Consider the following 43,207-nt stretch of genomic DNA (forward strand, 5'->3'; position numbering starts at 1 on the left):
CTCGAGGGGCGGAAGCGCCACCCCCGGCCCGCGCCGCGGCGGCGCCTGCGGCCCCCTGTCGGCGGCGGCGAGGACGGCGGCCCGCTCCTTCACGGCGGCGTCGAAGCGGCTCTTCGGCGCCACCGCGTCCACCAGCCGCCAGTCCACCGCCCGCTGCCCTTTCACCCCCTCGGCGAGCGTGCAGAAGATGTCGGCGTGGTCGCGGCGCACGCGCCGCTTGTCCACCACACGGGTCAGACCGCCGGTGCCCGGGAGCACGCCGAGGAGCGGCACCTCGGGGAGGCTCACCGCCGAGTTGCCGTCGTCCACCAGCAGGATCTCGTCGCAGGCGAGCGCCAGCTCGTAGCCGCCGCCGGCGGCGATGCCGTTGCACGCCGCCAGGTAGCGCTGCCCCGAGGCGGCGGAGGCCTCCTCGATGGCGAGCCGGGTCTCGTTGGTGAACTTGCAGAAGTTCACCTTGAAGGCGTGCGAGGACGACGCCAGCATGTGGATGTTGGCGCCGGCCGAGAAGACGCGCTCCTTGCCCGAAACGATGGCGACCGCCCGAACCTCCGGATGCTCGAAGCGCAGGCGCCTGACCGCGTCGGCCAGCTCGATGTCGACTCCGAGATCGTACGAGTTGAGCTTGAGCGCGTACCCCGGACGGAACGGCTGGCTCTCCTGCACGTCCCACACCAGCCGGGCGGTGTCCCCCTGCAGCTCCAGCCGCCAGTGGCGGTAGCGATCCGGGGCCGTCTCGAAGAGAACCGGCGCCGACGCCTGCTCGGTCTGAGGTTGTGTCACGGGAGGCATTATAACCTCTCACCGCCGGTCTCTTCTGGTAGCATCACGCCATGAATGCCCTGCCGATCCTCATCGCGGCGATCTGCATTCTGAGCATTGGATACCGGTACTATTCGGCGTTTCTCGCCGCGCGGGTGTTCGCTCTCGACGACTCCCGTCCGACTCCGGCCCACCGGCTGAACGACGGCCAGAACTACCACCCGACCAACAAGTGGGTCCTCTTCGGCCATCACTTCGCCGCCATCGCCGGCGCGGGGCCTTTGATCGGCCCCGTGCTGGCGGCCCAGTTCGGCTGGGCCCCCGGCCTCCTGTGGCTTCTGGTCGGCGTGGTGCTCGGGGGGGCGGTGCACGACTTCACGATCCTGACCGCCAGCATGCGCAGAAACGGCCGATCGCTGGCGGAGATCGCCCGGACCGAGGTCAACTCCCTGGCCGGGCTGACCGCCATGCTCGCGATCCTGTTCATCATCGTCATCGCGCTCGCGGGCCTCGGGCTGTCGGTCGTCAACGCGCTGCAGCACTCGGCCTGGGGGACGTTCACCATCGCGGTCACCATCCCCCTCGCGCTGTTCATGGGGTTCTACATGTACCGCTGGCGGCCCGGGGCGTACCGCAGCGGGACAATCATCGGCGTCATCGGGCTGTTCCTCGCCGTCATCGCCGGGCGCTTCGTCGCGGATTCGTTCCTGGGGCCATGGTTCACGCTGTCGCGCGGGCAGATCACCCTCGCCCTGGCGGCGTACGGCTTCATCGCCTCGGTGCTGCCGGTCTGGATGCTCCTGTGCCCGCGCGACTACCTGTCCTCCTACATGAAGATCGGGACGGTGGCGGCCCTGGCCCTGGGCGTGTTCATCGTCGCTCCCGAGATCAGGATGCCCGCGTTCACGGCGTTCGTCGCGGGCGGCGGGCCGATCATTCCCGGGAAGGTCTTCCCCTTCTGCTTCATCACCATCGCCTGCGGCGCGATCTCCGGGTTTCACTCCCTGGTCGCGTCGGGGACCACCCCGAAGATGATCGATCGGGAGAGCCATGCCCGGCCGATCGGTTACGGCGCCATGCTGTGCGAGGGGTTCGTCGGGATCATGGCCTTCATCGCCGTCCTGTCCCTGAGTCCCGCCGACTATTTCGCCATCAACGTGCCGCCCGATGAGTTCGGGAAGCTCGGGATGCAGGTCGAAAACCTTCCGCAGCTCTCCAGCGACGTCGGCGAGGAGGTCGCCGGTCGGACCGGCGGGGCGGTGTCGCTCGCCGTGGGCATGGCCCACGTCTTCTCGAACGTTCCCGGAATGCGCGGGCTGATGGCGTACTGGTACCACTTCGCCATCATGTTCGAGGCGCTCTTCATCCTGACGACGATCGACACCGGGACGCGCGTGGCGCGCTTTCTCCTGCAGGAGTTCTTCGGGAAAATCTACCGCCCGCTGGAGCGGACCGACTGGCTTCCGGGGGCGGTGGTGGCGTCCCTCCTGGTGGTCTCGGCATGGGGCCTGTTCATCCACACCGGGACGATCAGCACGATCTGGCCCATGTTCGGCATCGCCAACCAGCTGCTGGCCGCCATGGCGCTGTCCATCGGGACGACGGTGATCATCCGATCGGGCAAGGCGCGCTACGCCTGGACGACGCTCCTGCCGCTGGCGTTCGTCGCCGTCACCACGCTCACCGCCGGCTGGCTGTCGATCACCGATAACTTCCTGCCGCGCGCCCGCCTGGCGGCGACCGCCGGCGCTCGCTTCCAGAACTACCTCAATGCCGGCCTCACCGTGGTCATGATGACCCTGATCGTCCTGACGATCGCCAACTGCGTCTACACCTGGTTCGCGATCCTCGGAGCCCGCGCCGCTCCGGACCTCAATCGCAAGGCGCCGTCCGCTTCATGAAGGGAATGGCCTCCGCCAAGAGCCCGCGGTTGGTGGCGAGCAGGGCGTAGTGACCGCGGTTCATCCAGCGTATCCGCGGGCGCCCCCAGGCGCGCCACAGGCGGCGGACCGAGGCGGGCAGCATGATCCGGTCGTATCGCCCGGCGATCATCAGAATGCGCTCCCTGGGCACGCGGGGCGAGAAGGCCGCGGGGGAGATGACCTTCCAGGCGCGCGACAGCCGGCCGCGATCGAGCATGCCGCACGCGGCGAGATCCTCCCGGATGTTCCTCCCGAGCGGCGTGTCGAGGATGGGCGAGACCGGTGAATCGCCTCCGCCGCCGAGAACGACGAAGGCCCAGTCGTCCCTGACCGCCGCCATGATCCCCGCGAGGTAGGCCCCGAGCGAGTACCCGAACACCCCGATGGTCCCGTGTCCCTCGGCGCGCAGCCAGTTGACGGCGCCGATCATGTCGACGATCCCCTGGCGGAACGCCTCGACCGTGAGCACCACGTCGGCCGAGACCACCAGCTCGCCGCTGTACGTCCCGGGCGGCGTGCGCTCGAAATGCAGCGGATGCGCCACGAAGACGACCGAGAAGCCGGCGCGGACGAACGGCCGCACGTACAGGTGCTCGATCGTCTTGAGGGTCTTGTGCGCCCAGCCGTGGCTGATCACGACGACCGGGGCTCCCGGTGCGCGCCGGTTGCGGTAAAAGCGGCCGACGGCCACGTTGCTCTCGGGGAACGGCAGCGGATGCAGCGTCGGAAAGGTGAACCGGATCACTTCCGCCCCGGGAATCCGCCCGACGCTCTGCCGGCTCACCTTCGGGACCGTGCCGTTTCCGTGATAGAAGAGGGACGGGTCCTCGAAGTGGGCCGTCGCGTCGAGCGCCTGCCAGGCATCCCCCTCGGTGGCCAGGACCCGCCCGCGCCGGTAGGTGATCTTGTACCAGACGCGGAAATCGTCGAAGCGGACGTTCAGCGCCCTCCACAGCCGCGCACCCGCCTGGCGCGGCGATCGTCTCGAGTTCGACTTCATGCTCCTGGCATTCTAGCAGGCCGATGGAGAACGTCAGCCACACGCTCGCCGGTCTCGCGCTCGCCCGCGCCGGACTCGGCAGGGCCTCGCGCCTTGCGACCACCGCCCTGGTGGTCGGCGCGAATCTTCCCGACGTCGACCTGGCCTGGAGCAGCTTCCGGAATCCCCTGACCTATTTCCACCTCCATCGCGGCGTCACCCACGCCCTTGCGGGACTCGTCCTGTTGACCCTGGGCCTCTGGGCGGCCCTCCTTCTGATCGACCGCCTTCTCGCCGGCCGCGGAGAGGCCGCGAGGGCGCGCTCCGGCCCCCTCCTCCTCGCCTCGGCGCTCGGCGTCTTCAGCCACGGGGCGCTGGACGCCCTCAACTCGTACGGCGTCCGCCTGCTCCTTCCCTGGAGCGGAACCTGGTTCTACGGAGACCTTCTGGCGATCGTCGACCCGTGGCTCTGGCTCGTCCTCGGAGGCGCCGTCTTCGTGACGGCGCCGGGGACGCGCCGCCGCAACCTCGCGTGGGGGATGGGGGCGGTCGCCGCGGCGATCGTGGTGCTCTCGACGCCGGTCGTGCCGGTGGCCAGCCGCGCGGCGTGGGCCGCCGGACTGGCGGTGACCGTGGCCCTCTGCCGGGGCGTGGCGCGGCGCTCCCGCCCGGCCGGCCCCGGGGTCGCCGTCGCCGCCATCGGTGTCGTCCTCGGCTACGTCTCTTTGTGCGCCGTCGCGCACGATGTCGCGCTCGCGCGTCTCGGCCAGCTGGCCCTCGCCGAGGCGCGCGGGCCGTCCATCCCATCCGGCGGCGTGATGCGAATGGAATTCGCCGCCCTCCCGCGTCCCGCCGATCCGCTCCGCTGGGAGGGGATGGTCATCGACGAGCGGACCATCCGCCACCGCGTCGTCGGAGTGTTCCGGGCGCTCGATCCAGGGGACGCGACCTGGACGCGTTTCGAGCGCCGGCTCGACGATCGGGCGGCCGAGGCGCTCTGGGCCGGCTGCGCCGGCGGGGCCATCCGTGAGTTCTTCCGTTTCCCCTTCGTCGCCCTCGAGCCGGGAGCGGATGGCGGGCGCGACATCGTGGTCCGGGACGCGCGCTACGCGCGGCGGGGTCGCGGATTCGCGGTGTTCTCGGCGCCCCTGGGGGCGGACGGCCTGCCCCGGGTCGACCCGGGCCGGTGTCCCTGAACTGGCTTCAGGACGGCCCGCCGCTGTAGAACGTCTCGACGGGAATCGACGGGACGCGCCGCCGCACTTCCTCGGCGATCCGCTCCACCTCCGGATCGGCAAGCGGCGCGACGAAGGTCTCGGCGGGCGGCCGGGCCACGGTGTAGACCTGGACGAGGCTGACGCGCCCGCCCCCCGACACGATCTCGGAGACCCGGTCGCAGTAGGCCGCGATCTCGTCCGGCGCCGGCCCCTGGCCCCGGACCCGCATGAACAGCGACTGCAGGACGACGGGCCGCTCGCGCGCCGCGTCCAGGATGTTGGCGAGCACTTTGGCGAACGGGATCGTCGTCCGGTCCACCAGCCGATAGTAGTCCTCGGTGCCGGCGTCGAGCTTCAGCCAGAACTCGCCGTGGTCCCGATCCATGAGGCGCATGGCCTCCTTCACCTTGGGGCGATCGATGAGGGTGGCGTTGGTGAGCAGGATGACCTTGAGGTCGCCGAACCCTTCCGCCTTCTTGATCGCCAGCACGTCCTCGACGACCCCCTTGAAATTCGCGTAGGAGGGGGGCTCGCCGTCCCCCGCGAAGGTGATGTCGCGCACGATCCGGAGCGGGTCCGGCACCGATCGGAATTCCGGCCGCTCGAACAGGGCGCCGCTCCGCGCCTCCCGGAGGAGCGCCACCAGCTCGAGGCGCAGGCGCTCTTCGTCCACGCGGCGCACCCGGGGCTCCGTCGTCCGGTCGACCTGGCAGTAGATGCAGTCGAAGTTGCAGATCGTGTCGGGATTGAGGTTGATGCCGATCGAGATGCCGCGGGCCCGGCGCGACAGGACCGGGTAGACGTACGTGCTTCCCCGGTAGCTCCGGGGATGCAGGGTCACGGAGAGATCCGGCCCGGCGGGGCGTCCGGAATCGTCGGCCATTTCGTCATTATAATCGGCGGCGTGACCCTTTCGCCGCGCGACGCCGGTGTCCTGCGAAGAGCCCTCCTGGCCTGGTACCGATCGGGGCGGCGCGACCTCCCGTGGCGCCGAACCCGCGACCCCTATCGTGTCTGGATCTCCGAGATCATGCTGCAGCAGACGACCGTCGGCGCCGTCGTCCCGTATTACCGGCGCTTCCTGCGCGCTTTCCCGACCGCCCGGGCACTCGCCTCGGCGAGGCTGGACGACGTCCTCGCCGCGTGGTCCGGCCTGGGCTACTACCGCCGCGCCCGTCACCTGCACCGGGCCGCCCGGATCGTCGTCGCGCGACACGGCGGCCGCTTCCCCCGCCTCCTCGAGGAGGCCCTCGCGCTCCCCGGCATCGGGCGGTATACGGCCGGCGCCATCCTGAGCATCGCCTACTCCCTCCCCCTGCCGGTGGTGGACGGCAACGTGGCCCGCGTCCTGTCGCGGCTGCTGCTCGTCAGGAACGGGCGCTCCGCCGCCGGGCGGAGACGACTGTGGAGCGCCGCGGCTGCCCTCGTCGCGGGGGAGTCGGCCACGCCGGGCGATCTGAACCAGGCCCTGATGGAGCTGGGCGCAACCGTCTGCCTTCCCCGGCGCCCCGCCTGCGTTCGCTGCCCCGTCGCCCGCCGCTGCGCCGCGCGCGCCGCCGGCCTGGAAACGACCGTTCCGCCCCCGCCGCGCCGGAGACGGCCGGTCGAAGTCCGATCCGCCGTGGCCCTGGTGTCGCGTGGTGGGCGGCTCCTCCTGATCCGGCGTCGGGACGGGTCCCTGATGCAGGGGCTCTGGGAGCTCCCGGCGGCAGGACCGGGCGGCTCCGCCGACGGACTTCGCCTTCATCTGGAGAGGCCTCTGGCGACCGTACGCCATGCGATCACCTATCGCCGCCTCCGGATCGACGTCCACGCGGCCCGCCTCCTGTCGGAGCCCGTGAGGGGCCGCTATCGCTGGGTCGCCCCGAAGGACCTGCACCGCGTCCCGACCTCGTCGATCGTCCGCAAGGTCCTCGCCGCCATCCCCGGAGATGCGGTTTGACCGGTCTTCCGGGACTGTGTTAGCGTTCCTGTCTCCATGTACCGGGTCACCGAAAGCATCGAGTTCTGCTACGGGCATCGCCTGCTCCGCTACAAGGGGAAGTGCGCCCACCTGCACGGTCACAACGGCCGGGTCGAGATCGAGCTGACCTCGCCGAGCCTCAACGATCAATCGATGGTGGCCGATTTCTCGGACATCAGCCGGATCGTCAAGGAGTGGATCGACCAGAACCTCGACCACCGCATGCTGCTCCACAAGGACGACCCCCTGGTGCCGCTGCTCCTGAAGCATGACGAGCCGGTCTTCCTCATGGAGAACGATCCCACCGCCGAGGCGATTGCCCGGGTGGTCTTCGACCATGCCGTCTCCCGCGGCCTCCCTGTCTCGGCGGTCCGCCTGTGGGAAACCAGCAGCTCGATCGCGTCGTACTCCCCCTCTCTGTCCCGGTGACGGCCCGGCCGAATACTCGGGCAGGCTCCTAGACGGTGACGTTGCGCGAGAGCTTCTCCGCGATCAACGCCCATTTCCACCTGGTCGGCATCTACACCCTCGTCGAGCTGTTCCTGCGCTTCGCCGTGCACTGGTCCGGGGAAGACCCCGAAGGGCTGCCGCTCATCCTGGCTTCCTTCCTGGTCTTCTTTACCACGGTCTGTTGCATCCTGGGGCTGGTCTACCAGTCGGCCGCGGGGGGTGCGGTGAGCCACACCGCCGTGCGCTGGGCGATCGGACTGTTCCTGCCTCTCGTGTGGCTGTCGATCAAGATCGATGTCGCGGTGTACGGCGTCACGGCGCTTGCGGCGGCCGTCTACCAGTTCGCCGGTGGGGGGGGGTGCGCCGTTCGACAAGTCGTTCGCGCAGGTCGTGTACTGGGCAGGGCCCTTCCTGGGCTTCGGAACGCAGATCCTCGCCCTCTACGCCACCCCGCTGTGCGTCCTGTCGCGCACCCGGGGGGAATGGCGCCCGAATATCCGCGAGGGCCTGCGGCTCCTCCGGGCCTGTCCCGTCGAATCGCGGCGGCTCCTGCTGATTCTCATGGTGATGATGGTGCTCGGAGGGGCGCTGCATTTCGCCCAGGGGCCGGACGGCCTCAAGGCCCCGCCCGGGATTCCTGAAGGGTTCGTCCTCTTCGCCAATTCCTACCTGGCCCTCGTCGCGTTCTTCGGGGCGACGCGGGTCGTCCTGTCGCGCCAGCCCGCCGGCCGGAGCGAGGTGCCGGTCGATCCCGGCACGGCCGCTCCCGGACCCCGCGCATAGTCAGTCCGGTCCGGCACTCCGGCCCGGCCGAACGCCCACACCCTCTCGGCGCACTTGCAGCAGCGGCCGCAGTGCCGCCCGTGCCGTGGATTGGCGCACGACAGGGTGAGCTCCAATGGCAGGTCGCGGCCGCGGCGGATCACGTCGTCCTTCGCCAGGCCGCGGAAGGGGGTCAGGATGCGGATCGGCGTCCCGAGTCCCCGTCGCAGCGCCTCCTGCATGGCGCGGAAGAACCCCGGCGTGCCATCCGGAAACGGGTTCAGGTTCAGGATGCCGGATCCCAGGACCGGGATGCGGCGCAGGGCGCAGAAGGTTCCCGCCTTCGAGAGGAGCGAGAGGTTCCGGCCCGGCAGGTAGATCGACTCGTCGCCGGCATGGAAGCCCGGCGTGTGGCGGCCGGTCGTGCTCCAGTGGCCGGCGTACAGATCGGACATCGGAACATGAACGAAGGCAAGGGGCAGGAGCCGGGGCGACCGCAGGGCGCGCAGGAAGGCCCGAAGGCTCGCAATCTCCGCCCTCTCCCAGCGCAGGCCGGCGCGCACGTAAAGGGGCTGGACGCGGCGATAGCGGCGGGAGAAGTCGCGGAGCAGCACGGCGGAATCGAGGCCGCCGCTGACCAGGACGCAGGCGGTCCCGGCGCGCGGACGCGGGGAGAACCGCCGCGGGCGGCGGCGCAGGCGGCGGCGTGGAAGGGTCACGGCGCTTCCCTTCGAGGAGATCAGCCGCGCAGCTTGTTCTCGGGTCTCCGTGGAGGGTCGTTCGCCGGCCGCGGAACGACGGCCGGGTTGGGCTTGAAGGACGGCGTCAGGTCCTTGTTGATCACGGCCCACTCGGGAGATTCCTCTTCCGTTTCCACGATGGCCTCGATCGGACACTCCGGCAGGCAGGCCCCGCAATCGATGCATTCCTCGGGGTTGATGATCATGAACTCCTGCCCCTGGTAATCCCCCGGATGGATGCAATCGACGGGACAGACGGCGACGCACGTCGCGTAGCGCTCGCCCAGGCATTTTCCCGTGATGACGTAGGACACGGTGACGACCTCCTCAAAGGTGTTGAAACCACGGACCCGAGGCGGGATCGTATCACACAGAATCCCGGCCTTGTAAAGACCAAACCGGATGGCCCTCCGAAGTCAGGCTGCCTATATTGGCTGCCGTGAGCCGGCGACAGTGATTTCACGATTGTAACGGGAGGGAACTTCGTGCCCACCGCACGCGCGCGTCGCACCATCCTCGTCTTTCTGATCATCCTCACGATCATCGTGGTCGCGCGCGTCGCCTCCTCCGCGGAGGGTGGCTCTCTCGCGCCCGAATGCGGACAGTCAGGGAGCGGGGACGCGGCTCCGGCGCAGGACCGGACCGGCCTGTTCCACCGCGCCCGGGTGGCCCTCTTCGATCCCTATGGCAAGGCGGCCCCCGCGCTCCGGGCCCTGGGGATCCAGAGCGAGACCTTCACCGCTTTCGAGGGGCTCGCCCTGTTTCGGGGCGACGTGATCGTCATCGGCCCGGGGGGATTCGCGCGCGGGCGCGAGGCGCTGGGGCCGATCCTCGCGGCGCGCGCCCGCTCCGGGATGCGCCTGTTGCTTCTGGAGCAGCCCTCACTCCCCGGCACGCTCAGCGAGGATCTGCGGCTGTGGCCCTCGTTCGCCCGTTCGGCGGACAGCACGGCGGTGTTCGCGGCGCACCATCCGGTCCTGCGCGGCGTCGCGCCCGCGAGCCACGCCGCCGGCGTCGCCGGCGCTCCGCGGGTCCGGCCCCTCCTGCCGCCGGCCCACGGGAATTTCCGGGTCATCGCCGGGATCCGGACGCGCAGCGGGACATCCTGGCAGGAGGGAGTGACCCTGCTCGAGGTCCCGATCGGCGAGGGCCTGGTGCTGGCCGCCCAGGAATCGCTCTGCTCCGACTTCGACCTGGACCCCGTGGCGCGGACGGTCCTTGCCAACACCCTGGCCTATCTCCTGGGAGAGCGACCCGTGCTGAAGAAGACGTTCATGTACGGCGGCTCTCCGGACGACCTCCCGGCCTGCCTTGCGCCCCTGGCTCCGGCCGCTGCCAGGGCCCCCCGCGACCTCGAGGGGGTCGAGGCGCTGCTCGTTCCGGGCGATTGGCGCGCCCCGCGCCTGTCCGGGACGCCGGGCCTGCCGCCGCTCGCCGAGATGGCCCGCTTCCTGCGCCAGGGAGGGACCGTCGTGCTCCTCAATCCCCAGCCGATGTCGGGGAATTACCTGCGAGCCGTCACCGGCTTTCCGGTCTATTTCGAGTCATCCACCCCGTTCCGCCCGCATCTGGATCCGGACGCGGCCCTGTTCGAAGGGATCAGCTTCGACGACATCGACCCCCTGTGGCGCGATGGACGCCCGGAGTTCCGGCTGCGGAGCGCGGGCGACGCCGTGACGCCGGTGGTCATCGCCCCCGGCATCGCCCAGTACAGGGTCGGGCTGGGCACGCTCGTGGCGCTGACCCTTCCCGACGCCTCCGACTGTGCCGCGCCGCGCACGTCGAGTCTTCTGGCCCGGCTCCTCACCAACCTGGGCGTCCCGCTCGACCACCGCCCCGGCATCGATCCCGAGGCCATCTCGCTCCTCGACGAGTAGAGGCCGGCGGAACCCCGTATAATCCGCATAGTGGCGCTCAGAGTGTGGAAACGACCATCACCAGCTCGACGGCTGCCCGGGCCATGTCATCCAGTTATCAAGCTTCAAGCCAGCCCCCACCTCAAGCTGCAGCCGGGTTTGGCAGGCGACATCCCCTCGCACCGCGTTCGCGGATGAACACTTGACCGCGACCAGCTCCTGCCCGTGAACGGGTCTCTTCTCCACACTCTCGGCGCCACTATGTATAATCCGCGCCCTCGGAGTGTGTTCGAGGACGCGCCCATGAGATGCACCGCAAAGAGTTTCGGATGGTTGGCCGCCGCGATCCTGTTCACGGTGATCGGGACCCCGATCGCCGCCAGACAGAGCTCGGAGGTCCGCGAAATCGTCCTGAAGCAGATCCAGCTGCCGCATCATTACTACTATCGCGAGATGTACCTGCCGCAGGCGACGACCGGACCCGGCTCGGTCGCCTGGTCCCCCGACGGCGCCGAGCTCGTCTACTCGATGCAGGGGTCCCTCTGGCGGCAGCGCCTGGGCACGAAGGAGGCCCGCCAGGTCACCTCGGGCCCCGGCTACGATTACCAGCCGGACTGGTCCCCCGACGGGCGGTTCATCGCCTTTGCCTCGTACCGGGACGACGCCGTCGAGCTCTGGCTCCTCGACACCAGGACCGGCCAGACGCGACCGATCACCCGGAACGGAGCGGTCAACGTCGAGCCGCGCTTCTCCCCCGACGGCCGGCGCATCGCCTTTGTCTCCACCGTCTTCAACAGGAGATTCCACGTCCACACCGTCACCCTGGACGATCAGGGGGAGCCCGGTGCGTTCGAGCGGCTGACGGAGGACCACGAGAGCGGGCTGCCGCGCTATTACTACCATCCGTTCGACCATTACATTTCTCCGTCGTGGTCGCCCGACGGCAAGGAGATCGTCCTCGTCTCCAACCGCGGCCACATCTGGGGGACCGGAGGCCTGTTCAGGATCAAGGCCAGTCCCGGGTCGGAGCTGCGCCCGATCCACGACGAGGAGACCACCTGGAAGGCCAGGCCCGACTGGTCGCCCGACGGCCGTCGAATCGTCTACAGCTCGTACCTGGGAGGCCAGTGGAACCAGCTCTGGCTCATGACCGACGAGGGGGGGGACGTGCTGCCACTCACCTACGGCGATTTCGACGCCACCTCGCCGCGCTGGTCGCGGGACGGGCGGCGCATCGCGTTCATCTCGAACCAGGACGGCAACACCTCTCTGTGGACCATCGAGATTCCCGGCGGCCGGCGCGAGCGCGTGGAGCCGCGCGACCGGCGCTACCTGGGCCCGGTCGGCCGCGTGAAGCTCGCCATCCTCGACGCCCGGACCGGCCGGCCCGTCCCGGCCAGGGTGTCGGTGACCGGGCCGGACGGACGGGCCTTCGCTCCCGACGACGCCTGGCGGCATGCCGATGAGGCGTTCGACCGGTCGCGGAGCAGGTACGAGTACAGCTATTTCCACACGAACGGGAGCTCGGAGGTGGTGGTCCCGGCCGGCCCGGTGACGATCGAGATCATCAGGGGTCTGGAGCACCGTCCGGTCGTGAAGCAGGTGACGGTCCCCGCCGGCGGCACCGTGCCGGTGCGCGCCACGCTCCAGAGGATCGCCGACATGCCGTCCCGGGGTTTCTACAGCGGCGACCTGCACGTCCACATGAACTACGGCGGCACCTATCGAAACACCCCCAAGGGGCTGGCGTTCCAGGGGCGGGCCGAAGATCTGGCGGTGATTGAAAACCTCGTGGTCAACAAGGAGCAGCGCATCCCGGACATCGCCTACTTCCCCGCCCGGCCCGCCCCTCCGTGGAACGAGGGGACGCTGGTGGTCCACGGGCAGGAATACCACACCAGCTTCTGGGGCCACACGGCGATCCTCGGGCCGCGCGACTACTTCCTGATGCCGGCGTACGCCGCCTACGCGAACACGCCCGCCGGAAGCCCCTACCCGAACAATCCCGCCGTCTTCGACCTGGCGCACGGGCAGGGCGCCCTGACCGGCTACGTTCACCCGTTCGACGCCCCTCCCGATCCCGCCAGGATGGAGGAGCCGCTCACGCACGACCTTCCTGTCGCCGCGGCGCTCGGCAAGGTCGACTACTTCGAGGTGGTCGGCTTCAGCGACCACCTCGCCACGTCGACGGTCTGGTACCGCCTGCTCAACTGCGGCCTGCGGCTCCCGGCCGGCGCCGGCACCGATGCGATGGCGAACTACGCCTCGCTGCGCGGCCCGGTGGGCGTGGATCGGGTCTACGTGAAGACCGGGGGACGGCCCGATCACGCGGCGTGGCTCCGCGGCATCCGGAGCGGCAGGACGTTCGCGACCAACGGGCCGCTCCTGGAGTTTTCCCTCGGCGGCAAGGGACCGGGGGACGATCTGCAATTGCCGGACGGAGCGCACAGCGTCCAGGCGCGCGTCTCCCTCCGGTCGATCGTCCCGGTCGACCGGCTGGAGATCGTCGGGAACGGGCGCGTGGTGGCCGATCTGCCGCTTACGGGAGACCGGACGTCCGCCGCGGCGACCCATGATCTCTCCGTCACGGCCAGCGGCTGGTACGTGCTGCGCGCCTACGCGGCGCACCCGGAGCACCCGATCCTGGACATCTATCCGTTCGGGACGACGAGCCCCGTCTACGTGAGGGTGGGACACGGCAAGGTCCGGTCGCCCGACGACGCAGGCTATTTCCTCGCCTGGATCGATCGTCTGGAGAAGGCGGCCCGCGAGCACCGGGGCTGGAACACCGAGGCGGAGAAAGCCTCCGTCCTGGGCGACTTCGCCAGGGCGCGGGAGTTCTACCTGGCGCAGATCACTCCGTGATCGCCGCGGCCGGAGCGTCGGCCGCGGGCGCCAGGAGCCTGCCCACGAACGCCGCGCAGGCGTCGCCGACCTTGCGGTAGTCGCCGCCGAAGTGATGCGCCCCGGGCAGGGTCACCATCTCCACCCCGGCGCCACCGCGCAGGGCCGGGCAGATCGACTCGTCCTCCTTCTCCCCCGAAACGCAGAGCAGCGGCAGCTGCCCGAGGGCGCGAGCGTGGTCGACGACCTTGTGGGGCGTCGGCTTCTCCTTCGTCCGCAGCCAGTCGAGAACGCTCACCTCGAAGGAGGCGTTCGGGCCGGGGCCGACCAGGATCAGCCCCGCGAACCGCCCCGCGAATTCGCTCCGATCGAGCACCACCGGCATCACCTCGGCCCCGAACGAATAGCCGCCGGCGAAGAGCGGCAGCCCGCGGGGACGGCAGGCCGCGACGAGCCGCTCCAGGTCGGCGGCGACCCGGTCCGGCGGCTTCTCGCTCCAGAAATACTTCAGGGTGTTGAGGGCCACGGTGGAGACGCCGCGCTCCGCGAGGCCGTCGACGATGGCGCGGTCGAGGTTCGACCATCCGCCGTCCCCCGAGATGAAAAAGAAGAATCCGCGGGGCCTTTCGACGAGGCGCAGCTCGAGAGGCAGGTCCAGCGACTCCAGCTGCGCCTCGAGGCCCGGGTCGCCCGCCACGCGCTTCGGCTTCGGCGCGGCCCCGGGCCCGCCGGAAGCGCGCAGGATCTCCGCGAGGCCGCGATCGAACGCTTCGCCCCACTTCCCGGAGTTTCCGTAGCCGTGCCCCACTCCGGGGAGCAGGGACACGCGCGCCCCGCGCACGCCGTCCGCGAAGGATCGGGTCGCCTCCGGACGGCAGACGACGTCCTGCGCGCCCTGCAGGATCTCCCATGTGGAGTCCAGCTCCTCGACGGGGGCCACGTCGGCCTCTCTCTTCTTGGAGTCGTAGAGCGGCCGGAAGCGATCGTGGGAGCAGAGGGGCGGGACGCCCGTCAGGTCGGGGCAGAACCCCAGGCTCATGCCGCCCGAAAAGCTTTCCGGCGAGGCCGCGAGGGCCGCGTAGACCAGCGTGGCGCCGCTCGAGTAGCCGACCAGGGCAGGCCGCGTGTAGGCGGGGAATCGCACCTGCTTCTCGAGCGCCTGGCCGATCCTCTCGAGATCGCCGGCCGGATACCAGCACGACGGGGCGGCGGTCAGCGCGGCGTGGCGCAGGCGCGGATAGGACAGCCCCGCGACCACCGCGGCCCCGCCGGCGGCGGCGCGGCGCGCCATCTCGACGACCCCCCGGTTCCACCCGCCGTCGCCGCTGAGGAACAGGACGACCCGGTCGGGCCGCCCGGCCGGCACGTAGACCTTCGAGTCGCCGACGAGCGGCAGCCGGAGCGCGATCTCGCGGACCGCGGCCTGCGGCGGCGACCCGGCGGCGAGAAGCGCGGCGAGCGCCGCAGCCATCATGCGGTCCCCCTCCTTCGTTGAATGACCGAGCGCCAGCCGCCGGCGATCAGGACCGACACCTGCGCCACGGCGAGAGGCCACTCCCAGAATCCGGGGTACGCCATGTAGCGCGGAACCCAGGTCGGGTGGAACTTGGCCTTGTAGGCCCTGAGGCCCTGGAAATTGTAGAGCCCCTCTCCGTGCCGGAACAGGAGATGGGCCAGCCGCTCTCCCAGGCGCGCCCCACTCGACTCTCCGACGGACGCCAGCGGGGCCATTCCCAGATTGAAGGTCTCGTACCCTTCCTGCTCGCCCCAGAGAAGGAGGCGGGCGAACAGGTAGTCCATCACGCCTTCGGGGGCCTGGCGTGAATGACGCATCAGGTCGATCGACAGCTCCTTCCTGCCGGGTCCCGGCAGGAGGTTGGCGAAGGCGACCGGCCTGCCCCGGGGATCGCACACGAGCGCGCAGGGGAAACGGGCCATGTAGGCGTCGCTCCAGGCTCCGATCGAGAACTGCTTCTCCCGCGCTTCCTTGCTCTTCAGCCAGGCGTCGGAGATGGATCTCAGCTCCTCCATGCGCCGCACCACCTCGTCCGGCGGAACCACGGTGAACGAGAAGCCTTCGCGCTCCTCGACGCGGTTGACGGCATGCCGGAAGTGTTTCCAGCGCGCCCCCTCCAGGCTGAATCCCCGGAGGGGGATGATCGCCTCCTCGCCGAGCTTGAAGAAGGAGAAGCCGTGGTCGTGCAGGAGCGGCAGCCAGTGCGGGGCGATCTGGTAGAAGACCAGCCGCCGGTCCATCTCCTGCGCCCGCGCCATCAGCGCCTCGAGGAAATCGCGCTCCTCCCCGCCCGGCACGGTCGGATCGCTGAACACCACGAGGTACGCTCCCACCACGCGGTAGGCGCAGAAGGCACGATCCTCCAGAAAGAAGAACGACTTGTCCCCCGAGGCGATCATGAGGGGGGTCGTCCCCGATCCGCGCTCCTGGTGGATGCGAACGGCGCGCGCGATCTCCTCCGGGGCGGGCGCCTCGAAACGGGCCGGCACGCGGAGCCCGACGTACAGCAGGATGGCGACGGTCGAAAACCCCAGAACCGCCAGCGAGCGCAGAAAGCGGGCCGCCTGATCCGCGTGGCCGGCGAAGCCGAAGGTCCACCAGAGCGCATGCTCGTAGGGGACGGAGGCCTGCGAGCCGAACCCGACGAAGGCGAAGATCGCGACCGCCAGGACGGCGATGCCGATCGCCGTCCAGCCGAGCCAGGGGGCGCGCCCCTCCCTCTTGAACAGGGCGCCCTGCGACCAGGTGACGCCGCCCAGGGCGAACAGGATGACCGCCTCTTCGTAATCCAGCCCCTTGAGAAGGGCGATCAGCCCGGCGACGAGGAGGACCGCCACGGTGACCCGCTGGGCCTCGCGGTAGCCGCGCGCCACGCCGCGCGCCAGGAGAAGCAGCGCGAGCCCCGTGGCCGCACCCGCCAGGTGCGACAGCTCGACGACTCCCACGGGCACCCAGCGTTCCAGGATCCGCAGGCGGTGCGCCAGCGCGGGCGACGCCGTGCTGGCGAGCATGATGGCGCCGCCTCCGCCGATCAGGATAGCCAGGATCGAGGGGACCGGGCGGAGCCAGCGCGCTCCCGCCCGGGCGCCGCGCACGAGGAGCGCCAGGCAGGCAAGAAGCCACGGCGCCAGGTAGTACGTCGCGCGATACGCGATCAGGGCGGCTCCGGCCGAGGCGGGACCGACCGGCAGGCGCGCCAGCCAGAAGGCATCGGCGCTGCCCAGGCCGCCCGGCAGGAGCGACGCCGCGCCGATCAGCTGACCCGTGAAGAACGCCCGGACGACCGGCACCAGGCCGGCCGGCTCTCCGGTGGCGCGCACCAGCGCGGCGAAGACCGCCGCGGCCACGACCCAGTCGAGAAACGCCACGGCGAACAGGGCCGCCCAGGTCCGGCCCCCGCGCGCCAGCCAGCGCGGCGTGCCAGGATGGCGGCCGATGCGCCCGAGCAGGGCCGCGAACAGCGCCAGGATCAGGAGCGCGCCGGCCGGAGCCAGGAGGGGCGGCAGGAGCCAGACGCTCACCAGGCAGGCCAGGAGCGCGGAAGAGAAGGCGGTGATGTTGGCGACGATGGCGGCGCTGAGGACGGCGGCATCGACGGCGTAGGGCCGGTAGAGCAGGAATCGGATGGCGTTCCCCGCGATCGGGCCGAGAGTCAGGAAGTTGCTCCAGGCGAAGGCGAGCGTCCCGAAGATCCAGCGGACGGCGCGGGGCACGTGCGTCCCGCGGAGAGTGATCAGGTCGTAGCAGCCCAGAAGCGCGAAATTCAGGGCGGTCAGGCCGGCGGCGACGGCCAGCCAGCGGCCCGACAGGGAGCGGAGCGCCTGGCGGACCTGGAGGAAATCGATCCGGCGGAGCTCCTCCCAGCCGATGACCAGGACGGCCCCGGCCAGCAGGATCGGCCACCATCGGCCGGCGCTGCCCAGGACTCGCAGGGCGAGGATGCCGGCCCTGCCGCGCCCGACCCGCTCGGGGATCCGCTGCTGCATGGCGCGAGAGTATAGAATGGCGAAGGACTATGGGCGGCACTATCCTCGTACTGTCATGATGCGACCGGTGCTCCGTCGGCTGTGGCCGATCGCGGGATTGTCCCTGCTGCTCTTCCTCCTGGGCGTGTCGCCCTGGGGATTGTGGGAGAGGGACGAGGGGCGTTATGCCGACGTGGCCAGCGAGATGCTGGCCCGCGGAGATTTCGTGACGCCCCACGTCGACGGCACGATTTTTCTCGACAAGCCCCCCCTGGTCTACTGGGTGACGGCGGGGTCCCTGGCCATCTGGGGACATAGCGAATTCGGGGCCCGGTTCGGCCAGCTCCTGTTCGCACTCGGGACGCTCCTGGTCACATGGCGCGCCGGGATCCTGCTTCTGGGTCGTCAGGGCGGCTCGCTCGCGGTGATCGTCCTGGCATCCTCGGCACTCTTCTTCGCCTCCAGCCACATCCTCACTCTCGACCTGGCCCTCACGTTCTTCGTCTCCCTGACGCTGTTTCTCTTTCTCAAGGGGCGTCAGGGCGGAAAGGCCGGGACCGCCGCCTATGCGGGGATGTTCGCCGCCGCCGCGGGGGGCGTGCTCACCAAGGGACTCCTGGGAGCGGTCCTGCCGGCCCTGACCATCGTCTGCTTCCTGTCGGCGAGGAGGGAGTGGCGCGTCGCGCGGCACATTCCCTGGGTGCGCGGGAGCCTCCTCTTCCTGCTTCTCGCGGCTCCCTGGTATGTCGCCGTGTCGATTGCCAATCCGGAATTCCCGGTCTACTTCTTCCTGCACGAGCACCTGGCGCGATTCACCACCGCGGTGCACAGGCACCAGGGCGGCTGGTGGTACTACCTGCCGGTCCTGGCGGCCGCCCTGATGCCCTGGAGCCTGATGCTGCCGGCCTGCCTGCGCCGCAGGAGGACGGACGGCGGGGGGGCCGCCCCGGCCATTGCCCCGGAGGCGCCGGCGTTCCTGTGGTCCTGGATCATCCCGGGATTGCTCCTCTTCACCGTGGCCCAGTCCAAGCTGCCGCTCTACGTGCTGCCGCTCGTCCCTCCCCTGGCGCTCCTGATCGCCTCGAGCCTCGAGAGCCACCTGGAGCAGGAACGCCATTTGAGGTTGTTTCTCTGGCCCACGGTCCTGCTGATCGTGCTCGCGGCGGGCGCGGCCGTGATCGAACGTCGGCGCGAGGGCTGGGTGTTCCTCGACGAGGCATGGACGGGGAAGGTGGTGGGCGTCGCGGTGGCGTCCCTCGCGCTGGGGGCGCTCCTGCTCGGGCATCGCCTGGCGCGTCGCGGCCGCCACCTGACGGGCCTGGCCGCGGCGGCCCTCCTGTGGATGGCCGCGTGCTATGCCCTGTTCATGGGGATCGGGCGCGTGAATTTCCTCAACGAGACGAGGAACTTCGCCTCGATCCTGCGCCAGGAACGGCGTGGGAACGAGCCGGTCTACGCGTATCAGTGCTATCTGCGGGGGCTGCCGTTCTACCTGCGCGAGACCGTCGGACTGGTCCTGCCGCACAGCGACGACATCCGGCTTGGCCTGGAATCGGGACACTCCCCCTGGACCTTCCCCGGGGAGAAGGCGTTTCTAGCCTCGCTTCACGGCGACACGCGGATGTTCGTGGTGGTCCGCGAAGAGGACCTCCACGCGCTGCAGGTCATCGCCGGACGCCCTCTCTACATCCTCGCGCGCTCCGATCAGCATGACCTGGTCAGCAACCGGCTGGGGGACGAGCGCGGGCGGGAGCTCCAGGCGCTCCTCGGTCTCGCCGGCGTCGATCTGGACGCCGCGATCGCCCGTGCGGCGAGCATGCTTCCCGGGTCCGAGGTGGCGCTGATAGAAATCGAGCGGCTCGAGGGGGAGCCGACCTGCACCCTGCTCGTGCGGCGCGGCGGTGAGAGCTCGGAAATCAGCTTCCCGATCGCCCATCCCGCCGAGGTGACCCTGGAGGAGAGCCTGCCGGCCAGTGAAGAAACCGGCGCCGAGGTCCACCTTCTGCGGGTGGCGCCGCCCGCCGGTTCACCCGCCGAGATCTCCCGGTTCCTGCGCGCCGCCGCCGGTCTCTAGAAGGCAAGAGCGCGCGATTTGGGTTCAGTAGGTCAGGAAGGCCCCGAGCAGGACTTCGTAGTCGGGGGCGCCATCGTTGAGCGGAATGGCGACGCCACCGCGTATCCCGGTGTGCCCCTGCCTGCCGCGCGACTGCACTCCGAGCGTGAGACGAGCGTCGTCCGAGGCCCCTTCGAACCTCTCGGTCTCGTACGTCGCCTCGATGACCAGGGTCAGGGCCGCGGAGGCCGGCAGGATCAGCGCCCCTCCGAAGAAGAGGGAGTTGTCGGTAGGCGGGACCGGCGGATCGGGATCGCCGTTGAACCGCACCCCCGCGTGGGCGACGATCGACACGGCATCCAGGTCGGCACGCCACGCGGCGAAAACCTCCAGGTCGGATTTGCCGGTGCCCAGCCCCTCCTCCTCGTTGGCCGTCGGCACCTTGGCCAGGACGCCGAACGCCGCCCGTCCCCGGCCACCCGGCAGCCGGTACTTGGCGAACAGGTCGATGTCGGAAAGACCCGATTCCCCCGATCCCGGGTCCGGGTTGACGTCGAGAAAGCCGAAGCGCAGACCCCCCTCGATGTTGTTGACGATCTTGAAGGCGACGAGCGGGCCCAGGAAATGCTCGCTGCCGTTCGAGAGGTTGGTGTAGCGGTACTGCAGCTCGGCCCAGCCGCCCGTCGAGATGGCGGCGTCCTCCACGAACCGCTGGAACAGCCTCCGGTCATTGCGGTCGGCCAGGTTTTTCCGTCCGCCCCCGGGACCCGGCGCCCCGGGAGATTCCCCCGGAGGCGTCTGGGCACCGGCCGGTGGGATTCCGGCCGGCAGCAGCGCCGCGAGGAGGGCGATGACGAAAACGTGACGGCGCATCGATTTTTCCCCTGCCGCTTCTACCCCACCTGCGCCCGTTTGACAAGTGCCGCCGCGCCGACGCCGTGTCACGATACCGCCAGTTGCGCGTTTCCCCGTTCCGGCGTATCTGAAGATCACCTATGAATCCAACCCCTCAGGCGCTGTGCGGCAGGCCGCAGATCTGGGCCGTGGGCGGCGGCAAGGGCGGCACCGGCAAGTCGCTCGTCGCGGCGAGCCTCGGCATCCATCTGGCCCAGATGGGCCGGCGGGTGATCCTGGTCGATGGCGACCTCGGGGCCCCCAACCTGCACACCGTGCTCGGCCTGGATCCGCCCGCCCTGGCGCTGAGCGACTTCATCAAGCGCCGATTCGAATCGATCGAGACGGTGGTCCTCGAGACCGGCGTTCCCCGCCTGTCCCTGATCAGCGGGGCGCGCAACAGCCTGGACATCGAGAGCCTGAAGAATTTCCAGAAGACGCGCCTCCTGCGCGTGCTCCTGGGGCTGCCGGCCGACGTGGTGCTGCTCGATCTGGGGGCCGGGACGTCCCTGAATGTCCTCGACCTGTTCTCCCTGGCCGATCGGGGCCTCATGGTGATCCTGCCCGAGCCGACCTCGATCGAGAACTGCTACCGGTTCCTGAAGGCGGCCTTTCTCAGGCGGCTGTACCACCTCGGCCGGACCCTCGGCTACCAGTCGATCATCGACCTTGTCATGGAGCACCGGGACCAGTCGGACCAGGGGCGCCCCTTCGAAGTCCTGGACGAGATCGCGCGCATCGACTCGTTCGCCGCGGCGGCGATCGCCAGCCACGTCGAGACCTATCTCCCCCACCTGGTGATCAACCAGGTGCGCTCGCACGAGGACGAGCGTCTCGGGGAGTCCATGGAGTGGATTTCCGAGCGGTTCGTCCGGATCCCGCTGCGTTTCGCGGGGGCCATCCCCTACGATCCCACTCTCGTGCAGTGCCTCAAGTCGCGCAAGGCCTATCTGTCGGAGTATCCACGGTCTCGCACCGCCGAGATGCTGCGCGCCGTGGCCGAGTCGTTCTCGACGCCCCGGCCGGCGGAGGCACGCCCCCAGGCGGCCCCGTGCGGCACGGCCTTGCGCCAGGCGGACTGGGACAGGCCGGGATGGGACTCCCCCGCGATGTCCGATCCCTATCGCACTCTCGACCTGTGCCCGGGAGCCATGGACGACGAGATCCTGAACGCCTACCTGCGCCTGCGCCGCACCCTGCGCTCCGATTCGCCGGCCCTCGCCTCGCTCGATTGCGAGGCGGAACGCCGCGCGACCGTGGTCGAGGTCGAGGCGGCCTACCGCTCCCTGTCGCGCAACATCTCCAAGCGGCCGGCCCGTCAGGCCCGGCCGGTCCGCGCCTCGTCCCCGTTGTAGGCCGGCTTCCCCTTCGGCTATCATCTGCCCCCTCTTCACAGAATGCGGACACATTCGCCCGGAGGCTCGGGTCGGGGGACGGGTCATGCGCAGATCGCGACGTGATTTCCTGGCGGGTTCGGTGGCGGCGGTTGCCGGCGGCATCGTCGGCGTGGGCCGGGCGGGGGCGGCGTCCCCCGGGACCCCGGCCGCCCCCTCCGGGGTCGCCCCGGCCCCGCCCGCCGGCGTTTCGGCGGCCCTGCTGAGGCGCAATCCGGAGCATCCCCGGCCGGCCGAGTTCGATCGCCTCGACGAGGTCTGGCACAAGGGGGCCGTCAAGAGGCTGCAGGCGCGGCTCGCGGAGGAGGGGATCGACGGCGCTCTTCTCGGCGACCGCTGGAACATCATCTACTTCACCGGTCTCTGGCACACCTCGACCGAGCGGCCGTTCTTCATCTTCATCCCCGCCACCGGCCTCGACCTCACCTGGTTCCACCCGAGCCTCGACCGCGACCTCGTCGACACCTGGTGGATCAAGGACAAGGAGACCTACTTCGACTTCAAGCACGGCGAGGGGGCCTTCCCGAACCTCGGCCGCGTGCCGATGGGGGCGACGGTCGATCTGACCCGCTGGGTCCTCAAGGGCCTGCGGAAGCGCGGCTGGGCGGGCAAGGCAATCGGAGTGGACCGGCCGCTGACGTCCGACCTGACCGAGGCGGCGGGCGACATCCTGCCGAAGACGGCGCTCAGGAAGGCGGGCGATCTCTGCGAGCGCCTGCGCATGGTCAAGACCCCCGAGGAGATCGCGCTGACGCAGCGCGCCATGGACTATTTCAGCCAGATCCACGCCTTCGCGCGCGACTACATCCTGCAGCACGGCACCGACAAGACCGACTTCGACGTCCAGATGGCGGCCACCCAGTACGGCGCCGACCTGATCCTGAAGGACATCCGGCGCGACGGGAAACCGCACACCGCCGTGGGCATCGACGTCGGCATCTACGTCCGCACGGGCGTCGGGACCGCCTACCCGCACCCGAACCAGTTTCACCACAGCCGCATCAGGAGGGGGGACTCCCTTCAGGTTTCCGGCGACGTCAAGATCGGCGGGTACGGGGGGGAGCTCTATCGCGCCTATCAAATCGCTCCTCAAGATGCGTTCCGGGAAAAGGTCTGGGAGGCGCACACGGAGTGCTGCCGGATCCAGGCGGAGGCCTCGGCGGCCGGCGTCACCGGATCCCTCGTCGCCCGGCAGGTCCACGACTTCCAGGTCAAGAACGGCATGGCGAAGTACGTCTATCACCGTCCCGCCCACGGGGAAGGCTCGGAGGGGCACCAGCCACCCTACATCTCACTCGGCGATCACACCCAGCTCGAGGCCGGCATGACGTTCAGCAACGAACCGGGGCTGTATGTCCCCGAGCAGGGGTTCGGATACAACCACTCCGATAACGTCCTGGTCACGGAGGCGCGTGGCATCCAGATGAGCAGCGTGCCGTACACCAAGGAGTGGTGCTTCCTCAAGCTCTAGGAGCCCGCTGGGAGCCTGCCCGGGTATCGGGCCGGTCCACTGGATCGTGGACATCCTCCCCGGCCGGACTACATTTGGCCGTGGTGCACGCGGCGCCCCCGCGCGCACGATTGCACAAATGTATTCCCCATGCCGGCTGGCGTGCGGCAGGGACGGAGCGATGTCGCAGAAGCCTCACGATCGCACCATGGCGATCGACCGGTCGGTGGTGGACGCCGGGCGGTTCCAGAAGAGCCACGCGACCCTGGTCGTCCTCCAGGGGGCCGAGATCGGCCGCAACTACCGCCTCAGGCGGGGCCTGATGATCCTGGGCCGCGGCTTCGGGGCGGAGATCCGGATCTCCGACGACCTGGTCTCGCGCGAGCACGCGCGGATCGATTCCGCCTGGGACCCCGCGAAGCAGTTGGCCACTTATCACCTCGTCGACCTCGGAAGCACCAACCACACGTACGTCAACAACGCGTTCGTGGAGAGCGTGGAGCTGCGCGAGGGGGACAGGATCCAGGTCGGAGACACCGTCCTGAAGTTCGTGCTCCTGGACGACATCGAGGCGAAGTTCCACCAGGAGATCAGGAACCGCATCTCGTTCGATCAGCTCACGGGCCTCCTGACCAAGGAGTCTCTCTATCTGGCGCTCGACATGGAGCTCCGGCGCTGCCTGCGTTACGAGCTGCCGCTCACCGTCCTGATGATGGATCTCGACCGCTTCAAGTCGGTCAACGACACCCACGGGCACTTGATGGGAAGCCACGTCCTCGCCGAGGTGGGCCGTCTCATCCGCGAGTCGATCCGGGGCGACGACGTGGCGGCGCGTTACGGCGGGGAGGAGTTCGTCGCCTACCTCTCGGAAACCGGCACCCTGGGCGCCATTCAGGCCGCGGAGCGCGTCCGCCGGGCGATCGAGGCCCACCCGTTCAGCCTCGACGGCAAGACGATCCAGGTCACCATCAGCATCGGCATCTCCTCCTGCCCCGAGCACGGCCGCGACATCCAGGCCCTGGTCGGGCGCGCCGACCGGGCGCTCTACCGGGCCAAGGAGAGCGGCCGCAACCGCGTCGTGGTCGAGACGCCCGAGTGAGCCGGACGCCATGAGCCAACGCGCGTCCGATCGCACCATGGCCATCCCCCGGGCGGATATCGAGGGCGTGCGTTTCAGGAAGGCGCACGCCTCGCTGGTCGTGCTTCAGGGAGCGGAAATCGGCCGCGACTTCCTCCTGCGGCGCCGGACCACGGTGCTCGGCCGCGGGCCGGAGGCCGACATCCGCCTTCCCGACGACCTCGCCTCCCGCGAGCATGCGCGGGTCGAGGTGAGGTGGGACCGCGGGAAACGAAACGCCAGCTTCCACCTGACCGATCTCGGAAGCACGAACGGCACCCTGGTCAACAACCGTCTCGTCGAGTCGACGGAGCTGCGGGAGAACGACAAGATCCAGATCGGCATGACGGTCCTCAAGTTCGACCTCCTGGACGAGGTCGAGGCGCGCTTTCACGAGGAGATCCGGAACCGGATCTCCTACGATCAGCTCACCGGACTTCTCACCCGGGAATCGCTCTACCTGGCCCTGGAGAGCGAGCTGCAGCGCAGCCGCAAGTACCGCACGCCCCTCGCGGTCCTGATGATGGATCTCGACCACTTCAAGTCGGTGAACGACACGCACGGCCACCTGATGGGCAGCCACGTGCTGAGCGAGGTCGGGCGCCTCATTCGCGGATCGATCCGGGAAGATGACGTTTCGGCGCGGTACGGGGGCGAGGAATTCCTGGCCTATCTTCCCGAGAGGGGCGCGGACGAGGCGCTGCAGGCGGCGGAGCGCATCCGCCGGGCCATCGAGTCGGCTTCGATCGAGCTCGACGGTGTCAAGGTCGGCGTGACCATCAGCATCGGGATCGCCACCTTCCCGGACCACGGCGAGGACATCAAGTCGCTGGTGGGGCGCGCCGACCAGGCTCTCTACCGGGCGAAGCGGGCGGGGCGAAACCTCGTCCGGCTTTAGGTTCTCGGGCCCTGCGAACCCGCAGGCGGACTTCCTACCGGCCGCGCTTTCGGGAGGCGACCCGCTTCCCGCCGGCGAGCGCGAGGATTTCGTCGTCCTCCAGGAGACGGTCGCTGCGCTTGGCCGCATCGAAGATCCGATCGATCACGGCGTCCTTGGGCTCGATCCCCTGTTGTTCCAGCCAGAACACGACGTTCGACCGACCGCTCATCGGGCCGATCCGGATCGCCTGCCGGAAGCCGAACTGGGACGCCGGCACCCCCGAGTAGACCCGGTCCGCCAGCCAGGTGTCGTTCTTGCGCAGCGCCTTGATGACCGCCGCCGCGTGCACGCCGGTGCCGGTCTCGAAGGCGTCCCTGCCCACGACCGGGTAGTTGGGGGGGATCGGCACGCGGCACCCCTCCGAGACCAGCCGGCAGTATTCCCCCAGGCCGGACAGGTCCCGGTCGATGAGCCCCATGAGCTTCAGGTTGACCAGCAGCAGATCCATCGGCGCGTTGCCGGCGCGCTCCCCCAGGCCCAGCGCGCAGCCGTGCACCCGCGTGGCGCCGGCGGCGATCGCGGCCAGGCTGTTGGCGAGGCCCAGGCCTCGGTCGCGGTGGCCATGCCAGTCGATGCCGACGCTCCCGCCGCACTCCGCCGCGATCGAGGCGACGAAGCGGATCACCTGGCCAACACCGTGCGGCGTGGCGTGCCCGACGGTGTCGGTCACGCAGAGGCGGCGCGCGCCGCAGCGGATGGCGGTCGAGTACAGGCGTCGCAGGGTCTCGGGATGCGCCCGGGACGTATCCTCGGTCACGTACATCACCGGCAGGCCCTGTTTCAGTGCGAAGGCGATCGACTCCTCGGTCCGCTGCAACAAAAGGTCAATCGACCAGTCCTCGACGTGCTGCCGGATGGCGGACGATCCGATGAACAGGCAGGCCTCGACCGGAATGCCGATCGTCGCCGCGATGCGCGCGATCGGCTCGATGTCCCTGACCATGGTGCGCGCCGCGCAGTTCGGGCGGATGGCGAGCTTCTCCTCGACGATCTGGCGGCAGAGCGCGTCCGAGTCGGCCACCGCCTTGGGGCCGGCCCCCGGGAGCCCGACGTCGGCGGTGTCGATCCCGAGGCGGTCCATGGCCCTCAGGATGTTCATCTTCATCTCGATGGGGGGATCGGTGACGCTCGGACCCTGCAGGCCGTCGCGCAGGGTCTCGTCGTCGAGGGCGATCGGCAGGGCCGGCCCGGGGGCCCCGTCGACCCGGTTCCAGTCGTGGATCAAATCATCCCGATCCCCGTCGTTTTGCGGCATGAACCGATCTTAGGGGGGGTCCCGGGAAGGTGTCAACTTGCCGATCCGACGTCCGGACATTAAGTTATGAGCGCCTCGCATTGTGTCTCGAGGAGGAGGAGATCCATGAACTCAGAGCCCAGGACATCCAGGCCGTTCACGCCCATTTTGACCTGTCTACCGCTGGCGCTCGTCCTGGCCTTCGCGGCGCCGACCCCCGCCCGGGCCCTGGGGGACTGGGTGGGCGTGGAAGGAAGCATCTGGCGCAACAACCAGGACGGGCAGGCCTCGGTCGACGGCGACCTGTTCACCGGGACCACGTTCGACTTCCAGGACACCATCGACCTCGAGAAGAGCGACAGCTCGAAGATGGGGCGCGTGTGGTTCAAGCTGGGCAAGACCCGCTTGCTCTTCGACTATCTCGACTCCTCCCGGGAAGGGAGCAAGACGCTGACCCAGTCGTTCTTCTTCGACGACACCCCCTACGTCGCGACCGAGGACGTCGACAGCCGCCTCAACCTGAAGCTCCTGCAGGCCCAGCTGCGGTTCACGCTGGCCGATCTGAAGATCGTCGACGTCGGTGTCGGGTTCGGCCTGAACCAGGCGCAGATCAACATGGTGATGGACGGCTCGGTCAGCGGCCGCACCGAGTTCGACGAGAAGGTCCCCTACCCGACCCTCGCCGCCGCGGTCACCATCAAGCCGATGCCCGGCTTCCACATCCGGGCCGAGGCGAATGGACTCAAGGTGAACGTCAGCGGCACCCGTGTGAACGTCCTCGACACGCGGCTTCAGGTCGAAATGTACATTGCCCACGTCCTCGGTTTCTTCGCGGGATACCGGAATTACCGCTTCGACGCGGTCGATGAGGACTTCGGCTCGATCGAGAACACCTTCAAGGGCCCCTACGCCGGGATCGGCCTGAAGTTCTGAAGCCCGGAGAGACCGTCCGCGGCTAGAAGCCTGCTGCCGGGACCCGCTCGTGTAGGATGGCGGCGATGCCGCCTCCGACGAGCGTCCGCGTCCTGTTCGGCGATCCGGGGCGCCCGGTGTCCCGGGACGCCATCGACTGGGTCGCCGTCCGGCAGTCCTACGCCCGCGTCATCCTGCCGCCGGCCCTCCTCGAAGGGGATGCCCTGCCGGCGCGGGGGCGCCACGAGCCGTTCGAATCGCCCGCCCCCGAGAGCGCCCGGCTGGCGGCCGAGGCCGCGGCCCTCCTGGCGGAGCCGGGATCCGGCGTCCACGCGGCGGCGGTGGCGGCGGCGCTGGCGCTTCTCGAGGGGGCCGCCGTGATCGTTCCCGAACGGTCCAGCTTTTCCAGCCTCATCCCGCTGTCCTCCTGGTCGATGAACCTCCCGCAGCGTCCGACGGACGGCCTCCTGGTGCAGCACCTCGGGATCGCCGGAAGGCTCCCGCGGGACTGGAACGAGAGCGCCGCCGCGGCCCTCACGGCCATCCTCTCGGGCGACCCCGCGCTGGTCCGGAGGGTGACCCGCACGCGCCGGCTGGCGGCACGGCGCGAGGGCCCCTCGCGCTTCGGGCGCCTGGCGAAGAAGAGCGCCGGCCTGCGCCCGGCCGTCGTCTACCTCGATCTCCTGGCCGCGGAAGGGGCCGCCGCCCCCGGGTTCGGAGAATGGCTCCGCGGCGTCGCGCCGGAGCGGGCCACGGACCTGCTTTCCGTCGCGGGCGCGATTTTCATCTGAACGGCGCGATCGGGGCGGCCCCGACCCTTACTTCACCAGGCGCCGCCGCATCAGGTGAAGACCGAGCAGGCACAGGGGGACGGTCATCACCGCCAGGTAGAGCAGGTCCCAGCCGAGATCGCGAGGCACCCGCCCGAGCCCCAGCTCCCGGATGACGTTGGCGACGTGCGTCAAGGGGAGCAGCCAGGCGAGGCGCTGCGCCCAGACCGGCAGGACGTCCAGGGGGAAGAACGTCCCGGAGAACAGGAACATCGGCATGATGAACAGGAAGGTGGGGAAGTTGAACGAGTCGATCGCCGGCACGATCCCCGTGAAGCACAGCCCGAGCGCCGCGAAGAGGAGACCCGCCAGGAGCGAGAACGGCACGATGAGAAGGGCGTGCGGATAGTGCAGCAGCCCGAAGAAGCTGACGGCCACCATCATCACGGCGCACGAGATCGTCCCCTTGGTGGTCGCCCACAGGAGCTCCCCCGCCATGACGTCTTCGAGCGACAGCGGCGTCGTGATGATGGCGTCGAACGTCCGCTGGTAGTGCATTCTCACGAAGGTGTTGTAGGTCGTCTCGAAGAACGCCTGGAACATGACCTGCGTCGCCAGGAGGCCCGGAGCGATGAAGGCGGTGTAGCCGACCATCTCGCCCCGGTATTCCACCTCCTTGACCAGCGCGCCGATCCCGGCTCCGAAGGCCAGCAGATAGAGGATCGGCTCGGCCAGCGGCGGGAACAGGTTCGTCTTCCAGGTGACGAAATAGACGTCCCGGTTGCGCTGCCAGACGCGCACGGACCGCAGGCTCACGTTCCTGACCAGCCCGGAGACCCCCGCCAGGCTCATTCGCGCAGCTCCCTGCCGGTCAGCTTCAGGAACAGGTCCTCGAGTCCCGCCATGCGCACGGTGCAGCGCTCCGAGGGGTACAGCCGCGCGATCGCCGCGAACACCGCCTCGCCCGAGTCGGTGTAGATCCACAGCCGATCGGAGTCGGCCTCGAACGACCAGCCCCTGTCGCGCGCGAACCCCGGCAGCCCGGGCGGGAAGCCCTCAACCTCCACGACCTCCTTGCCGACGCGGCTGCGGACCAGGTCGGCCGGCGGCCCCTCGACCAGGATGCGGCCGTGGTCCATGATCACCAGGCGATCGCACAGCGATTGCGCCTCGTCCATGTAGTGCGTGGTCAGAAGGATGGTCTTCCCCTGCCGGCGCAGGGTGCGGACCCGGTCCCAGACCTGGTGCCTCGACTGCGGATCGAGGCCGGTCGTCGGCTCATCCAGGATCAGAAGATCCGGATCGTTGACCAGGGCCCGGGCGATCGCCAGGCGCCTCTTCAGGCCGCCCGAGAGCTCGCGGATGCGCGCGTCGCGCCTCTCCCACAGCCCCATGAACTCCAGGAGCTCCTTGACCCGTTCCGCCGCCGGCGCGGCCGGAATGCCGAAGTACCGCGCGAACACCGTCAGGTTCTTCCGCACCGAGAAGTCGGGGTCGAGGTTGTCCTCCTGCTGGCAGACGCCGATGCGGGCCTTGATGGCCCGGGGGGACGACCGCACGCCCATCCCGAAGACCGACAGATCCCCCGAGGTGATCGGGATCGAGCAGTGAATCATCTTGACGGTCGTCGTCTTGCCGGCGCCGTTCGGCCCGAGAAACCCGTAGCACTCGCCGGTCTGGATGGCGAAGCCGATGTCGTTCACCGCCACCAGCGCGCCAAAGGTCTTCGTGAGGCCTCGCGCCTCGATCACGGAGGGCATGGCCCTAGATTAGGAGAGGTGCCCGGCCATGGGCAAGCGACCGGTGCGGGACGGATTCCCGGCGCCCCTTGCGGGGCGCCGGGCTGCCGACTGCCCGTACGGAGAGTTGGGGGGGGGGAGTGGAGGGATCTCTTAGATGGATTCGTCCGCCCGGAGGCGCGCCGCCTCGATCCGGGCGTGGGCGGCCTCCAGCCTGGCTCTGGCGCTTTCCAGCTTCCGCCGGACGCCTTCCTCGATGCGCTTTTCGAACAGGAGATTGCGGGAGGACTCCTCGTCCCCCTCCTCGATCTCCTCGGCCGGCTCTTCCCGCTTCGGCAGGGTGACCGTGAGGCTCGTCTCGCGCCGGTCGCGCACGACCCCCAGCGGGAACGTCCTGCCGCGCCGCTCGCGCATGGCGCTGCGCAGATCGGACGAGTCCGCGACCTTTTCGCCGTCCACCTTGACGATGACGTCCCCGGCGCGCAGGCCGCCGGCGTCGGCCGGGCTCCCCTTCTTGACGGACCTCACCAGGACCCCCTCGCCGTCCTTCACGCCGAAATACTCCCCGAGCTGCCCGGTGAGGTCCTCCACGGAGACGCCCAGCCGGAACGACGACGGGATCCCCTCGAGCAGCGGGATCTCCGGCAGGTCGATCTCGGGGATCTCGATGGGCGGGATGTCGATGCTCGGAATCTCGATCCGCTTGGTGACGATTCTCTTGTGCCCGGAACCCTCGTGCTCGGTGACCTTGACCTTCACGCTGCGGCTCGCCCCGCCGCGGGAGATGCCCAGCGTCACGGTCCTTCCTGGCGGCGTCTCGCGAACGAGACGCGTGAGCTGCGCGGCCCCCTCGACCCGGTCCCCCTGGTATTCCAGGATGACGTCCTCCTTCTCCAGGCCGGCCTCCTCGGCGGGGCTTCCGGGCATGACCCCCTTGATCTCGACACCGGTCTCCTCCTTGAGGCCCAGCTCCTTCACCCTCTCGGCCGTGACGTCGGCGATGCTGACCCCCAGCCACGACCCGCCGGAGGAGAAGAAGAGCATGCGGTCGTGGGGAGCATGCGGAGCCCGGCCGGGCCTCGGGGTCGGGGCATCGGCCGGCGGCGACGGGGTCTCGGGGGCGGGGCGGGCGGCCAGAGCGGCCGCGGCCGCACCGACGATCAGAAGTCCCGTTGCGGCTGCGAGTGCTTTCGACATGGAGAGATCCTCCCGTTTCAAGGTTGCGACTTGCTGGCTTTCTGAATCACGATGTTGCCGTCGAGCGTGCGTATCTTGATGAGCGCGCCCCCCCCGCCGAGGGCGCCTTCGGCGATTTCCACGGGCCGCCCCGCGTCTTCGGCCTCCCGGTAGGCGCGCAGCGGAAACTCGCTCTGGATCCGCCGGCCCTTCGAGTTGTCGACGATGGCCCGGATCGCCACCCGCGACGACTCCGGAAGCGTCAGCAGGACGTCCCCCTGCCAGGTCTGGATGTCGGAATCGAACAGCGTCCGGCCGGCCGGGAGAATCTCCGCCTGGATGTTGCCGGCCGAGGTGACCGCCCGGATCGGCCCGTCGAAGACCTTGAGGAAGATCGGTCCGGCGCCGCTCTCGCAGCGCACCCCGCCGCGGGCCGAAGCCACCCGGATGCTGCCGCCGGCCGTCACCGCGATCACCTCGCCGCGCACGTCTCCGATGCCGATGCTTCCGCCCCGGGTCTGCGCCGAGACGTCGCCGCCGGCCGACTCGACGGTCACGTTGCCGCCCCCCGATTCGGCGCGCACCTGCGTCCCCGCGCGGCCGATGAACACGTCGCCGCCCGAGGTCTGCGCCACGACCTCCCCGGCCGCCGACTCGAGGCGGACGCTGCCCCCGGCGGTGATTAGCCGGGCCGTCCCCCCGGCGGCGCCGACCTCGATGTTTCCGCCACGCGTCTCGGCGCGCAGCGGCCCGCCGAGGCGGTCGACCGTGATGTTCCCGCCGCGGGTCTGAAGCTCCGCGCGGCCGGGCAGGCCGCGCGCCCGCACGTCTCCGGCGCCTGTGGCGACCTCGAACTCCTTCACCTGACCGGGCAGCTCGATCTCGAATTCGGCGATCAGATCGCGCCCCGCGCCCGGCGCCACCGCCTGTCCCAGGAACAGGAGCCGATCCCCGTTCACGGCGGCGCTCACCTGCAGGTCGTCGAGGAGCCTCCGCGTGGCGGCGTCATCGGCGCCCCGCGCCCGGACCCGGATGCGATAGCGCAGCTCGGGGGTGGCGGCGCCGACGGCGCTGACGGATCCCAGGTCGGTCTCGACCCGGACGCGCGGCGCCGGGTCGCGGAGGAGGCCGGTGATCTCGTGCACCAGGAACCGCCCCTCGCGGTAATAGCGCGCCTCCTGGGCGCCGGGGGGCGCAGCCGGCACGAGGGCCAGAACGGCGACGAGAACGAGCCTCCGTGTCATCGAATATCCTGCGCCGGCATGTCGTTCACCAGGGCGGCGGAGCGCAGCCGCACGTAGTCGTTCGGATCGCCGTCGGCCAGGCGCTTCAGCACCGCCAGAGTCTCGGGACCGCGCGCGTCCTTCAGGGCGTCGATGGCGCGCACCCGCATGCCGGGGTTGGTGTCGCGCAGGAGGGCCTGCACGATGGCGCCGCGAACCTCCGGGTCGCCGGCGGCACGACCCTGCAGCGCCTCGAGCGCCTTCAGGCGGGCGCCTGGATTCTCATCCTCCCGGACGGTCCCCAGGAGCGCTCGTCGCACCTCCGGATCGTCGGCGTGCCGGCGCAGCGCCTCGATCGCCTCGAGACGCAGCCCGGCGTTCCGGTTCTGCCGCACCGTCTCCAGGAGGACCTGGCGGATGCGCGGGTCGCCCGCGGTCCCTTCGAGGGCGGTCCGCCTCAGCGTGTCGTACGTCAGGCTGATTCTCTCGCTGCGCGGATCGCTGTCGCGGAAGTCGACATTGGCAATCGTCGTCCCGGCCTCCGGCGCCCTCGCGTCGACGGCCGATCCCGGCCCTCCGGCCCCCGGGGACAGCCTTCCGGCCGCGAACCCGGCCGCCAGAAGCGAGAAGGCCCACGCAGGCCACAGCCGCAACCACGGGCGGGCCGGCGCGGTCCGCCCGCCGGGCCCCGGGCCTATGGCCGCACGCAGGTCCCGCCGGCACGCCTCCAGGAGATCCGCGGAGGGTTCGACCGCCGGAGCGCTCTCCACGAGCTGGTGGATGCGCCGTGCGTCCGCGAATGACGCCTGGCAGTCGAAGCATTCCCGGAGGTGCGCCTTGAGTGCCGCCCTTTCATGGTCCTGAAGCTCCTCGCAGAGCATCAGGACGATCGCCTTTCGGTACGCTTCGCAGTCCATCACTCCGTCCCTCCCAGGGTTCCCGGCGTGTCCCTCAGCGGGGCGCCCCGGGTCACCTTCTCCGTCATGCGCGGGGGGGCCGCAGCGCCCGCTCCGCCGTGCACATGCCGCAGCGCCGCGCGCAGCCTCTGATGGGCGCGGTAGAGGCAGTTGCGGGCCGTCTCTTCCGAGGTTTCGAGAATCGCCGCGATGGCGCCGAGGCGAAGCCCCTCCCCGTGGCGCAACCCGAACACCAGCCGCTCCCGCGGCGGCAGGTCGGCCAGGGCTGTTCCGATCAAACGGCGCAGCTCTCCCGCTTCCACGGCCTTCACCGGATTCCCCTCGACGCTCCGGTCGACGACCCGAACGGCCGGGCCGGGGCCCCCGGTGTCCCCCCCGGCATCCTCCAGAGGCTCGTCGCGCGCCGTCCCGCGACGGCGGGCGTGATCCAGGCAGAGGTTCGTGGCGATGCGGAAGATCCAGGTTCCGAACGAGCACTCGTTCCGGAATCGGCGGATCCCCTTCCACGCCTTGAGGAACGTCTCCTGGTAGATGTCACGGGCGTCTTCCTCCGACTTCACGATGCCGAGCGCCAGGCGCAGGACGAGTCGGTCGTAGCGGCGCACCAGCTCGTCGAACGCCGCCGGGCTGCCCTCGCGGGCCCTCTCGATGAGTGCGTCCTCGTCAGATGGCGGCACGGCCTCGATACCCGTCTCCGGCCTGCATTCCTGTTAGACGCGGGGTGCGGGGGTTCGTGAGCAAGGATCAAGGAGCGTCGAGCAGACCGGCGTAGATCCGATGATTGCCGGGACCGTAGGTGACGAAACGCACCTCGTCGGGCGCGCCGTGCTCCAGGGCGAACGCCCGGACCGCATCCAACGCGATCCGGGCGGCGCGATCGGGGGGAAACCTGTACGCGCCGGTCGAGATGCAGGGAAAAGCGAGGCTCCGGGCGCCCACGGACAGGGCGAGGTCGAGGCTGTTGCGGTAGACGTCGCGGAGGAGCCCGTCCTCACCCCGGTCCCCGCCCTGCCAGACGGGGCCCACGGCATGGATGACGTGGCGCGCCCGTAGGCGCCCGGCTCCCGTGACGACCGCCTGCCCGGGCGGGCAGGAACCGATGCGGGCGACGATGGCCCGGCACTCCTCGAGAATCCCGGGACCACCGGCACGGTGGATGGCCCCGTCCACGCCGCCACCAACGAGGAGCCCCGGATTGGCCGCGTTGACGATGGCATCCGTATCCTGGAGAGTGAGGTCCCCCTGGACCAGGACGAGCCTCGTCCTGCCGATGATCGTCTCCGTCATGCTCTTGCCCGGATCGGCTCTTACCCGCGGATCAGCGTCCGGCTCTGCTCGCGCATGAACTGGGCGACGTAGTACGGTCCGCCCGAGGACTTGCCCGACGAGCCGCTCCCCTTCCAGCCCCCGAACGGGTTGATGCCGGGCCACGCGCCGGTCGTGGCCCCGGCGCGGCGGTTGACGTAGACCACGCCCGCCTCGATGCGATCCAGGAACTTCCTGATCTCCTTGTCGTCGGTCGAGAACAGTCCGGCGGTGAGACCGTAGTCGCTCCGGTTCGACAGTTCGAGCGCCTCGTCGAGCGTGCCGAACTCCCACAGGCAGGTGATCGGCAGGAACATCTCATCGTGCACGAGCCGGTGGTCCTTGGGCAGGCCGCCGATGATCGTCGGCCGGACGAAGAAGCCGTGGTCGTACGGCTCGCCCCGGAGCGTCTCGCCGCCGGCCAGGATCCGGCCGTCCTGCCGGCCCATCTCGACGAACTTCAGGTACTTGTCGCGGGCCGCCCCGTTGATCACCGGCCCGAGCCAGTTCTCCTTCTTCACCGGATCCCCGATGGCGATCGTCTTCGTCTTCTCCACCAGCATCTCGGTGAACGCCTTGGCCACCGACTTGTGCACGTAGATGCGCGAGCAGGCGCTGCATTTCTGCCCCTGCAGGCCGAAGGCGGATTTCAGGACGCCGTCGCTTGCCGCGTCGAGGTCGGCCGAGGCGCAGACGATCGCCGGGTTCTTGCCGCCCATCTCGGCGATGCACGGCTTGGGGTAGGCGCGCGCGAACTTGCGGTAGGTCTCGAAGCCGACCTCGCGCGAGCCGGTGAACAGGATGCCGTCCACGTCGCGGTTGGTGACCAGCTCCTCCCCCACGCTTCCTCCGGGTCCGGTGACGAAGTTGAACACCCCCGTCGGCAGGCCCGCCTCGCGGTAGCACTCGGCCAGCGCCAGCCCGGTCAGGGGCGTATCGCTCGCCGGCTTGAAGACCACCGTGTTGCCTCCCAGAAGGGCGCCCGCGCTCGGCCCGCCCGAGAGGGCCATGGGGAAATTGAACGGCGAGATGATGACCCAGACGCCGTACGGCCGCAGGACGTCCCGGTTGTCCTCCTTCTCCGACAACCGCTCCATGGGAAGCTCGAACCCCTGGTGCCGCTCGACCTGGTCGCAGTAGTAGGTCATCAGGTCGACGGTCTCCTGCGCGTCCCCCATCGCCTCCAGGCGGTTCTTGCCGACCTCCATGCCCATCAGGGCGGCGATGTCGAAGCGTCGTTTCTCGATGACGGCCGCCGCCTTGCGGATGAGCTCGACCCGCTCGCGCCACGGCAGGTCCCTCCAGACGCTCTCGTAGGCCTTGCGCGCCGCGACGATCGCCGTCTGCGCGTCGGCGCGGGTGCCGGACGCGAAGTGCCCCAGGACCACGCGGGTGTCGCTCGGGCTCGTGTCGGCGAACGTCTCCTTGGAGGGGATCTCCTTGGCTCCGATGAAGTGGCCGTGGGTCTTCCCCAGGGTCGCCTTGACCCGCTCGACCGCCTCGTCGTACGCCTTGTTGAACTCGGGGGTCTGGCCCGCCGCGAGGGTGGCGTAGGTCACCCTGGGGCCGGCCGCTTTCGTGTCAGCCATCGTCGGATACCTCCTCACCGGTTGGGCGAGATTGTAGCGCATCAGGGCACCAGGAGGGATCGGGCGGCCTCCTTCGTGCCGGGGTCGGTCTCGGCGTCGACGTACGCCTGGATCACCTGGCGCGCCGTCTGGCCGGCGATGGCCACGACCGATCGAGCCGCCGCGAGCCGCACGCCGGAGACAGGATCCTGAAGCGCCGCGCGCAGGGCCGGGATGCCCGTCGCCAGGCCAAGCTCCCCCAGCGCCTCCGCCGCCGGCAGGCGCGCTTCGGCGGGGCCGTCGCGCAGTACCGCCGCCAGAGGATCGAGCGCCCGGTCGTCGCCGATGCTCCCCAGGAGGCGCACCGTCTCCACGAGCTGGACCACGGCGGGCGGCCGACCGGCCAGGAGCCGCGCCGCCTCCCCCACCAGCCCCGGAACCGCGCGCTCGCGGAACTGCGCGAGGGCACCGGACGCGGCGGCGCGCACCTCGGGGACCGGATCCCCCAGCCGCTCGATCAGGGGACCGAGGGCCGCCTCATCCCCGAGCCGCCCCAGGGAGACGGCCGCGAGACGCCGGACCCGCTCATCCCGGTCCGCGGCCGCGCCCAGGACCGCCTGAAGGGATCGCTCGACCGGGACGAACCCCAGGTCGAAGACGGCGTCGGCGCGCACCTGCGCCTCGTCGTCGACGAGGTCGCGCAGGAGCGCCTCCACGTGGTCCCGCCGGGCCGAGAACCCGCGCACCGTCTTCACCCGCACGTCCGGCCGCCCCACCTCGACGCGGACGCGTCGCCGGCGCTTCTCGGCCTGACGCGGGTCGATGTCGTACGCCAGGTAGTACTGGCTGAGGAACTCCTCTCCCAGGCGCGCGAACAGCCCCGCCAGGTCGCCGCCGGTATAGAGGAGCCGCCCGCCGGTCTCTTCGACGAACCCCTCGAACGGCAGCCAGGAGGTGGCGCTCATGCCCGGGCGGATGCCGTACACCACCGTCTGCGATCGGAAGCAGAGGCGCAGGAGGTCCTGCAGGTAGAGCGACTGGTTGACCGAGCCGCTGCGGCTTATGTCGACGTCGAGACCGTCGCTCACGACCAGGATCACCTTGCGGCCCGGCCGCTCTCTGAGATCTTTCAGGGTCTCCTCGATCGAGCGGAACAGAGCGGTCCCGCCCCAGGCCTTGCCGATCCGGCCCAGGGTCTTCGAGGGATCGCCGGGGTCGGAGGTGAACTTCTGGAGAACGGTGAGCTGGTCGTTGAACCGGGCCACCATGATCTCGTCCTTCGGCCGCAGGCCGGCGAGAAGCGCCTGCGCCGCCTCGCGCACCCGCTTCACCTGCCCCGACATGCTCTGGGACAGGTCGAGGAGCACGGCGACCGACAGCGGGCGATCCCGCCGCTCCCCTTCGGGGCCGAAATCGGCCAGCTCCATCGGGACGCCGTCCTCCAGGATCTTGAAATCGTCCCGGGTCAGCCCGCGCACCGGGCGCCCCTGCCGGTCGATCACGGTGACGGTCAGGCCGACTCGCAGGTACGGCCGCTCCTGGACCCGGACGTATTCGCGGAAGGACGGGACGGCCGGCGCGGCCGATTCCGCCGCGAAGCCAGGTATCGTGGGCGGGAAGCCGGCGATCGCTGCCAGCAGGATGGGGATGGCGCGCCGCATGATGTATTCTCCACCCGAACCTGTCCGATGATAAGGTGGGCCCATGAGAATTCCTGAACAGGTCGGGCGGCGGCCCCTGAGCGAGGAGCTGGCGTTCGTGTGCCTCAGGCTCCAGGCGGACGAGGCGGACATCCTCGGGAAGGCGCTGAGGCGCGGGGTCTTCGAAATCTACAAGGCGGTGGTGCTGCACGAGCTGCAGATCGGGCGCCTCGGTCCGGAGGAGGCCCGGAGGATGCTGGGGAGCCTCGTCGTGGCGCGGGCCGGGTCGGAGCAGAGGCCACCGGCACGTGGAGGCTCCCGCAAGCCGGGCCGCGCCCGCCGCCGGGCCGCACGCGGCCGCCGGCCCTGATCGAGGCGTCAGCGGCTCTTGAAGATGCCGCGCCGGCGGAACACGAAATACATCCCGGCCCCCACCACGGCCATCAGGACGTAGGCGAACAGGTGGCCGAACTTCCAGTGAAACTCCGGCATGTCGAAGTTCATGCCGTAGATCCCGGCGATGAAGGTCAGCGGGATGAACAGCGTGGTGATGACCGTCAGGACCCGCATGATCTCGTTGGTCCGGTTGGAGACGATCGACAGGTGCGCCTCGAGCGCTCCCGCCACCAGCTCGCGGTACGAATCGGCCAGGTCGGTGATCCGGACCAGGTGATCGAAGACGTCGCGCAGGTAGACGGCGGTCTTGTCGTCGATCAGGGGAAACTCGCGACGGCTCAGGCGCAGCAAGATCTCCCTCTGGTGGCCGGAGAAGCGGCGCAGCCGCACGAGGGCCTTGCGCAGATCGAAGACGTCCTGCAGGATGGCGGACGTGGAGGCGGCGAGGCACTCCTTCTCGATCTCGTCGATCCGCTTCTGGAGGGTCTCCATCAGAGGCAGGTACAGGTCGACCTGGTAGTCGAGCACCCGGTAGAGGACCATGCCGGGCCCTTCGGCCATCAGGCGGGGGTTGCGGCGGACGCCTTCCAGGGTCGCCTGGATGCTTCGCGAGGCGTCGCGATGGCAGGTGACCAGGAAGTTCGGACCCAGGAACGCCGCCAGCTGCCGGCTCTTGAATTCGCGCGCCGAGCTCTCCGGGTGGACGCCGTGGGACAGGATGAACAGGTGCGAGCCGTAATCGTCGATCTTGGGATGGTGCCGGCGGGCCTCGCAGTCTTCGATGGCCAGGGGGTGGACATGAAACGTGGACGTCAGGAAGCCGGCCTCGTCGCCGATCGGACCGCTCAGGTCCACCCAGATCGTGGTGCCGGCGGTCTTGAGGAGATCGGGCAGCCGCTCCTTCGTCACCGCCTCGTCCAGCTTCCCTTCGGCGCTGCAGGCGACGATCGTGAGCATGGCGCCCCTCCGTCACACGGTCTGGCGCGGCGGATGATAGCACGCGCGATCGCCCAGGCTCCCGCCGCGGTCGGCGCGGCGGCGGCCGCGCTCATCGCGACCGCCCTGGCCGCCTGCGCCGGCGCGCCGCCGGAAGCGCCCGCCGATCTCCTGATCGTCGGCGGTCGCGTGTTCACCGTCGAGCCGGGTCGCCCCTGGGCCGAGGCGGTGGCGGTCAGAGGCGATCGCATCGTCAAGGTGGGGACCGAGGCGGAGGTCCGGACCCTGAAGGGCCCGAACACCCGCGAGTACGACGCCACGGGCGGCGTCGTCCTCCCCGGGATCAACGACTCCCACACCCATTTCCTGGACGGCTCTCTCGGCCTGGACCAGGTCGACCTGACGGGGGCCACGACCCTGCCCGAGATCCAGGAGAAGGTCAGGCAGTTCGCGGCCGGACATCCGGACGAGCCGTGGATCCTGGGGACCGGGTGGCTGTATTCCAGCTTCCCCGGGAGGTTTCCGAAGCGCGGCGAGCTCGACGCCGCCGAGGCGGTCCGTCCCGTGTTCCTGTACTCGTACGACGGCCATTCGGCGTGGTGCAACAGCGCCGCGCTGAAGGCCGCCGGCATCACCGCGACGACACCGCAGCTCGAAAAAAGCCAGGGGGAGATCGTCAAGGACCCGAAGTCCGGTGCTCCGACCGGCACGCTCAAGGAGGGGGCGACCTCCCTCGTCGAGCGGGTCGTCCCGAAGCCGTCGCACGAGAAGAAGAAGGCCGCGCTGGTTCAGGGAATGCGGCGGGCCAACAGCCTCGGCGTCACCAGCGTGCAGAACTGCAGCGGCGGCCAGGACGAGATCGACCTGTACGCCGAGCTGCAGCGGGAGGGGCTCATCACGGTGCGGACCTCCACGGCGTTCACCATGCCCGACACCCCCGAGGAGCTGACCGACTCCCTGGTCGCGACGATCGAGGCGGCGCGGCAGGCGCACCAGGATCACTTCGTGCGCGCCGGCACCGTCAAGTTCTTCGCCGACGGGGTGATCGAGTCGAACACCGCGGCGATGCTGGCCCCCTACTCGAACGATCCGTCGACCCGGGGCGCCGCGCGCTACGATCCCGCCAGGCTCGAGACGATGGTCGATCGGATGGACGCGAAGGGCTTCCAGATCTACATCCACGCCATCGGCGACCGCGGCGTGCGCATGTCGCTCGACGCCCTGGAGAACGCGATGCGCGCCCGCCCCGGCCGGGACCGCCGGCACCGCCTGGAGCACATCGAGACGATCGACGCCGCCGACATCCCCCGCTTCGGCGCGCTCGGGATCATCGTCAGCATGCAGCCGTACCACGCCTACCCCGAGCCGAACCTGCTCTCGGTTTGGGCCGCCAACATCGGCCCCGAGAGGGTCGAGCGCGCCTTCGCCTGGAACGCCATCGCCCGGGCCGGCGGCCGCCTGGTGTTCGGGAGCGACTGGCCGGTCGTGACGATCGATCCGCTGATCGGCATCCACAACGCCGTGCTGCGACAGAACACCGACGGGACGCCCGCGGGGGGCTGGGTCCCGGCGCAGCGCGTCACGCTGGACGAGGCGATCGCCGCGTACACGCTGAACGGGGCCTACGGATCGTTCGAGGAGGACGCGAAGGGATCGATCAAGGAAGGGAAGCTGGCGGACCTGGCGCTCTTCTCGCCGGACCTGTTCAAGGTTCCGGCCGCTGACATCCACAAGAGCCGGGTCATCCTGACGGTCTTCAACGGCCGCGAGGTGTATCGCGCGCCGGCACCGTGAGCCTCCCCGAGGCTCAGGCCTGCGGCGGCGGGATCAACAACCTGCCCCGGCGGATGGCCACCAGATCGGCGAGCATCCCGTAGGCGGTCTGCTCGACGCCGGACTCGACGCTGCCGATGTTGATGGTGCCCGCCAGCTCGGTGTCGAGCGTCAGCCCCAGCGAGAACCCCCGGAGCGACGCCAGGAAATCTCCCGCCTCCAGGCCGGCCGCGCGCACGCGCGCGGGGCCGTCCGCCGCGGCCTCGGCCAACAGCCGCACGGCCCGCCCGGCGCGCGCCTGATCCCGTGCCCAGCCGGGGTCGACGTCGGAGAGCGGTGTGCGCTCGACATCAGCCGGCCGCAGATCGCGGCCCATCAGGACGTTGGCCACGATCACCGCCTTCACCGCCTGGTCCCAGCCGTCGAGATCGTGCGATGGATCGGCCTCCGCGAAGCCCCGCCTCTGCATCTCGCGCACCGCCGCCTCGGCCGGCTCGCCGCGGGCGATGGCCTGCAGGACGTGGTTGCTGGTCGAGTTCAGGACACCCCGGAAGCCCAGGAGCCTGCCCACCGGCACCGACGCCTCGAACAGGTTGAACACCGGCATGCAATCGGCCACTGCCGACTCGAAACGGAACCCGGCGCCTTTCGCCAGCGCCGCGGCGAACAGCTCGTGCGCCCCGAACGCCACCGGCCCCTTGTTGGCGGTGACCACCGACACCCCGCGGCCCAGGGCGGCGCGCACGTGCGACAGCGCAGGCTCTCCGGAGTGAGGATTGAGCGGCGTCGCCTCGAACAGCAAATCGATCGGCGCCGACGCGATCGCCTCCGGCAGCCGGAGGGCCTGCGACCAGCCGTCGCGCAGCGCCCTCTCGAGGCTGATGCCGGAGGGTTCGACCCAGGCGCCCCGGCGCGCGCTCGCCAGGAGCGTGACCTCGAAGGTCAGCCCGCAGCGCCGTGCGAGCTCCTCCCGGCGCGCCAGCATGAGACGCGCCAGCGCCTGACCGACGTTACCAAACCCGGCGAACCCGAGACGGAAGTGGCGGCTCTCCATGGTCACGCATGATAACCGCTCGGACGGAGCGCGGCCCCGCCTGTTTCGCGGCGTGGTCGCACCGGGTGACAGGTCTCCCCCGGCTGGGGTAGGATGGCGCCGTTTCCGGCGTAGCGCGCATTCAACACATGTTCACGGAGGGACGTGCATGCCTGATCGGATCAGGATCCGCTTCGGCGAGGCGATGGGTGCAGGCAGCGAAGACTGGCTCTGGACCGAGCCGGAGATCGCGATCGGCGAGCAGGACGGCCCGGTGGGACAGGCCTTCGCCACGCTGATGGGGCAGAGCGCCGGATTCTCGCGCTTCTTCTGCCTGGTGGACGGCGGGAAGATGGTCAAGCCGGCCACCATCATGGTGCCGAAGGTCCAGCTGAAGAAGATGGCCGACGTGATGGTCTACGGCGGGCCGGTCCAGGCCGGCATCGCGGACGGAGTGCTGGACGCCGTGCAGGCGGGCATCATCCCGAAGAACAAGACCGAGAACCTGTGCATCATCGCCATGGTGTGGGTCGATCCGCGCCTGTCGGACATGAAGGACGCCGACTTCAACGAGCTCTACCGCAACAACCGCACGGCCATGAAGGAGGCGATCGAGAAGGCGCTGAAGGGGAAGCCCTCGGCGCAGGACCTGCTCAAGGAGGACCGCTCCATGCCGCGGCACATGTACTTCAACCGCGACAAGAAGAAGTGGGTCCTCGAGTAACGCCGCAACGGGAGGTGACGCATGCCCGAAAAACCCGCCGTCCTGCCGGACGACGTCGTGTCGGCGCGCCTGGAGAAGGAGCTGCCGGGATGGAAGCTGCAGGATGGCTGGCTCCGCCGCAAGTACTCAACCGACGGCTGGCCGACCACACTGATGCTGGTCAACGCCATCGGCTTCCTCAGCGAGGCGGCCTACCACCATCCCGACCTGGAGGTCACCTGGGGCAAGGTCTGGGTCAAGCTGAAGACGCACGCCTCCGGCGGGATCACCGAGAGGGACTTCGCCCTGGCGAAGGAGATCGAGACGCTCGCCCTCTGGCGGCCGCCCGCCGGCTCGGCGATGGAAGGAACCCCGAACAAGTTCACCCACGGCAAGTAGGCGCCCCCGCCGCGTGAGCGCGCTCCTGCGAACGGCGCACCTCCTCGCCCTCGGGATCTGGGTCGGCAGCGTCGTCTTCTTCTCGTTCTTCACCGCGCCGACCCTGTTCGGCGCCCTGCCGCGCGACATGGCCGGCCGGGCGGTGTCGGCGATCTTCCC

At 69.8% G+C, this 43,207-nt stretch carries 39 protein-coding genes; 19 read left to right on the forward strand and 20 right to left on the reverse strand.

The genetic code is table 11. The features are described from left to right. Window positions 1–792, reverse strand: a 792-nt coding sequence (locus VGV60_04280) for an enoyl-CoA hydratase-related protein (GenBank protein HEV8700473.1), incomplete at its 3' end; no start/stop codon positions are given. A 41-nt stretch (window positions 793–833) separates the two neighbouring features. Between VGV60_04280 and VGV60_04285 the strand changes: the two genes are divergently transcribed. Continuing rightward, entirely contained in the window at window positions 834–2,663 is a 1,830-nt protein-coding gene (locus VGV60_04285; protein ID HEV8700474.1) for a carbon starvation CstA family protein, read from the forward strand. On the opposite strand, the gene VGV60_04290 is transcribed toward VGV60_04285, so the two are convergent. After that, window positions 2,635–3,684, reverse strand: a complete 1,050-nt coding sequence (locus VGV60_04290) for an alpha/beta hydrolase family protein (protein HEV8700475.1) — start codon at window positions 3,682–3,684, stop codon at window positions 2,635–2,637. The two genes, VGV60_04285 and VGV60_04290, sit on opposite strands and share 29 nt — an antisense overlap. A 23-nt stretch (window positions 3,685–3,707) precedes the next feature. On the opposite strand from VGV60_04290, the gene VGV60_04295 reads away from it, so the two are divergent. Then, complete coding sequence (locus VGV60_04295; GenBank protein ID HEV8700476.1) at window positions 3,708–4,859, forward strand: metal-dependent hydrolase; 1,152 nt, start codon at window positions 3,708–3,710, stop codon at window positions 4,857–4,859. A 7-nt stretch (window positions 4,860–4,866) separates the two neighbouring features. Here the strand turns inward: VGV60_04295 and VGV60_04300 are convergent, their stop codons facing one another. Continuing rightward, complete coding sequence (locus VGV60_04300; protein ID HEV8700477.1) at window positions 4,867–5,721, reverse strand: radical SAM protein; 855 nt, start codon at window positions 5,719–5,721, stop codon at window positions 4,867–4,869. Here VGV60_04300 and mutY point away from each other — a divergent pair. The 3 genes from mutY (at window position 5,710) to VGV60_04315 (ending at window position 8,076) form a co-directional block, all read left to right on the forward strand. After that, window positions 5,710–6,822 carry an A/G-specific adenine glycosylase gene (mutY, locus tag VGV60_04305; protein ID HEV8700478.1) on the forward strand — a complete coding sequence of 371 codons (1,113 nt, stop codon included), beginning with the start codon at window positions 5,710–5,712 and terminating at the stop codon, window positions 6,820–6,822. The two genes, VGV60_04300 and mutY, sit on opposite strands and share 12 nt — an antisense overlap. Before the next feature lie 36 nt (window positions 6,823–6,858). Beyond that, window positions 6,859–7,272 (forward strand): 6-carboxytetrahydropterin synthase, encoded by a 414-nt coding sequence (locus VGV60_04310; GenBank protein HEV8700479.1) that lies wholly within the window; start codon window positions 6,859–6,861, stop codon window positions 7,270–7,272. A gap of 369 nt (window positions 7,273–7,641) precedes the next feature. Further along, window positions 7,642–8,076, forward strand: a complete 435-nt coding sequence (locus VGV60_04315; GenBank protein HEV8700480.1) for a hypothetical protein — start codon at window positions 7,642–7,644, stop codon at window positions 8,074–8,076. Here the strand turns inward: VGV60_04315 and VGV60_04320 are convergent. Both VGV60_04320 and VGV60_04325 read right to left on the reverse strand, forming a co-directional pair. Next, complete coding sequence (locus tag VGV60_04320; GenBank protein HEV8700481.1) at window positions 7,959–8,774, reverse strand: 7-cyano-7-deazaguanine synthase; 816 nt, start codon at window positions 8,772–8,774, stop codon at window positions 7,959–7,961. The two genes, VGV60_04315 and VGV60_04320, sit on opposite strands and share 118 nt — an antisense overlap. A 20-nt stretch (window positions 8,775–8,794) precedes the next feature. Continuing rightward, complete coding sequence (locus VGV60_04325; protein ID HEV8700482.1) at window positions 8,795–9,109, reverse strand: ferredoxin family protein; 315 nt, start codon at window positions 9,107–9,109, stop codon at window positions 8,795–8,797. A 171-nt stretch (window positions 9,110–9,280) separates the two neighbouring features. Between VGV60_04325 and VGV60_04330 the strand changes: the two genes are divergently transcribed. Beyond that, the gene (locus tag VGV60_04330) at window positions 9,281–10,672 is read left to right on the forward strand and encodes a hypothetical protein (protein HEV8700483.1); all 1,392 of its coding nucleotides are present in this window, start codon (window positions 9,281–9,283) and stop codon (window positions 10,670–10,672) included. A gap of 282 nt (window positions 10,673–10,954) precedes the next feature. Continuing rightward, complete coding sequence (locus tag VGV60_04335) at window positions 10,955–13,516, forward strand: CehA/McbA family metallohydrolase (GenBank protein HEV8700484.1); 2,562 nt, start codon at window positions 10,955–10,957, stop codon at window positions 13,514–13,516. Here VGV60_04335 and VGV60_04340 read toward each other — a convergent pair. Both VGV60_04340 and mprF read right to left on the reverse strand, forming a co-directional pair. Then, window positions 13,506–14,969 (reverse strand): AcvB/VirJ family lysyl-phosphatidylglycerol hydrolase, encoded by a 1,464-nt coding sequence (locus VGV60_04340; protein ID HEV8700485.1) that lies wholly within the window; start codon window positions 14,967–14,969, stop codon window positions 13,506–13,508. The two genes, VGV60_04335 and VGV60_04340, sit on opposite strands and share 11 nt — an antisense overlap. After that, window positions 14,966–17,497, reverse strand: coding sequence for a bifunctional lysylphosphatidylglycerol flippase/synthetase MprF (gene mprF / locus VGV60_04345; GenBank protein ID HEV8700486.1), 2,532 nt, complete (start codon window positions 17,495–17,497; stop codon window positions 14,966–14,968). The genes VGV60_04340 and mprF overlap by 4 nt, the downstream gene beginning before the upstream one ends. A 67-nt stretch (window positions 17,498–17,564) precedes the next feature. Between mprF and VGV60_04350 the strand changes: the two genes are divergently transcribed. Then, on the forward strand, window positions 17,565–19,550 hold the full coding sequence (locus tag VGV60_04350; protein ID HEV8700487.1) for a glycosyltransferase family 39 protein: 1,986 nt from the start codon (window positions 17,565–17,567) through the stop codon (window positions 19,548–19,550). 24 nt (window positions 19,551–19,574) lie between these two features. Here VGV60_04350 and VGV60_04355 read toward each other — a convergent pair whose 3' ends face one another. Next, window positions 19,575–20,402 (reverse strand): hypothetical protein, encoded by an 828-nt coding sequence (locus VGV60_04355; GenBank protein ID HEV8700488.1) that lies wholly within the window; start codon window positions 20,400–20,402, stop codon window positions 19,575–19,577. A gap of 122 nt (window positions 20,403–20,524) precedes the next feature. Between VGV60_04355 and VGV60_04360 the strand changes: the two genes are divergently transcribed. The 4 genes from VGV60_04360 (at window position 20,525) to VGV60_04375 (ending at window position 25,282) form a co-directional block, all read left to right on the forward strand. Continuing rightward, window positions 20,525–21,778: a P-loop NTPase gene (locus tag VGV60_04360; protein HEV8700489.1), complete on the forward strand. Its 1,254-nt coding sequence runs from the start codon at window positions 20,525–20,527 to the stop codon at window positions 21,776–21,778. Window positions 21,779–21,863: 85 nt separating this feature from the next. After that, complete coding sequence (locus tag VGV60_04365) at window positions 21,864–23,288, forward strand: M24 family metallopeptidase (protein HEV8700490.1); 1,425 nt, start codon at window positions 21,864–21,866, stop codon at window positions 23,286–23,288. Between the two features lie 160 nt (window positions 23,289–23,448). After that, the gene (locus VGV60_04370; protein ID HEV8700491.1) at window positions 23,449–24,366 is read left to right on the forward strand and encodes a GGDEF domain-containing protein; all 918 of its coding nucleotides are present in this window, start codon (window positions 23,449–23,451) and stop codon (window positions 24,364–24,366) included. Window positions 24,367–24,376: 10 nt separating this feature from the next. Then, window positions 24,377–25,282 carry a GGDEF domain-containing protein gene (locus VGV60_04375; GenBank protein ID HEV8700492.1) on the forward strand — a complete coding sequence of 302 codons (906 nt, stop codon included), beginning with the start codon at window positions 24,377–24,379 and terminating at the stop codon, window positions 25,280–25,282. A 34-nt stretch (window positions 25,283–25,316) separates the two neighbouring features. Here VGV60_04375 and VGV60_04380 read toward each other — a convergent pair whose 3' ends face one another. After that, window positions 25,317–26,579 carry a LeuA family protein gene (locus tag VGV60_04380; protein HEV8700493.1) on the reverse strand — a complete coding sequence of 421 codons (1,263 nt, stop codon included), beginning with the start codon at window positions 26,577–26,579 and terminating at the stop codon, window positions 25,317–25,319. 105 nt (window positions 26,580–26,684) lie between these two features. Here VGV60_04380 and VGV60_04385 point away from each other — a divergent pair, with 105 nt between their 5' ends. Beyond that, window positions 26,685–27,491: a hypothetical protein gene (locus tag VGV60_04385; GenBank protein ID HEV8700494.1), complete on the forward strand. Its 807-nt coding sequence runs from the start codon at window positions 26,685–26,687 to the stop codon at window positions 27,489–27,491. Between the two features lie 65 nt (window positions 27,492–27,556). Beyond that, window positions 27,557–28,261: a hypothetical protein gene (locus tag VGV60_04390; protein HEV8700495.1), complete on the forward strand. Its 705-nt coding sequence runs from the start codon at window positions 27,557–27,559 to the stop codon at window positions 28,259–28,261. Between the two features lie 27 nt (window positions 28,262–28,288). Here the strand turns inward: VGV60_04390 and VGV60_04395 are convergent, their stop codons facing one another. From VGV60_04395 to VGV60_04435, 9 genes are all read right to left on the reverse strand, one after another. After that, a complete protein-coding gene (locus tag VGV60_04395) occupies window positions 28,289–29,092 on the reverse strand; it encodes an ABC transporter permease (GenBank protein HEV8700496.1) in 804 nt (267 codons plus the stop codon). Further along, on the reverse strand, window positions 29,089–30,000 hold the full coding sequence (locus VGV60_04400; protein ID HEV8700497.1) for an ABC transporter ATP-binding protein: 912 nt from the start codon (window positions 29,998–30,000) through the stop codon (window positions 29,089–29,091). Before VGV60_04400 ends, VGV60_04395 begins: the two co-directional genes overlap by 4 nt. Before the next feature lie 132 nt (window positions 30,001–30,132). Further along, complete coding sequence (locus VGV60_04405) at window positions 30,133–31,176, reverse strand: PDZ domain-containing protein (protein HEV8700498.1); 1,044 nt, start codon at window positions 31,174–31,176, stop codon at window positions 30,133–30,135. Window positions 31,177–31,193: 17 nt separating this feature from the next. Beyond that, window positions 31,194–32,399, reverse strand: a complete 1,206-nt coding sequence (locus VGV60_04410) for a hypothetical protein (protein ID HEV8700499.1) — start codon at window positions 32,397–32,399, stop codon at window positions 31,194–31,196. Further along, a complete protein-coding gene (locus VGV60_04415) occupies window positions 32,396–33,295 on the reverse strand; it encodes a HEAT repeat domain-containing protein (GenBank protein ID HEV8700500.1) in 900 nt (299 codons plus the stop codon). The genes VGV60_04410 and VGV60_04415 overlap by 4 nt, the downstream gene beginning before the upstream one ends. Next, window positions 33,295–33,972, reverse strand: a complete 678-nt coding sequence (locus VGV60_04420; GenBank protein HEV8700501.1) for a sigma-70 family RNA polymerase sigma factor — start codon at window positions 33,970–33,972, stop codon at window positions 33,295–33,297. Before VGV60_04420 ends, VGV60_04415 begins: the two co-directional genes overlap by 1 nt. A gap of 67 nt (window positions 33,973–34,039) precedes the next feature. Further along, entirely contained in the window at window positions 34,040–34,582 is a 543-nt protein-coding gene (locus VGV60_04425) for a macro domain-containing protein (GenBank protein HEV8700502.1), read from the reverse strand. Window positions 34,583–34,602: 20 nt separating this feature from the next. After that, window positions 34,603–36,189, reverse strand: coding sequence for an aldehyde dehydrogenase family protein (locus tag VGV60_04430; GenBank protein ID HEV8700503.1), 1,587 nt, complete (start codon window positions 36,187–36,189; stop codon window positions 34,603–34,605). Window positions 36,190–36,230: 41 nt separating this feature from the next. Then, entirely contained in the window at window positions 36,231–37,829 is a 1,599-nt protein-coding gene (locus VGV60_04435) for a VWA domain-containing protein (GenBank protein HEV8700504.1), read from the reverse strand. Between the two features lie 43 nt (window positions 37,830–37,872). Here VGV60_04435 and VGV60_04440 point away from each other — a divergent pair, with 43 nt between their 5' ends. Continuing rightward, on the forward strand, window positions 37,873–38,178 hold the full coding sequence (locus tag VGV60_04440; GenBank protein ID HEV8700505.1) for a hypothetical protein: 306 nt from the start codon (window positions 37,873–37,875) through the stop codon (window positions 38,176–38,178). Window positions 38,179–38,186: 8 nt separating this feature from the next. Here VGV60_04440 and corA read toward each other — a convergent pair whose 3' ends face one another. Next, window positions 38,187–39,161 (reverse strand): magnesium/cobalt transporter CorA, encoded by a 975-nt coding sequence (gene corA / locus VGV60_04445; protein HEV8700506.1) that lies wholly within the window; start codon window positions 39,159–39,161, stop codon window positions 38,187–38,189. Between the two features lie 33 nt (window positions 39,162–39,194). On the opposite strand from corA, the gene VGV60_04450 reads away from it, so the two are divergent. Next, window positions 39,195–40,934, forward strand: coding sequence for an amidohydrolase (locus VGV60_04450; GenBank protein HEV8700507.1), 1,740 nt, complete (start codon window positions 39,195–39,197; stop codon window positions 40,932–40,934). 13 nt (window positions 40,935–40,947) lie between these two features. Here the strand turns inward: VGV60_04450 and VGV60_04455 are convergent, their stop codons facing one another. Continuing rightward, window positions 40,948–41,967, reverse strand: a complete 1,020-nt coding sequence (locus VGV60_04455; GenBank protein ID HEV8700508.1) for a homoserine dehydrogenase — start codon at window positions 41,965–41,967, stop codon at window positions 40,948–40,950. Between the two features lie 148 nt (window positions 41,968–42,115). On the opposite strand from VGV60_04455, the gene fae reads away from it, so the two are divergent. The 3 genes from fae to VGV60_04470 all read left to right on the forward strand — a co-directional run. After that, window positions 42,116–42,670, forward strand: coding sequence for a formaldehyde-activating enzyme (fae, locus tag VGV60_04460; GenBank protein HEV8700509.1), 555 nt, complete (start codon window positions 42,116–42,118; stop codon window positions 42,668–42,670). 21 nt (window positions 42,671–42,691) lie between these two features. Beyond that, on the forward strand, window positions 42,692–43,048 hold the full coding sequence (locus VGV60_04465) for a 4a-hydroxytetrahydrobiopterin dehydratase (GenBank protein HEV8700510.1): 357 nt from the start codon (window positions 42,692–42,694) through the stop codon (window positions 43,046–43,048). 13 nt (window positions 43,049–43,061) lie between these two features. Then, the coding region (locus VGV60_04470) for a DUF4149 domain-containing protein (protein HEV8700511.1) at window positions 43,062–43,207 on the forward strand (146 nt) is incomplete at its 3' end.

Source organism: Candidatus Polarisedimenticolia bacterium, from assembly GCA_036001465.1.
Taxonomy (GTDB): Bacteria; Acidobacteriota; Polarisedimenticolia; order Gp22-AA2; family Gp22-AA2; genus Gp22-AA3.

What these genes read in the sequence shown, in the direction of transcription:
- VGV60_04425 (HEV8700502.1), bottom strand. Translation starts at nt 34,582, where the DNA reads ATGACGGAGACGATCATCGGCAGGACGAGGCTCGTCCTGGTCCAGGGG.
- VGV60_04410 (HEV8700499.1), bottom strand. Translation starts at nt 32,399, where the DNA reads ATGACACGGAGGCTCGTTCTCGTCGCCGTTCTGGCCCTCGTGCCGGCT.
- VGV60_04390 (HEV8700495.1), top strand. Translation starts at nt 27,557, where the DNA reads ATGCCGCCTCCGACGAGCGTCCGCGTCCTGTTCGGCGATCCGGGGCGC.
- VGV60_04415 (HEV8700500.1), bottom strand. Translation starts at nt 33,295, where the DNA reads ATGGACTGCGAAGCGTACCGAAAGGCGATCGTCCTGATGCTCTGCGAG.
- mutY (HEV8700478.1), top strand. Translation starts at nt 5,710, where the DNA reads ATGCAGGGTCACGGAGAGATCCGGCCCGGCGGGGCGTCCGGAATCGTC.
- corA (HEV8700506.1), bottom strand. Translation starts at nt 39,161, where the DNA reads ATGCTCACGATCGTCGCCTGCAGCGCCGAAGGGAAGCTGGACGAGGCG.
- VGV60_04385 (HEV8700494.1), top strand. Translation starts at nt 26,685, where the DNA reads ATGAACTCAGAGCCCAGGACATCCAGGCCGTTCACGCCCATTTTGACC.
- VGV60_04395 (HEV8700496.1), bottom strand. Translation starts at nt 29,092, where the DNA reads ATGAGCCTGGCGGGGGTCTCCGGGCTGGTCAGGAACGTGAGCCTGCGG.
- VGV60_04430 (HEV8700503.1), bottom strand. Translation starts at nt 36,189, where the DNA reads ATGGCTGACACGAAAGCGGCCGGCCCCAGGGTGACCTACGCCACCCTC.
- VGV60_04400 (HEV8700497.1), bottom strand. Translation starts at nt 30,000, where the DNA reads ATGCCCTCCGTGATCGAGGCGCGAGGCCTCACGAAGACCTTTGGCGCG.
- VGV60_04340 (HEV8700485.1), bottom strand. Translation starts at nt 14,969, where the DNA reads ATGATGGCTGCGGCGCTCGCCGCGCTTCTCGCCGCCGGGTCGCCGCCG.
- VGV60_04360 (HEV8700489.1), top strand. Translation starts at nt 20,525, where the DNA reads ATGAATCCAACCCCTCAGGCGCTGTGCGGCAGGCCGCAGATCTGGGCC.
- mprF (HEV8700486.1), bottom strand. Translation starts at nt 17,497, where the DNA reads ATGCAGCAGCGGATCCCCGAGCGGGTCGGGCGCGGCAGGGCCGGCATC.
- VGV60_04435 (HEV8700504.1), bottom strand. Translation starts at nt 37,829, where the DNA reads ATGCGGCGCGCCATCCCCATCCTGCTGGCAGCGATCGCCGGCTTCCCG.
- VGV60_04370 (HEV8700491.1), top strand. Translation starts at nt 23,449, where the DNA reads ATGTCGCAGAAGCCTCACGATCGCACCATGGCGATCGACCGGTCGGTG.
- VGV60_04380 (HEV8700493.1), bottom strand. Translation starts at nt 26,579, where the DNA reads ATGCCGCAAAACGACGGGGATCGGGATGATTTGATCCACGACTGGAAC.
- VGV60_04290 (HEV8700475.1), bottom strand. Translation starts at nt 3,684, where the DNA reads ATGAAGTCGAACTCGAGACGATCGCCGCGCCAGGCGGGTGCGCGGCTG.
- VGV60_04295 (HEV8700476.1), top strand. Translation starts at nt 3,708, where the DNA reads ATGGAGAACGTCAGCCACACGCTCGCCGGTCTCGCGCTCGCCCGCGCC.
- VGV60_04405 (HEV8700498.1), bottom strand. Translation starts at nt 31,176, where the DNA reads ATGTCGAAAGCACTCGCAGCCGCAACGGGACTTCTGATCGTCGGTGCG.
- VGV60_04365 (HEV8700490.1), top strand. Translation starts at nt 21,864, where the DNA reads ATGCGCAGATCGCGACGTGATTTCCTGGCGGGTTCGGTGGCGGCGGTT.
- VGV60_04455 (HEV8700508.1), bottom strand. Translation starts at nt 41,967, where the DNA reads ATGGAGAGCCGCCACTTCCGTCTCGGGTTCGCCGGGTTTGGTAACGTC.
- VGV60_04375 (HEV8700492.1), top strand. Translation starts at nt 24,377, where the DNA reads ATGAGCCAACGCGCGTCCGATCGCACCATGGCCATCCCCCGGGCGGAT.
- VGV60_04355 (HEV8700488.1), bottom strand. Translation starts at nt 20,402, where the DNA reads ATGCGCCGTCACGTTTTCGTCATCGCCCTCCTCGCGGCGCTGCTGCCG.
- VGV60_04450 (HEV8700507.1), top strand. Translation starts at nt 39,195, where the DNA reads ATGATAGCACGCGCGATCGCCCAGGCTCCCGCCGCGGTCGGCGCGGCG.
- VGV60_04440 (HEV8700505.1), top strand. Translation starts at nt 37,873, where the DNA reads ATGAGAATTCCTGAACAGGTCGGGCGGCGGCCCCTGAGCGAGGAGCTG.
- VGV60_04335 (HEV8700484.1), top strand. Translation starts at nt 10,955, where the DNA reads ATGAGATGCACCGCAAAGAGTTTCGGATGGTTGGCCGCCGCGATCCTG.
- fae (HEV8700509.1), top strand. Translation starts at nt 42,116, where the DNA reads ATGCCTGATCGGATCAGGATCCGCTTCGGCGAGGCGATGGGTGCAGGC.
- VGV60_04465 (HEV8700510.1), top strand. Translation starts at nt 42,692, where the DNA reads ATGCCCGAAAAACCCGCCGTCCTGCCGGACGACGTCGTGTCGGCGCGC.
- VGV60_04310 (HEV8700479.1), top strand. Translation starts at nt 6,859, where the DNA reads ATGTACCGGGTCACCGAAAGCATCGAGTTCTGCTACGGGCATCGCCTG.
- VGV60_04285 (HEV8700474.1), top strand. Translation starts at nt 834, where the DNA reads ATGAATGCCCTGCCGATCCTCATCGCGGCGATCTGCATTCTGAGCATT.